The 55,338-nt window shown below is 72.0% G+C and carries 56 protein-coding genes (1 of these 56 only partly in view); 25 read left to right on the forward strand and 31 right to left on the reverse strand.

The features are described 5' to 3' along the window. Positions 1–80: 80 nt before the first annotated feature. The 5 genes from mimD to ACLJQF_RS22705 all read right to left on the reverse strand — a co-directional run bounded on the left by mimD (position 81) and on the right by ACLJQF_RS22705 (position 4,720). Positions 81–452, reverse strand: coding sequence for a propane 2-monooxygenase effector subunit MimD (gene mimD / locus ACLJQF_RS22685; protein ID WP_410611399.1), 372 nt, complete (start codon positions 450–452; stop codon positions 81–83). Next, entirely contained in the window at positions 449–1,618 is a 1,170-nt protein-coding gene (locus ACLJQF_RS22690; protein WP_410611401.1) for a toluene hydroxylase, read from the reverse strand. The genes mimD and ACLJQF_RS22690 overlap by 4 nt, the downstream gene beginning before the upstream one ends. A gap of 7 nt (positions 1,619–1,625) precedes the next feature. Next, complete coding sequence (locus ACLJQF_RS22695; RefSeq protein ID WP_410611403.1) at positions 1,626–2,657, reverse strand: NADH:ubiquinone reductase (Na(+)-transporting) subunit F; 1,032 nt, start codon at positions 2,655–2,657, stop codon at positions 1,626–1,628. A 77-nt stretch (positions 2,658–2,734) separates the two neighbouring features. Continuing rightward, on the reverse strand, positions 2,735–4,384 hold the full coding sequence (locus ACLJQF_RS22700) for a methane monooxygenase (RefSeq protein WP_410611404.1): 1,650 nt from the start codon (positions 4,382–4,384) through the stop codon (positions 2,735–2,737). Positions 4,385–4,465: 81 nt separating this feature from the next. Next, positions 4,466–4,720, reverse strand: a complete 255-nt coding sequence (locus ACLJQF_RS22705) for a hypothetical protein (protein ID WP_410611406.1) — start codon at positions 4,718–4,720, stop codon at positions 4,466–4,468. 137 nt (positions 4,721–4,857) lie between these two features. On the opposite strand from ACLJQF_RS22705, the gene ACLJQF_RS22710 reads away from it, so the two are divergent. Further along, positions 4,858–6,642: a sigma-54-dependent Fis family transcriptional regulator gene (locus ACLJQF_RS22710; RefSeq protein WP_410611408.1), complete on the forward strand. Its 1,785-nt coding sequence runs from the start codon at positions 4,858–4,860 to the stop codon at positions 6,640–6,642. A 50-nt stretch (positions 6,643–6,692) separates the two neighbouring features. On the opposite strand, the gene ACLJQF_RS22715 is transcribed toward ACLJQF_RS22710, so the two are convergent. After that, the gene (locus ACLJQF_RS22715) at positions 6,693–7,397 is read right to left on the reverse strand and encodes a DUF4142 domain-containing protein (RefSeq protein WP_410611410.1); all 705 of its coding nucleotides are present in this window, start codon (positions 7,395–7,397) and stop codon (positions 6,693–6,695) included. 223 nt (positions 7,398–7,620) lie between these two features. On the opposite strand from ACLJQF_RS22715, the gene ACLJQF_RS22720 reads away from it, so the two are divergent. After that, positions 7,621–8,097 carry a MarR family winged helix-turn-helix transcriptional regulator gene (locus ACLJQF_RS22720; RefSeq protein ID WP_410611411.1) on the forward strand — a complete coding sequence of 159 codons (477 nt, stop codon included), beginning with the start codon at positions 7,621–7,623 and terminating at the stop codon, positions 8,095–8,097. A 124-nt stretch (positions 8,098–8,221) separates the two neighbouring features. Further along, on the forward strand, positions 8,222–8,635 hold the full coding sequence (locus ACLJQF_RS22725) for a DUF5655 domain-containing protein (RefSeq protein WP_410611413.1): 414 nt from the start codon (positions 8,222–8,224) through the stop codon (positions 8,633–8,635). A gap of 65 nt (positions 8,636–8,700) precedes the next feature. Here the strand turns inward: ACLJQF_RS22725 and ACLJQF_RS22730 are convergent, their stop codons facing one another. Next, on the reverse strand, positions 8,701–9,960 hold the full coding sequence (locus ACLJQF_RS22730) for a YncE family protein (protein ID WP_410611415.1): 1,260 nt from the start codon (positions 9,958–9,960) through the stop codon (positions 8,701–8,703). Positions 9,961–10,138: 178 nt separating this feature from the next. Here ACLJQF_RS22730 and ACLJQF_RS22735 point away from each other — a divergent pair, with 178 nt between their 5' ends. The 3 genes from ACLJQF_RS22735 to ACLJQF_RS22745 are packed head-to-tail and all read left to right on the forward strand — an operon-like array spanning position 10,139 to position 11,716. Further along, positions 10,139–11,257 (forward strand): helix-turn-helix domain-containing protein, encoded by a 1,119-nt coding sequence (locus ACLJQF_RS22735; protein ID WP_410611416.1) that lies wholly within the window; start codon positions 10,139–10,141, stop codon positions 11,255–11,257. A gap of 28 nt (positions 11,258–11,285) precedes the next feature. Beyond that, on the forward strand, positions 11,286–11,534 hold the full coding sequence (locus tag ACLJQF_RS22740) for an HIT family protein (RefSeq protein WP_410611843.1): 249 nt from the start codon (positions 11,286–11,288) through the stop codon (positions 11,532–11,534). Next, positions 11,483–11,716: an HIT family protein gene (locus tag ACLJQF_RS22745; RefSeq protein WP_410611418.1), complete on the forward strand. Its 234-nt coding sequence runs from the start codon at positions 11,483–11,485 to the stop codon at positions 11,714–11,716. Before ACLJQF_RS22740 ends, ACLJQF_RS22745 begins: the two co-directional genes overlap by 52 nt. On the opposite strand, the gene ACLJQF_RS22750 is transcribed toward ACLJQF_RS22745, so the two are convergent. From ACLJQF_RS22750 to ACLJQF_RS22765, 4 genes are all read right to left on the reverse strand, one after another. Then, the gene (locus tag ACLJQF_RS22750) at positions 11,713–12,921 is read right to left on the reverse strand and encodes an FAD-dependent monooxygenase (RefSeq protein WP_410611420.1); all 1,209 of its coding nucleotides are present in this window, start codon (positions 12,919–12,921) and stop codon (positions 11,713–11,715) included. The genes ACLJQF_RS22745 and ACLJQF_RS22750 overlap by 4 nt on opposite strands. Before the next feature lie 31 nt (positions 12,922–12,952). Beyond that, the gene (locus ACLJQF_RS22755; RefSeq protein ID WP_410611422.1) at positions 12,953–16,078 is read right to left on the reverse strand and encodes an ATP-binding protein; all 3,126 of its coding nucleotides are present in this window, start codon (positions 16,076–16,078) and stop codon (positions 12,953–12,955) included. A 94-nt stretch (positions 16,079–16,172) separates the two neighbouring features. Beyond that, entirely contained in the window at positions 16,173–17,237 is a 1,065-nt protein-coding gene (locus ACLJQF_RS22760) for a winged helix DNA-binding domain-containing protein (RefSeq protein ID WP_410611424.1), read from the reverse strand. Beyond that, positions 17,234–18,361, reverse strand: coding sequence for an epoxide hydrolase family protein (locus ACLJQF_RS22765; protein ID WP_410611426.1), 1,128 nt, complete (start codon positions 18,359–18,361; stop codon positions 17,234–17,236). Before ACLJQF_RS22765 ends, ACLJQF_RS22760 begins: the two co-directional genes overlap by 4 nt. A gap of 62 nt (positions 18,362–18,423) precedes the next feature. Here ACLJQF_RS22765 and ACLJQF_RS22770 point away from each other — a divergent pair, with 62 nt between their 5' ends. Continuing rightward, a complete protein-coding gene (locus ACLJQF_RS22770; protein WP_410611428.1) occupies positions 18,424–19,392 on the forward strand; it encodes a helix-turn-helix transcriptional regulator in 969 nt (322 codons plus the stop codon). Here ACLJQF_RS22770 and ACLJQF_RS22775 read toward each other — a convergent pair. After that, positions 19,361–19,840 carry an SRPBCC family protein gene (locus ACLJQF_RS22775; RefSeq protein WP_410611430.1) on the reverse strand — a complete coding sequence of 160 codons (480 nt, stop codon included), beginning with the start codon at positions 19,838–19,840 and terminating at the stop codon, positions 19,361–19,363. The genes ACLJQF_RS22770 and ACLJQF_RS22775 overlap by 32 nt on opposite strands. A gap of 2 nt (positions 19,841–19,842) precedes the next feature. After that, entirely contained in the window at positions 19,843–20,178 is a 336-nt protein-coding gene (locus tag ACLJQF_RS22780) for an ArsR/SmtB family transcription factor (RefSeq protein WP_410611432.1), read from the reverse strand. Positions 20,179–20,266: 88 nt separating this feature from the next. Here ACLJQF_RS22780 and ACLJQF_RS22785 point away from each other — a divergent pair, with 88 nt between their 5' ends. From ACLJQF_RS22785 to ACLJQF_RS22810, 6 genes are all read left to right on the forward strand, one after another. Next, positions 20,267–21,484, forward strand: coding sequence for an ROK family protein (locus ACLJQF_RS22785; protein ID WP_410611433.1), 1,218 nt, complete (start codon positions 20,267–20,269; stop codon positions 21,482–21,484). 101 nt (positions 21,485–21,585) lie between these two features. Beyond that, positions 21,586–22,605 carry an ABC transporter substrate-binding protein gene (locus tag ACLJQF_RS22790; RefSeq protein WP_410611435.1) on the forward strand — a complete coding sequence of 340 codons (1,020 nt, stop codon included), beginning with the start codon at positions 21,586–21,588 and terminating at the stop codon, positions 22,603–22,605. Then, the gene (locus tag ACLJQF_RS22795; protein ID WP_410611437.1) at positions 22,602–23,375 is read left to right on the forward strand and encodes an ABC transporter ATP-binding protein; all 774 of its coding nucleotides are present in this window, start codon (positions 22,602–22,604) and stop codon (positions 23,373–23,375) included. Before ACLJQF_RS22790 ends, ACLJQF_RS22795 begins: the two co-directional genes overlap by 4 nt. Further along, positions 23,372–24,214: an ABC transporter permease gene (locus tag ACLJQF_RS22800; RefSeq protein ID WP_410611439.1), complete on the forward strand. Its 843-nt coding sequence runs from the start codon at positions 23,372–23,374 to the stop codon at positions 24,212–24,214. The genes ACLJQF_RS22795 and ACLJQF_RS22800 overlap by 4 nt, the downstream gene beginning before the upstream one ends. Continuing rightward, a complete protein-coding gene (locus ACLJQF_RS22805; RefSeq protein ID WP_410611441.1) occupies positions 24,211–25,524 on the forward strand; it encodes an LLM class flavin-dependent oxidoreductase in 1,314 nt (437 codons plus the stop codon). Before ACLJQF_RS22800 ends, ACLJQF_RS22805 begins: the two co-directional genes overlap by 4 nt. Next, positions 25,521–26,417, forward strand: a complete 897-nt coding sequence (locus tag ACLJQF_RS22810) for a TauD/TfdA dioxygenase family protein (protein WP_410611443.1) — start codon at positions 25,521–25,523, stop codon at positions 26,415–26,417. Before ACLJQF_RS22805 ends, ACLJQF_RS22810 begins: the two co-directional genes overlap by 4 nt. A 166-nt stretch (positions 26,418–26,583) precedes the next feature. Here the strand turns inward: ACLJQF_RS22810 and ACLJQF_RS22815 are convergent, their stop codons facing one another. Beyond that, on the reverse strand, positions 26,584–27,771 hold the full coding sequence (locus tag ACLJQF_RS22815) for an amidohydrolase (protein WP_410611445.1): 1,188 nt from the start codon (positions 27,769–27,771) through the stop codon (positions 26,584–26,586). 230 nt (positions 27,772–28,001) lie between these two features. Beyond that, positions 28,002–28,481: a hemerythrin domain-containing protein gene (locus tag ACLJQF_RS22820; protein ID WP_410611446.1), complete on the reverse strand. Its 480-nt coding sequence runs from the start codon at positions 28,479–28,481 to the stop codon at positions 28,002–28,004. Positions 28,482–28,578: 97 nt separating this feature from the next. On the opposite strand from ACLJQF_RS22820, the gene ACLJQF_RS22825 reads away from it, so the two are divergent. Beyond that, entirely contained in the window at positions 28,579–29,673 is a 1,095-nt protein-coding gene (locus tag ACLJQF_RS22825; protein WP_410611448.1) for a glutamate--cysteine ligase, read from the forward strand. Between the two features lie 5 nt (positions 29,674–29,678). On the opposite strand, the gene ACLJQF_RS22830 is transcribed toward ACLJQF_RS22825, so the two are convergent. After that, entirely contained in the window at positions 29,679–30,059 is a 381-nt protein-coding gene (locus ACLJQF_RS22830) for an STAS domain-containing protein (RefSeq protein ID WP_410611450.1), read from the reverse strand. Between the two features lie 133 nt (positions 30,060–30,192). Between ACLJQF_RS22830 and ACLJQF_RS22835 the strand changes: the two genes are divergently transcribed. Together ACLJQF_RS22835 and ACLJQF_RS22840 are read left to right on the forward strand one after the other, a co-directional pair. Beyond that, on the forward strand, positions 30,193–31,305 hold the full coding sequence (locus ACLJQF_RS22835) for a glutamate--cysteine ligase (RefSeq protein ID WP_410611844.1): 1,113 nt from the start codon (positions 30,193–30,195) through the stop codon (positions 31,303–31,305). Between the two features lie 8 nt (positions 31,306–31,313). After that, complete coding sequence (locus ACLJQF_RS22840) at positions 31,314–32,312, forward strand: iron-containing redox enzyme family protein (RefSeq protein ID WP_410611451.1); 999 nt, start codon at positions 31,314–31,316, stop codon at positions 32,310–32,312. A 57-nt stretch (positions 32,313–32,369) separates the two neighbouring features. Here the strand turns inward: ACLJQF_RS22840 and ACLJQF_RS22845 are convergent, their stop codons facing one another. Both ACLJQF_RS22845 and ACLJQF_RS22850 read right to left on the reverse strand, forming a co-directional pair. After that, on the reverse strand, positions 32,370–32,579 hold the full coding sequence (locus tag ACLJQF_RS22845; protein WP_410611453.1) for a CDGSH iron-sulfur domain-containing protein: 210 nt from the start codon (positions 32,577–32,579) through the stop codon (positions 32,370–32,372). Continuing rightward, positions 32,566–33,285 (reverse strand): methyltransferase, encoded by a 720-nt coding sequence (locus ACLJQF_RS22850; RefSeq protein WP_410611454.1) that lies wholly within the window; start codon positions 33,283–33,285, stop codon positions 32,566–32,568. Before ACLJQF_RS22850 ends, ACLJQF_RS22845 begins: the two co-directional genes overlap by 14 nt. 157 nt (positions 33,286–33,442) lie before the next feature. Between ACLJQF_RS22850 and ACLJQF_RS22855 the strand changes: the two genes are divergently transcribed. Next, the gene (locus ACLJQF_RS22855; protein ID WP_360185849.1) at positions 33,443–33,607 is read left to right on the forward strand and encodes a hypothetical protein; all 165 of its coding nucleotides are present in this window, start codon (positions 33,443–33,445) and stop codon (positions 33,605–33,607) included. Positions 33,608–33,669: 62 nt separating this feature from the next. Here ACLJQF_RS22855 and ACLJQF_RS22860 read toward each other — a convergent pair whose 3' ends face one another. After that, positions 33,670–34,944, reverse strand: a complete 1,275-nt coding sequence (locus ACLJQF_RS22860; RefSeq protein WP_410611455.1) for an acetyl-CoA carboxylase biotin carboxylase subunit family protein — start codon at positions 34,942–34,944, stop codon at positions 33,670–33,672. Between the two features lie 83 nt (positions 34,945–35,027). Here ACLJQF_RS22860 and ACLJQF_RS22865 point away from each other — a divergent pair, with 83 nt between their 5' ends. After that, entirely contained in the window at positions 35,028–36,548 is a 1,521-nt protein-coding gene (locus ACLJQF_RS22865) for an FAD-dependent oxidoreductase (protein WP_410611456.1), read from the forward strand. A gap of 34 nt (positions 36,549–36,582) precedes the next feature. On the opposite strand, the gene ACLJQF_RS22870 is transcribed toward ACLJQF_RS22865, so the two are convergent. Then, entirely contained in the window at positions 36,583–37,107 is a 525-nt protein-coding gene (locus ACLJQF_RS22870) for a DUF1360 domain-containing protein (protein WP_410611457.1), read from the reverse strand. A gap of 157 nt (positions 37,108–37,264) precedes the next feature. Between ACLJQF_RS22870 and ACLJQF_RS22875 the strand changes: the two genes are divergently transcribed. Both ACLJQF_RS22875 and ACLJQF_RS22880 read left to right on the forward strand, forming a co-directional pair. Beyond that, positions 37,265–38,278, forward strand: a complete 1,014-nt coding sequence (locus tag ACLJQF_RS22875; RefSeq protein ID WP_410611458.1) for a DNA topoisomerase IB — start codon at positions 37,265–37,267, stop codon at positions 38,276–38,278. Positions 38,279–38,359: 81 nt separating this feature from the next. Then, the gene (locus ACLJQF_RS22880; protein ID WP_410611459.1) at positions 38,360–38,689 is read left to right on the forward strand and encodes a hypothetical protein; all 330 of its coding nucleotides are present in this window, start codon (positions 38,360–38,362) and stop codon (positions 38,687–38,689) included. A 111-nt stretch (positions 38,690–38,800) separates the two neighbouring features. Here the strand turns inward: ACLJQF_RS22880 and ACLJQF_RS22885 are convergent, their stop codons facing one another. After that, entirely contained in the window at positions 38,801–39,181 is a 381-nt protein-coding gene (locus ACLJQF_RS22885) for a VOC family protein (RefSeq protein WP_410611460.1), read from the reverse strand. 4 nt (positions 39,182–39,185) lie between these two features. Further along, complete coding sequence (locus tag ACLJQF_RS22890) at positions 39,186–40,169, reverse strand: YihY/virulence factor BrkB family protein (RefSeq protein WP_410611461.1); 984 nt, start codon at positions 40,167–40,169, stop codon at positions 39,186–39,188. An 84-nt stretch (positions 40,170–40,253) separates the two neighbouring features. On the opposite strand from ACLJQF_RS22890, the gene ACLJQF_RS22895 reads away from it, so the two are divergent. Continuing rightward, positions 40,254–40,721 (forward strand): SRPBCC family protein, encoded by a 468-nt coding sequence (locus ACLJQF_RS22895; protein WP_410611462.1) that lies wholly within the window; start codon positions 40,254–40,256, stop codon positions 40,719–40,721. Between the two features lie 313 nt (positions 40,722–41,034). Here ACLJQF_RS22895 and ACLJQF_RS22900 read toward each other — a convergent pair whose 3' ends face one another. The 6 genes from ACLJQF_RS22900 to ACLJQF_RS22925 form a co-directional block, all read right to left on the reverse strand. Then, positions 41,035–42,627: a phytoene desaturase family protein gene (locus tag ACLJQF_RS22900; RefSeq protein ID WP_410611463.1), complete on the reverse strand. Its 1,593-nt coding sequence runs from the start codon at positions 42,625–42,627 to the stop codon at positions 41,035–41,037. 17 nt (positions 42,628–42,644) lie between these two features. Next, a complete protein-coding gene (locus ACLJQF_RS22905; RefSeq protein WP_410611464.1) occupies positions 42,645–43,718 on the reverse strand; it encodes an NAD-dependent epimerase/dehydratase family protein in 1,074 nt (357 codons plus the stop codon). Between the two features lie 34 nt (positions 43,719–43,752). Further along, positions 43,753–45,777 (reverse strand): CocE/NonD family hydrolase, encoded by a 2,025-nt coding sequence (locus tag ACLJQF_RS22910; RefSeq protein WP_410611465.1) that lies wholly within the window; start codon positions 45,775–45,777, stop codon positions 43,753–43,755. Between the two features lie 20 nt (positions 45,778–45,797). Continuing rightward, positions 45,798–46,982 carry a zinc-dependent alcohol dehydrogenase gene (locus ACLJQF_RS22915; RefSeq protein ID WP_410611467.1) on the reverse strand — a complete coding sequence of 395 codons (1,185 nt, stop codon included), beginning with the start codon at positions 46,980–46,982 and terminating at the stop codon, positions 45,798–45,800. A gap of 76 nt (positions 46,983–47,058) precedes the next feature. Continuing rightward, complete coding sequence (locus tag ACLJQF_RS22920; protein ID WP_410611468.1) at positions 47,059–48,054, reverse strand: anion permease; 996 nt, start codon at positions 48,052–48,054, stop codon at positions 47,059–47,061. After that, positions 48,055–48,669, reverse strand: a complete 615-nt coding sequence (locus tag ACLJQF_RS22925) for a DUF47 domain-containing protein (RefSeq protein WP_410611469.1) — start codon at positions 48,667–48,669, stop codon at positions 48,055–48,057. It abuts the gene before it with no gap. A 93-nt stretch (positions 48,670–48,762) separates the two neighbouring features. Here ACLJQF_RS22925 and ACLJQF_RS22930 point away from each other — a divergent pair, with 93 nt between their 5' ends. After that, positions 48,763–49,704: a glycosyltransferase gene (locus ACLJQF_RS22930; protein WP_410611470.1), complete on the forward strand. Its 942-nt coding sequence runs from the start codon at positions 48,763–48,765 to the stop codon at positions 49,702–49,704. 23 nt (positions 49,705–49,727) lie between these two features. Continuing rightward, positions 49,728–50,936, forward strand: a complete 1,209-nt coding sequence (locus ACLJQF_RS22935) for a glycosyltransferase family 4 protein (protein WP_410611471.1) — start codon at positions 49,728–49,730, stop codon at positions 50,934–50,936. A gap of 64 nt (positions 50,937–51,000) precedes the next feature. Here ACLJQF_RS22935 and ACLJQF_RS22940 read toward each other — a convergent pair whose 3' ends face one another. Genes ACLJQF_RS22940 through ACLJQF_RS22950 form a run of 3 tightly spaced genes read right to left on the reverse strand, consistent with a single transcriptional unit; the run spans position 51,001 to position 53,590 of the window. Further along, positions 51,001–51,891, reverse strand: coding sequence for a glycosyltransferase family 2 protein (locus ACLJQF_RS22940; protein ID WP_410611472.1), 891 nt, complete (start codon positions 51,889–51,891; stop codon positions 51,001–51,003). Further along, a complete protein-coding gene (locus ACLJQF_RS22945; protein WP_410611473.1) occupies positions 51,870–52,736 on the reverse strand; it encodes a glycosyltransferase family 2 protein in 867 nt (288 codons plus the stop codon). Before ACLJQF_RS22945 ends, ACLJQF_RS22940 begins: the two co-directional genes overlap by 22 nt. Then, positions 52,733–53,590 (reverse strand): polysaccharide pyruvyl transferase family protein, encoded by an 858-nt coding sequence (locus ACLJQF_RS22950; protein WP_410611474.1) that lies wholly within the window; start codon positions 53,588–53,590, stop codon positions 52,733–52,735. The genes ACLJQF_RS22945 and ACLJQF_RS22950 overlap by 4 nt, the downstream gene beginning before the upstream one ends. An 88-nt stretch (positions 53,591–53,678) precedes the next feature. Here ACLJQF_RS22950 and ACLJQF_RS22955 point away from each other — a divergent pair, with 88 nt between their 5' ends. Together ACLJQF_RS22955 and ACLJQF_RS22960 are read left to right on the forward strand one after the other, a co-directional pair. Further along, positions 53,679–54,629, forward strand: coding sequence for a UDP-glucuronic acid decarboxylase family protein (locus tag ACLJQF_RS22955; RefSeq protein WP_410611475.1), 951 nt, complete (start codon positions 53,679–53,681; stop codon positions 54,627–54,629). Positions 54,630–54,741: 112 nt separating this feature from the next. After that, positions 54,742–55,338: the start of a carbamoyltransferase gene (locus ACLJQF_RS22960; protein WP_410611477.1), read on the forward strand. 1,077 nt of this gene lie beyond the right edge of the window; the window shows 597 of its 1,674 coding nt (coding positions 1–597); it begins with the start codon at positions 54,742–54,744; its stop codon lies off the right edge, out of view.

Here is a 55,338-nt window from a genome sequence, read left to right on the forward strand (position 1 = left end):
ACCCTCCTGAGGGTATCGCGTGCTGGGTGCCGGTTGGCGTGAGTGGTAATTAGGGTTCTAACCCTAATTACCACTCACGACTAGCGGATGGGCTTGAGATCGAAATCGAGGTACTCCGCCGCGTCTTCGGGGTTGGCGAACATGATCGTGCGGTCGTCTTCGTGGATCATCCGCCCGTAGTGGGTGGACATGCTCTCCTCGAACTCGGCCGCGTTGAACCAGCCTTCTTCCTCGCCGGCGGCCTCGTCGACCTCGGCGTAGACCAGGTCCGTCCGGCCACGGGCGTCGACGCGGATCATCGACGGCAACGGCGTCACGGTCACGTTGTCCTTGGCGGCCATGACTTCCGCGATGATCGCGCCCACCTGGTTGTTCATCAGGGTGAAACCGCACATGTTCGACGCGGTGTTGTCGGCCTTGAACGGGCTTTCCGCGGTTTTGAAGACAGTCACTGGCCCAGCTCCTCGGGTGCCTTGAGGCCCAGTTCGGACAGGATGCCGGCGAACCGGCTCTTCACGCGGTCGAGACCGTCCTCGAACCGGATCGGCTTGGCGTCGGGCTGCGACCACAGCGGCTGCAGCGTCCGGGCGGCGGCGATGCTCTTCGGCACCCAGTCCTCGAGCCACTTCTGCAGCAGGGCCCGGTTGTGGTCGGCGAACTCCTTGTCGTTGATGAGCAGGTGGAACAGTGGTTTCGTGTAGCGGAGGTCGCGTTCGGAGAAGTCGAACTCCTCGGCGCCGATCAGCGTCGGGGTGACGAAGTCGCCGTTCGCGGGCGCGGCCTGCTGGACCAGGTTGCTGCGGAAGAGCTCGCCGACGAGCGGTTCGAAGACGATGTTCGCGGCGAAGATCGCCTCGCCCCAGTCCCAAATCCCGGTCAGGTGCTCGGCGGTCTCCCGCACGCCCTGCCAGGCCGGGTCCTCGTTCCAGGTGGCCAGGTGGGCGGTGCCGTCGAAGCCCTCGATCTCCTCGGTGAGTGTGAGGTTGTACAGCGCGAGGTCCTGCGCCGCACGGATCCGGTGCATGCTGTTCACCGAGATCGCGTTGTTGTGCATGTTCGTCGGCGCGCGGCGGTTGGCGTTGGCGAACAGGTACAGGCCGAGCCCGTGGTCGACGTGCATCCACGCGCCGACGTGCTTGGCGACGAAGTCGATCCAGTTGCGGTTCCACTGCTCGAACGCCTTGGCCTGGCGAGCGGCGTCGATGTTCTGGTTCAGCTGGCGCACGACGTTCGCGTTGTACCGGTAGAGCGTGAGCTCCCACTCCTCGTTGGGGTCGCGGAACTCGTGCCAGCCGTGGGCGGGCCAGTCGTAGCCCTTGCCGCCGGAGCCCGGGCCGCGCTCGGGCAGCGGCCGGTCCGAACCCCACGCCTTCAGCGCGGTCCATTCCAGCGGGTATCCGGCCTTGCCGTCGGCGAAGGCGTAGAGCCAGCCCTGGGACAGGTAGTGCCGCGGGTCGGGCTGGACCTCGACGGTGACGTCCTCGTAGTGGCTCTGCTTGCGCTTGGCCGGGGTGAAGTAGTTGTACTGGCGGGCCGTGGAGTCCGGGAAGACCTTCGCGCCCGCCTCGGCGTCGGTGAACGCCGGCTTGGGCACGCTGCGTTCTTGGGTGGCTGTCATGGGTTCCTTACCCTTCGCCCGTGGTGGTGAACTTGTCGTAGAAGACGCGCTTTTCGGCGACGCCGAGTGCGGGCAGCAGCTCCAGTGCGGCGTCCACCATCGGCGGGGGCCCGCAGACGTAGGCGTCGGCGCCGGTCAGGTCGAGGCCGGCCCGGCGCAGGACGTCGGTGACGAAGCCGGTTTCGCCGGTCCAGTCGTCGTCACCCGGCTCGGACAGCGCGGGGACGTACCGGAAGCCGGGCAGTTTCGCTTCCAGCTCCCGCAGTTCCGCTTCGAAGCAGAGGTCGCGACGGCGGCGGGCGCCGTAGTAGAAGGTCGCCTTCCGGTCGAGACCGCGCTCGGCCATGGACCGCAGGAGGGACAGGATCGGCGCCATCCCGGCCCCGCCGCCGACGAAGACCAGGTCCTTGCCCGGGTTGTCCCGGAGGGTGAACACCCCGAACGGGCCGGTCACCCGGAGCCGGTCGCCGACCGCGACCCGTGCGTCGAGGAACCGGGAGAACAGCCCGTCGGGGTAGATCTTGATGACGAACTCCAGGAAGCCGTCCCGCGCCGAGGTGTTGGCCATCGAGAACGACCGCGTCTCCTCGGTGCCCGGCACGGCGAAGTCCAGGTACTGGCCGGGGAAGAACTTCAGGTCGCCGTCCAGCCGGACCACCAGGTGCCGCAGGTCGTGGGTCACGGGGTCGTTCGCCACGACTTCGGCGATGGCCTCCTGGATCGGCAGGCCGGACTGGATCATCTCCTCGTCGTAGTTGAGCAGCTCGATCGTCAGGTCTTCGTAGGCGTGGGCCCGGCACAGCAGCGTGAAGCCTTCCTCCTTTTCGTAGTCGGGAAGCGCGAAGGTCGAATACCGGTCGTGTTCGACGTCGTCGCCGTCGAGGAGGAACGACTTGCAGGCCGCGCACTGTCCTTCCTTGCAGCCGTGCATGAGCATGACACCCTGCTCGGCGGCGGCGCGCAGGATCGTCTGGTCCTCGGCGACGTCGATCTCGATCCCGACCGGCTCGAACCGGACGCGGTGCTTTTCCGCTGTCATCCCAGCCCCGTCTCGGTGCGGGGTCGTGAGTGGTAATTCGGGTTCTAACCCGAATTACCACTCACGACCGGTGAGTGTCAGGACTGTGGTGCCGGGCGGCCGGCCGGGCCCTGGCGGTTGTAGTCCGCGACGAAGGCGGCCCGTTCGGCGGCGGTCATCTGGTTGAGCAGCACGTTCGGCGACTGCACCTCGGGCATCCGGCGCAGGTGGTCGAGCGTCCACATCTTCTTCGGGTCGAGGTCCAGGTGCGGCTGGGCGACCATGGTCTTGCCGTCGTCGCGGACGAAACCCATGTCGGACACGACGTCGGCCCAGTTCCAGCCGTGGTAGAGCGTCTCCCACTCCCGGGCGCCGACGAGCTGGCCCATGTTGGGGGTGTTGCGGCCCTGGTAGATGGGGCGGAACGCCTCGGCGTCGGTCCAGCGGCAGGTCTCCGAGCAGTACGTCCGGTGCTGGCCGTCGACCTCGTCGACCACCATGTCCTCGCGGATCAGGCACGGCACCATGCACGTCCAGCAGCGGTGCGGGTACACGTAGCCGACGTCCTCGGCGACGATCGGGTGGTGCCCGTTCGGCGTCGCGAGGCGGTTGTAGTTCTCCCACCACTTGCCGTACTTGTCGTACCAGCCCGGGTACTTGTACTCGAACCACTCGAAGTCCTCGTCGGTCATCGGGTCGATGCGCCAGTAGTTGGCGAGCCACCCGGTGGCGAAGAACTGCGCGACTTCGTGGACGTAGCCCTTGTTCCAGATCCGGTTCCACGCCTCTTCGATGAGGTCGTGCGGGATCACCAGCCCGTACTTTTCGAGCGGGACGAGGTAGCTGCGGTAGTAGTCGTCGTAGATCCAGCGGCGCCACATCTCCGCGTAGCTCTCGCGGTCCTTGCGGCGGTCCTTGGTGCCGTACTCGATGAACGTGCCGATCGCGGCGTCGACGACGGCGTGGTTGTTCCACCACGCGTAGCGCAGGTCGCGTTCGAGCAGCTGGTGGTTGCTCTCGTCCGACAGCGCCATCAGCAGCGTCGCGTAGCCGTTGCTGATGTGGCGGGATTCGTCGGACTGCACCGAGTGGAACACCGTGGGCAGCAGGTAGTCGCCGTTCGCGGCGGCTTCGGCCGGCATGGCGACGAACAACGTGTTCGTGAACGCCGTTTCCGCGACGATGGTCAAGTAGATGCTCGCCGCGGTGATGGCGTCACCGGTGATGAAGCCTTCGGCGAACTGGCGGCCGATGGTGCCGCAGTAGTCGTTCTGGAAGTTGCGCAGGCTCGAGTTGAAGCCCGCCGGGTCGATGTAGTTCTGCATGTACAGGCGCTTGAGGTTCTGCTGGATGGTCGAGTGCCGGACCTCGTCGATCATCTGGATCGCCTGGCCGTTGTGCAGTTCCGGGTTCGGCACCGTGCGGAACAGCAGCGGCATCGCCCGCGCGGCCGAGATCTCCGGCAGCGGGATGATCGACAGGAACAGTTTCTGCCACTCCAGCCAGCGTTCCTGGACCTGGCGGAACATGTTGCCGCGGATCGCGCCGTCCTCGGCGCCGTAGACCCGGTGGTCCTTTTCCTCCTGCATCGGGAAGTACGACCGGAGGACCTGCTTCAACGGGTCCTTCTTCTTGGCCTTCCGGAACGTGTAGTCGGTGCCGTAGTGCGAAACCGGAGAGTGGTACGCCGGTTCCCACGACAGTTCCTGGATCTTCTGGTGGGCTTTCGCCACACTCTGGCGACTCATGGATCAGCTCCTTGTCCGTGGCTCGCCGCCCGGGGCGTCCTGCGGTCACCATTAGGAGGGCACCCGCTCCGGACGCGGGTCTCAATCTGAGACAGAGCCGCTGCCGGAGGGTGTGTCGAGCAGCCGCGCCCGCAGGCCGGCCAGCTCGTCGTGGATCCCCGCCTGCACGCGCGCGTCCCCCTCGACGGTGGGGACGATCCCGAACGCGCGCAGCAGCGCGGCGGCGGGCTCGCCGGGGTGACCGGCCGCGCCGAGCTCCGGGTGCAGGCCCTGCTCGGCCAGGTGCGTGAAGACCAGGTTGACGATCGTCCAGGGGTTGTACGTCTCGGCGGCCATCTCTCCATGGCACCGCCGCCGCGCGAGGAGGAGCGTCTCAATTTGAGACACCGGAACCGGCGGGACCGATCTACCCTGGACCGGCGGCACAACGGGTGTGCCCGCACCCACGTGGGCCGCGGGGAACTGGAGGTCACGTGGACGAGATGGCCTTGGTCGCCGACGACGAACTCGCCCGCACCCGGGTGCGGTTCCTGACCGCCGAGGCGGTCCCCGCGGACACCGTCCGGCCCACGATCCTGGCCTCGTGGCGGCGGTCGCGGGAGTTCCAGGTCGAGGCCGACCGGATCGACCCGCTCTACCTCGGCGACCAGAACCTCGACATCCCGCTCACGCGCGGCGCCGAGCCGGTGCTGGACAAGCTGGGCGAGCAGTTCGAGGGCCAGCCGATCAGCCTCATCCTCACCGACCCCGGCGGCGTCGTGCTCACCCAGCGGACCGGTGACGCCGACCTGGCCCGGCACCTGGAGCGCGTCGAGCTGGTGCCCGGGTTCAGCTACGGCGAGCAGTCCGTCGGCACGAACGGCATCGGCACCGCGCTGGAGGACGGCCGCCCGACGACCGTGTTCGGCCACGAGCACTACGCCGAGCACCTGGAGAACCTGGCCTGCGCGGGGGTGCCGATCCACCACCCGATCTCGGGCAAGAAGGTCGGCGCCGTCGACCTCACCTGCTGGTACAAGGACGCGGGCGGCCTGCTCGTCGCGCTGGCCCGCTCGACGGCCGAGCAGATCCGCCAGGCGCTGCTGCGGCACAGCGATCTGCGGGAGATGATGCTCTTCCAGGCCTACCTGCAGACCTGCCGCCGGTGGACGGGCATCGTGCTGGCGTTCAACGAAGACATCGTGATGATGAACGACCGGGCCCGGCAGCTGCTCGACCCGGCCGACCAGTCGGTGCTGCTCGGCCACGCCACCGAAGCACTCGCGGAGGGCCGCCGGACCCCGGCGACGCTGTCGCTGTCCAGCGGGCTGCGCGTCCGCGTGCTGTGCCGCCGCGTCGCGGGCCGGCGCGAGACCGAGACCGCGGGCGGCGTGCTGTCGGTGAAGCTGATCGAGGCCGAGGAGACCCTGCCCGTCCCGACGCCGATGCTGCCGATGTACCTGCCGGGCGTCGTGGGCTCGGCGCCGCTGTGGCTGCGCTGCGGACACGACCTCGACTCCGGCCACCGGCGCGGCGAGTGGGTCGCGCTCGAAGGCGAGCCCGGCACCGGCAAACTGAGCCTGGCGAAGGGCCTGCACCAGCGGCACCACCCGGCGGCCCGGCTGCGCACCATCGACGCCGCGCCCGGCACGGACTGGGCCGCGCTGCCGCGCGAGCACGCCGAAGCCCCGATCCGCACGCTGGTGATCCGGCACGCCGACCGCCTGACGGCGCCGGCGGCCACTGCGCTGGCCGCGGTCCTGCGGACCCTGCGCGAGGACGCGAGCGCGCCGTGGGTGGTGGCCACCCACGTGCCCGAGGCCGAAACCGAACCGGCGTTGGCCGAGCTGCTGAAGTTCTTCCCCCGGACGGTCCGGGTGCCGCCGCTGCGCCACCACGTCGAAGACCTCGCGGAGCTCGTCCCGCTGGTGCTGAGCAAGCTGGGCTACGGCGGCCGGCTGACGTGTTCGGCCGCGGCGTTGCACCTGCTGATGCGGGCGGAGTGGCCGGGCAACACCGGCCAGCTCCACCAGGTGCTGCGCACGGTCGCCCAGCGCCGCCGCGCGGGCACCATCCGCCCCGGCGACCTCCCGGCGGAGTTCCACGCGGTGACCCGGCGGCCGCTGAACCGGTTCGAGTCGATCGAGCGGGACGCCATCGTGCGGTGCCTGGAGGACGCGGACGGCAACAAGGTCAGGGCGGCGAAGCTGCTGGGCATCTCACGGGCGACGATCTACCGCAAGATCCACGAGTACGGCATCGTCGCACCGACCCGGTAGCCGCCCGGATCCCCGGCGTGCGGCTACCGTCCCTCCCCAGCGCGCCGGCGTCACTTCGCCGGCGGGTTCACCGCCGCGGCGACCTCCTCGATCGTCTTGGCGTCGACCAGGCCGGTGTCCTCGAGGACCGTCATGTGGTCGAGCACGGTCTGGTTCGCCTGCGTCGCGTGCCGCCGGATGACGTCGTTCTGCGTACCGGCGCGGACTTCGGCGATGGTCGCGAAGATCTTGCCGTGCGACGCCCGCAGCACGTTCGCGAACAGCTTGTCGAACTCCGCACCCTTCGCGTTGGTCAGCTGGCGGACCCAGTCCTGCTGTTCGGCGGTCGCCTTGTCCGGCAGTGCCACGCCCAGCATCTTCGCGTCCTCGCGGACGAGCTGGTCGAGGTGCGAGTGCCCGTCCAGCAGGTGCAGCCCCGCGCGCTTCACCTGTTCGCTGCTGGCGTTGCTCTGCGCGAGGTCACCGGCGGGGATCTCCCAGAGCCCGGCCTGGCGCACCTTGACCAGGAACGTCTTGTCGAGCTCGGTCACCGGGCCGGCGCCCGCGATGTTCTCGGCCCCGGCCTGGGCGGCCGAGCCCATCTGCATGCCGGGCATGGTGTGCGCCGGGACCCCCGCCTGCGTCGAGCCGGGCGAGGTCTGGGCGTTGGCGTTCAGCACCATGACCGAGCCCACGCCGACCACGGCGAGCGTGGCCACGACGACCAGCGCGGTCCGGATCTTGGCTTGGCTTGTCATGCCACGGTGATCCGGCATGATTCCTCCTTCTGACGACAGTGCGGGTACGCGGTACACGGACGCCGTCGCGCGGAGGTTCAGTGATATCCGGAGAATTTTTCTTGCGTACCAACGGATTTAGCTTCAGGACATACCGATGGCACACGAAAACGAAGCAAGTGGCCGATCCGGCCGGAACCGCCGGCGAGCGCCGGGGATGTCCATCTTGACCGATGCTCTTGCGATTGGCAAGTATTGCGTCATGCAACCCCTCGACAACGCGGCGCCGGGCGCCGACCCGGACGTGGCCGCCCTCGACGGCCTCACCGTGGTCCTGGTCGGGATCGCGTGGGAATGCGCGCACGCGGCGCCGCCCGAGGTGTCCTTCCCGCAGACGCGGCTTCTGCTCATCCTGGACCGACTCGGCCGGGTCCCGAGCTCGCAACTGGCGGCGGCGATGGGCGTCAACGCGTCCTCGGTGACGCGGCTGGCCGACCGGCTGGAGGCCCTCGGCTACGTGGCCCGCGGCCGCAGCCCCGGCAACCGCAGCGTCGTCACGGTGGAGGTGACCGAGGCCGGGCACGAGATCGTGGCGCGGATGCTCGAACGGCGGCACGCCGCGCTGGGGGCACTGCTGGACAAACTGCCGCCGGCGCAGCGGGAGGCCGCGGGCGAGGCGGCCCGGCAACTGCTCCACGCGGCCGCCACCATCCCGGCGCTCGGCCCGGCGGCACTGTGAGTGCCAATCCGGCCAAAAGTAGGCCGACCCCCCACGCGGCACGTAACCACTGCCACGAAGTCATTCGGCCGTGGCTGTGGTCGGATTGGCACCGATCGGCACTGTGAGTGCCATCCTGGACGGCATGCCGACCCGGTGGACGTGCCCGCGCTGCGACCGCGAGTTCGCGCGCACCGGCCAGGGGCACACCTGCGTCCCCGGCTGCACGGTCGAGGAGACGTTCGCCGGCAAGGCGCCGTGGCAGCGCGAGGTCTACGACGCCGTCCTCGGGCACCTGCGCACCCTCGGCGACGTCCACGAAGACGCCGTCAAGGTCGGGGTGTTCCTGAAGCGGGACCGGAAACTCGCCGAGCTGCGCCCGCGGTCCAGGGACGTGCTGGTGTACCTGTGGCTGCCGCGTCCGGTCGAAACGGCCCGCATCGCCCCGGCGAGCTGGGCGAGCGGGCCGCGTGTCGGGCACAAACTGAGCTTGCGCGCGGTGTCCGATGTGGACGACGAAGTCCGCGCCTGGCTCACGATCGCCTTCGACATCTCCTGAAGTTCGTGAAGGCCACCTTGAGGAACTTTAAGTTCCTCAAGGTGGCCTTCACGAACTTGCGCGAGTCAGGAGGTGGCCGGGCCGGTCCAGCCCTCGGGCACGTGGCCGATGCGGACCCGCTGCGGGTGGTCGCCCACCGGCACCGAGACGAGTTTCTGCCCGGTCGCGAAGTCGATCGCGGTGACCTGGTCGGCGCCGGCCTCGGAGATCACGCAGGCGCTGCCGTCGCCGCTGACCGTGGCCCAGTACGGCTTCACCGCCGGCACCAGTGTGCCCTGCTGCAGGGACGCGCGGTCGACGACCGTGGCGTAGTCGTCCATGGTCCCGGCGACGCACAGCTTGGTGCCCGCCGGGTTCATCGACAGGCCGTGGTGGCGGGAGTCGTTGACGAAGGTCTTGCGGTCGTCGCTGGTGGCCGGGTTCTTCGGCAGCTCCTTGACCCGCGTGATCTTGTCGGTCGCCACGTCGTACTCGGCGAAACCGTTGAAGAACGACACCTGGAAGTACAGCTTCGACCCGTCCGGGGTGAACGCGACCGGCCGCACGGCGTCGGAGAGATCACTGCGGCCGAAGGCGTCGAGCCGCTGGCGCATGTCGATCACCTTGACCTGGCGGAAGGTCGTGGCGTCGACCACGGTGATGCGCCGGTCCCCCTTGGTGAAGTCCCAGCCCGGGTCGTCGAGGTCGGTGTTGACCTCGCCGATCGACATGTTCCACAGGTACCGGCCGCCGTCGGTGAACACGTTCTCGTGCGGCTTGTCGCCGGTGGCGAAGGAGCCGACCTGCTGGCCGGTGCCGATGTCCAGCACGTGCACGGTGTTGGACGTCGAGGCCGAGACGGCGACGCGGCGCCCGTCCGGCGAGACGGCCATGTGGTCGGCGCGGAAGCCCGACACCGGGAAGCGCCAGTTGATCCGGCCGGTCGTCAGGTTGATCGAGACGACGTCGGCGAAGCTCGGCCGCGACGCCACCACCGAACCGCCGTCCGGCGTGGTGTACATGTCGTCGACGTACTGGTCGTGCCCTTCCCCTGGTCCGTTGCGGATGCCGAGGAAGAAGGCGAGCTTGATCGGGTTGAGGTAGATCTCCTGCAGCCGCGCGTCCTTGTCCGGGATGATGTTGACGCGCCCGATGCGGGCGAAGGAACCCCGGGACTGGATGACGTCCGCCGTGCCTTCCCAGTTGTTGCCGACGAACATCACCTCCCGCAGGGCCGCCGCGGCGCCGGTCGCCGGCACCGCCGCCCCGGTCGCCAGCAGGGCGACGGAGGCGGTGAGGCAGGCCAGGCGCGAGAGGTACGACCGCTTCCGACGGATATTGCGCACGGGAAAACACCTTTCGACAGTGAAGAGGTGTGGTGACCATCGGTCGATGGATTTCGCGAAGGAACGAGGTTACTGTCCGGTATTGTCACGATAACCGGCCACCGGAGCCGCTCCGGTAGGGCCGCTTGCCCAACATCGCGGCCACGGCGTTGTGGCCATGCCACAACGGGAGGGTGCCGTGCCGGCCTCACCGCTGCTCCGGCAGGTGCTCGACGCGATGGCCGCCGATGACACTGTCGTGAACGAGCTGGTGCAGGCCGCGCGGAGCCAGTCGCCCGAGGTGGCGCGGCTGCCGGAGGCGGAGAACCGGCGGCACGTCCAGTTCCTGCTCTCGGCCGCGTTGCGCGCCACCACGAACCCCGACAGCGCCGACTACACCACCGCCGAAGCGCTGGGCGCCGACCGGGCCGCGCAGGGTGTCCCGCTCACCGACCTGCTGCGCGGGGTCCAGGCCGGCCGGACGCTCGCGGCCCGCTTCGCCGTCGAACGCGCACGGGCCGCGGGCCTGTCCGACGACGTCATCCTCGAAACCGTGCTCGACGCCGAGCGCTACACCGGCGCGCTGGAACGGCACATCGTCAAGGGTTATCACGCGGCCGAGCTGCAGCTGTCGCGGACGGTGCGCGACGCGCGGACCCAGCTGCTGCGCACCGTGCTGCTGGCCGGCGAGCCGCCCACGCCGGAAGAGCTCCGGCAGGCGGGGCTGCGTCCCGAGGGCCGGTACTCGTGCGTGGTGTCCGACGTCAGCGACCCGGCGCGGGCGCGCACGCTCGAACAGGCGCTGCTGGAGTTCGGCGGGGTGTACGGGCTGGTCGAGGGCCGGCTCACCGGCCTGGCGGCGCGCCCGCCCGCCGGGGTCGAGCTCGCCGACGGCGTCCTGGTGGTCGTCGCGCCCCCGGCGGCGCTGCCCGACCTGCGGGAGGTGCACCGGCTCTGCACGGCGGCCGCGCGGATCGCCGGACCCGGCTGCCACGACCTCACCGGGCTGGCGGGCGAACTCGCGCTGACGGCCCAGCCCCTGCTGGCGAGCCTGCTCGCGAACGAGCTGCTCGGCGCGCTCGACCCGGCAACCGCGTTCCACCGCGAGCTGGCCGCGACGGCGCTGGCCTACCTGGACCACGGCCAGCGCCTGCGTCCCACGGCGGACGCACTGCACCTGCACCCGAACACGGTCCGCTACCGCCTCGACCGGCTGGCCGAGCTCACCCCGGTGGCGTTGGCGGAGAACAGCGGCGGCGGCGTGCTCGACGCCGTGCGGTCGTGGTGGGCCCTGCACCACTGGCTCGGCGGCCGCTAGGGTCGCCCACATGGCTGAACTTCAGCACATGCCGGCGACCACCTCGACCGGAGAATGCGTTTTCTGCGCGATCGGCTCGGGCCAGGCTCCCGCGGCTTTCGTCCACGAGGACGACGAGTTCGTCGCGGTCGCCGACCTGCGCCCGGTGACCACGGGCCACCTGCTGGTCTGCCCCGCGCCCATCACGCGGACCTGGCTTCGCTTCCGACCGAGGCGGGCGCACGGATGTTCACGATCGCGCGGGAACTGGCGGCGGCGGTGCGGCGCACCGACCTGAAGTGCGAGGCGATCAACCTGTTCCTGGCCGACGGGAAGGCCGCGGGCCAGGAGATCCCCCACGTCCACCTGCACGTGATCCCCCGGTTCGCCGGCGACGGCTTCGTGCTGAACGCCGACTGGCGGGTGCGGTCGCGCGAGGAGCTGGTCGAGGTCGCGGAGAAGGTGAAGGCAGCGCGCTAGACCGGCCGCGACGCGCGGTAGTCCTTCAGCACCAAGGCGTTCGCCGCCTCGCGGATGGGGCGGGACATCTGCTCCAGGACGCGGTTGCGGCCCGGCAGGTACGGCATCAGCCGGATCATCCGGGTGTTGAACCACGCGAACGCCCGGGACTGCGGGAGAATCCCGCGCAACGCCGTCTTCGCCAGCGCCTGGTTCTTCTCGATGTACGGCCGCATCGTGGCTTCGTACCGGGGCAGTGCCCCCGAAAAGTCCGATGCCAGCTCGCCCGCCAGGACGTACGCGCCCGCCAGCGCCAGGCTCGTGCCCTGGCCCGAGGCCGGGGACGGGCAGTAGCCGGCGTCGCCCAGGAGTGTCACCCGGCCGGTCGACACCCGGTCCATGACGATCTGGCACACCGGGTCGAAGTAGAAGTCGCCCGCCTCGCGCATCGCCTCCAGCAGCGCCGGGATTTCCCAGCCCAGGCCGGCGAACCGGTCCGCCACGAGGTCCTTCTGGCCGTCGATGTCGCGGCGGTCGTAGGTCAGCGGGGGTGCGGTGAACCAGAACGCCGCCTTCGCGTCGGCCGCCCGTGCCGTGCTGTAGACGTTCACCATCTTGCCCGGGGCCGCCGAGTGCAGCAGCTCCCAGCGGTCCAGCTCGAAGCTGTTGGGCACCGTCGAGATCGAGATGTAGGCGTCGAAGCGGCGCAGGTAGTCCTCTTCCGGGCCGAACGCCAGTGCGCGGACGCCGGAGTGCAGGCCGTCGGCGCCGACGACCAGGTCGAAGCGGCGGGGTGCGCCGTGGGCGAACGTCACCTCGACGCCGTCGGGTCGCTGGTCGAGCCCGGTGATCCAGTCGCCGAAGACGTACTCGGTGTTCGCGCGGGTGGCGTCGTAGAGGATCTGGGCCAGGTCGCCGCGCAAGACCTCGGTGTCGTCGCCGTGGCGGAAGCCGAACGTGTCCGCGTCGAGGGTGGCCACCTGCTTGCCGCGCTTGTTCACGAACGCCGCGCCGCGCATGTCGGTGCTTGCCGCGTGGACCTGCTCCAGCAGGCCCATCCGGCGGACGACTTCGACCGCGACGCCGCGGATGTCGACCTTGTAGCCACCTTCGCGCAGGCTCGGGGCGCGCTCGACGACGGTGGCGTGGAAGCCGTGGTGGTGCAGCCACCAGGCGAGGGCGGGGCCGGCAATACTGGCGCCGGAGATCAGGATGTTCTTCGTCATGCCCCGAAGGATCGGCGCGGCCGCTGACCGCTCACGAACCGAGCGCGAACCGCCGTTGACCGGCCTCCTCGACCGCCTGCTCGGGCGGCATTTCCCGGCCGCGGTCGAACGCCTCGGCGTAGGCCTCGGCGCCGATGCGTGCCCGGACGCGGTCCACCACCGCGGCGACGTCGGCGTCCCCGGTCACCGGTGCGCCGCGCAGGCCGACGGCCACGCCGAGCAGGAACGCGGCCCGCTCGTCCTCCTCCCGCGCGGCGAGGACCCCGGCCAGTCCTTCGATCGCCTGGGCCGCACCGGGCAGGTTCGCGTGTTCCAGCGCCGTGGCCAGTGCTTCCTGGTGCAGCTCGGTGGCCTCGTCGAGGCGGCCTTCGGCGGCCGCCGTCCAGCCGAAGCCGGTGTGGACGCGGATCCGCGTCTCGCCGCCGGTCACCGGGTCGGCGGCCAAGGCGAGCGCCGCGGTGTACCAGCGCCGGGCCGCGGCCAGGTCGCCCGCGCGGCGGGCGATCTCCCCCAGGCCGCCGTGGGCCCGGGCGAGCGTCACCGGCGTGCCCGCGGCGCGCGCCTGCTCGGCGGCGGCTTCGTAGTCGGCCTTCGCCGCTTCGGCGTCCCCTTGCCGCAGGACGCCGTCGGCGCGCCGGCAGAGCAGGTCCGCGGCGTCTTCGGCCGCGCCGAGCTCGCCCGCCAGCCGGACCGACTCGTCCATCAGCTCGCGGAACCGCGCGTGGTCGCCGCGCCAGTCCGCGAACTCCGCGAGCTTCTCCAGCGCACTGGCCTCGCCCCAGCGGTCGCCCAGGGTGCGGAAGGCGTCCAATGCCGCCGCGAAGTGCCCTTCGGCTTCGGCGATCCGGCCGCGGTATTGCGCGCCGAGGCCGTCGCCGATCCGCGCGAACGCCCGGGACCACGCGTCCGGGCCGATCAGCGCGGCCAGCCGTGCGCCGTCCTCGGCCTTGGTGCGCGGGGAAAACGCCCACAGCAGGAAGAGGTACGGGTATTCGAGCGGCCCGGCCAGCTGCCGCAGGATCGGCTCGATCGCGACGTCGGTGTCCGACGCCTGGATCACGCACAGGACGTATTCCTCGGCCAGCCCCGGCGGCGGTTCGGGGCCGACGGCGGCGAGCACGGCGTCCACGATCGGCGTTGCCTCGTTGCGCAGGCCGCGCAGCCACCAGTACCAGGACAGGGCGGCGATGAGCCGCAACGCGGTCTCCGGCTCTTCGGTGGCGCTCCAGCGCAGGGCCGCGTGCAGGTCGGCGTGTTCGGCGGTCAGCTCGGCCAGCGCCGTGAGCTGGTCCGCGCCGCGCAGTTTCGGCTCGTGGGCCGAGGCGAAGTCCAGGAAGTACTTCGCGTGCGCCGCGCGCCGGTCCTCGCCCTGCTCGGCGCAGAAGGCGCGGATGGTCTCCAGCATCCGGTACCGGCCGCCGCCGAACTCGACCAGGGACTTCTCGACGAGACCGGTGAGCGCGGCGTCGGAGCCGGCGCAGACGCGCTCGACGGCGGCCGGTCGCGCGCCGCCGGCGAAGACCGCGAACCGGGCGGCCAGCAGCTGTTCGTCCGGGTCGAGGAGGTCCCAGCTCCACTGGACGACGCCGCGCAGGGTCCGGTGCCGGGGCTCGGCGGTCCGGTCGCCGCGCGCGAGCAGCCGGAACCGGTCGCCGAGCCGCGCGGCGACGTCCTCCACCGGCAACGACCGCAGCCGGGCGGCGGCGAGCTCGATGGCCAGCGGGAGGCCGTCGAGAGCGGCGCAGATGCGGGTGACCGCGCCGGGATCGAGTGCCTCGCCGGGGGCGACCGCGGCGGCGCGGTCGGTGAACAGCCGTGCCGCGGCGTCGGCAGGAAGCGCGCCGACCGGCACCAGCGTCTCGCCGGTCAGGCCCAGCGCTTCGCGGCTGGTGGCCAGCACGCGCAGGCCGGCGCACTCGCCCAACAGGCGCCGCACCAGCCGCGCGGCCTCGGCGACGACGTGCTCGCAGTTGTCGAGCACCAGCAGCAGCGGCCGGTCGGCGAGCCCGGCGGCCAGCCGGTCGGCCGGGTCGGCGGCCGCGCCCGGCGTCAGCACGCCCTGTTCCCGCAGGCCCAGCGCGGCGAGGATCGGGCGCGGGACCTCGGTGGCCGTCGCGAGTTCGACGAAACACACAGCTTCTCGGGGGTCCGGGTGGCGAAGCCCCCGGCCCGGGGCGAAGCCTCGGTTGTCACACACAGCTTCTCGGGGGTCCGGGTGGCGAAGCCCCTGGCCCGAGGCGAAGCCTCGGTTGTCACAGACCTCGCCCGCCGCCCGGGCCGCGGCTTCGACGGCGAGCCGGGTCTTGCCCGCGCCGCCCGGTCCGGTGAGCGTGACGAGCCGGGCGTCACGCAGGGCGGCGGTGAGCCGGTCGAGTTCGGCGCGGCCGACGAACCCGGTGAGCGGCACGGGCACCCGGCGGGCCGGGACAGGCGCGGCGGCCCGCAGGACCGCGGTGTGCGCGTCCGCGAGCTCGGCCGACGGGTCGGCGCCGAGTTCGTCGGCCAGGCGCTCCCGCATCTCCGCGAAGGCCGCCAGTGCTTCGGCGGACCGGCCGCTGCCGTGCAGGGCCCGCAGGAACTGGGCGGTCAGCCGTTCGCGCAGGGGGTGCTCGCGGGTGAGCTCCCGCAGCCCGGCGACGAGCCGCTCGTGGTGGCCGAGCGCGAGCCCGGCTTCGACGCGGTCCTCGGTCGCGGCCAGCCGCAGTTCCGCCAGCCGGGCCGCGCGAGGTGGGTCGGCGAGCCCGTCGAGCGCCGGGCCGCGCCACAGCGCGAGCGCTTCGGTGAGCAGCTCCAGTTTCGTTGCGGGACCGGGGGTTTCCCGTGCTTGCGCGGTGAGGCGTTCGAAGCGGTGGACGTCGACGTCCTGGGGGTCGACGGCCAACCGGTAGCCGGCGGGGGTGAATTCGACGAGGCCGTCGGGTGCGCCGCCGTCCCGCAGCCGCCGTCGCAGCCGCGAGACCTGGGACTGCAGGGCTTCCGCCGCGCCCTCGGGCGGGTGCTCGCCGTGCAGGCCGTCGATCAGCCGCTCCGCGCTGACGACCCGCCCGGCGTCGAGGGCGAGCAGGGCGAGCAGCCCCCGAAGCTGCGGGCCGCCGAGGGCGACCGGGGTCCCGTCGGGACGGCGGGCTTCGACCGGCCCGAGGATGGCGAACTGCACGCCGCCGATTCTGGCCCAGGGCGCGGGTCCGGTGGTCGGCTTTCGCCGAACCGCGCCGCGGTCGCGACGATCCCGGCCCCACAGGCCCCCCCGGTCAGCTTCCGGTGATCCGGACCGACCGCATCCCCGCCTCGAGGAACTCCAGCAGCCGCGTGGCTTCCCCTTCGATCTCCGCCCGCTCCCCCGCCGTGAGCCGGTCGTGCGCGGTGACTTCCAGGGCGGCTCCCATCAGCCGCCAGTCCGCGCGGTAGAACCCGTCCACCAGCAGCGTTCCCCGCGAAGCGCCGTTGCCCGGCGGCAGCGGGACCCGTCGGCCGGGCGGGAGCACGCGGGCCCGGTCGGCGTGCGAAAGCAGGACGTTGTCGTACTCCGGCAGGAACCGCACCGGCGCCGGAGTCTCCGAGTCCGGGAGCACACCGTCTTCGACGTCGTACAGCACCTCGCCGGACTCCGCCCGGGACGTCCGCAGGCCCATCGGCTCCACGATCTCCCGCAGCTTCGTCAGCCCGGACCACGCCTGGACGTCGGCGACCGAAGCCGGGCCGAACGCGCGAAGGTACCGCCGCACCACGTCCTCCAGCGACGGCCCGTCGGCCAGCGGACCACCGAGCCAGCTTTCGAGGGTGGTCAGGGTGGCCGGGCCGGTCGAACCCCACACGCCGCGGGGCGTCACCTGCGCGGTCGGCACCAGGTAGCCGACCGCGTACGAGAGTGCTTCGGCGTCGTGCTCCGGCCACCGCGAAGCCAGTGCGTCCTGCAGCTGCCGCCGGGTCCGGGGCCGCTCGTCGAGCAGCTGACGGCCGAAGCGGGCCACCGCGCCGAGATCGGCGTCGCCGACGCGGCGGCCGAAGTGGCCGGTGTAGCCGCCGGCGACGACCCGCTGGACCAGCGGCCGCAGCACCCGCGCGTCTTCGGCGAGGACCAGGTGGACGGTCCCCCGCATCAGCAGCCCGCGGACGGCGTGCCGGCCGGTGAGCAGGGCCGCCAGCTCGTCCGGCCGGAATCGGGCGAGCCGCGTCCACAGCCCGACGTACGGCGCGAGCGGTGCCTGCGCCTGCATCCCGACGAGGTGCCCGAGCATCGCCGCGGGCGGCAACGACGTGCGGTCCAGAAGGTGCTGCCGCGCGAGCAGCGCCCGGTTGAGCGCGCGGACGTTCACGGCCGCAGTCCGCGGAAGAACGCGCGGACGTCGGCGACGAGCAGTTCGGGCTCCTCCATCGCCGCGAAGTGGCCGCCCTCGGCAAAGTCCGACCAGTGCGCGATCTTCTCGTCGGGGTCCATGATCCGCCGCACCACCGGCGAGGTGTCGAACACGGCCCAGCCCGCCGGGACGTCCGACGGCGCCAGCCAGCCGTGTCCCGAGTGGGCCGCCTCGTACAGGAACCGGGCCGCGGTCGCGCCGCTGCGGGTGAACCAATAGATGCTGACGTTGGTCAGCAGCCGGTCGCGATCGATGCCGTCCGCGCCGGTCCACGCTTGGAACTTCTCCGCGATCCAGGCCAGCTGGCCGACCGGGGAGTCGGTGAGCGCGGCCGCGATCGTCTCGGGCTTGTGCGACTGGAGGTCGAGGTACCCGCGCCCGGCCTGCCAGGCCGCGCGGGCGGCGTCCAATTCGGACTGTTCGGCCTCCGACAGGCCGTCCGGCAGCGGCAGCTGCTCACCGGCCAGCGCGATCGTGCCGCGGTCGCTGTTCACGTGGGTGCCGATGACGCGGTCCGGGTACAGCGCCGCGAGCCGGCCGGTGACGCCCGCGCCGAGGTCGCCGCCCTGCGCGGCGAACCGGTCGTAGCCGAGGCGGGTCATCAGCTCGGCGAACGCGTCGGTCGTGCGGGCCAGCTCCCAGCCGGGGCCGCTCAGCGGGGTCGAGAACCCGAACCCGGGCACCGACGGGACGACGACGTGGAAGGCGTCCGGGCCCGGCTCGGTCAGCGGGCCGATGACGTCGAGGAATTCGGCGATCGAGCTCGGGTAGCCGTGGGTGAGCAGCAGCGGCATCGCGTCGGCCTGCGCCGAGCGGAGGTGCAGGAAGTGGATGGTCTGTCCGTCGATCTCGGTCGTGAACTGCGGAAACGCGTTGAGCGCCGCTTCCTGGGCGCGCCAGTCGAAGCCGTCGCGCCAGTACTCGGCCAGCGTCCGGACCGCGGAGGCCGGGATGCCGCGGGACCAGTCCGGCTCGTCGCCGGGCACGGGCTCGGCGAACCGGGCCGAGGCCAGGCGGCGGTGGAGGTCGTCCAGCTCGGCCTGCGGGATGTCGATGCGGAAGGGACGGATTTCGTTCGTCATGAGCAGCACGTTAGGAGCCATTGCGGAAGACTTCCTTCCGCGATTCGTGCGATCCTTCAAGAATGTTGCAGACCTCCGCCCGCCTCCTGCGGCTGCTGTCGCTGCTCGAAACGCGGCGTGACTGGACCGGCGCCGACCTGGCCGACCGGCTGGGCGTCACCGCGCGCACCGTCCGCACCGACATCGGCAAGCTGCGGGAGCTCGGCTACCCGGTCGAGGCCGCCCCCGGCGTCCAGGGCGGCTACCGCCTCGGCGCGGGCGCGCAGCTCCCGCCGCTGCTGCTGGACGACGACGAAGCCGTGGCCGTCGCGGTCGGGCTGCGGACCGCGACGGGCGTCGCCGACATCGGCGAGACGTCGGTGCGAGCGCTCGCGAAGCTGGAGCAGGTGCTGCCGTCGCGGCTGCGGCACCGGGTGCGGGCGCTGCAGACCGCGACGGTCGCGGTGCCCGGCGCCGGCCCGGCCGTCGACGCCGACGTGCTCACCGCAGTCGCGACGGCGATCCGGGCGAGCGAGCGGCTGCGCTTCGACTACACGAGCCACCAGCGCACGCCGAGCCGCCGCGACGTCGAGCCGCACCGGCTGGTCAGCTGGGGACGGCGCTGGTACCTCGTCGCCTGGGACACTGCCCGCGACGACTGGCGCACCTTCCGCGTCGACCGGATGACGCCGAAGGTGCCGAACGGCCCGCGCTTCGCCCCGCGCGAGCCACCGGAGGGCGACGTCGCGCAGTTCGTCCAGCGCAGCGTCGGCTCGGCGACCTGGCGGTTCCACGCCCGGGTGCGGCTGCACGCCTCGGTGGAGTACGTCCGGACCCGGCTGCCGATCGCGGTCGACGTGACGCCCGAGGGGCCGGACCGCTGCGTCGCCGAGGTCGGCTCCGACAACGCGCAGACGCTCGGGCTGTACCTGGGCCTGCTCGACGTCGACTTCGAGGTGCTCGACGCGCCGGAGCTCGCCGAGGCGCTGGCGAAGACCGGCGAGCGGTTCCTGCGGGCCGCTAGCGCAGGGAGTCCGCCAGTTCCTGGATGATCTCCATTTGTCCCCGCGCGCCGACCTCCATGCCGGACTGCAGGATCGTGTCGCGCAGTTCCTTGCTCCCGGTTTCGGTCAGCAGCTCCAGGCGCGTGCGGTCGCCGTCGAGCGCGGTGAACGTGACGGTGTTGAGCGGGCCGTCCACGTCATCCGGGTCGACGCCGGGCAGTTCGAACACCTCGGTGTAGACAAGCCGCTCGTCCGGCACGATCTCGCGGTACTCGCCGTGGAAGCCGACCTCGGCGCCGTCGTTCGTCTTCAGCACGAACCGCCAGCGGCCGCCGGGCCGCAGGTCCAGCTTGACTTCGGTGGTCGTCCCGCGGTGGCCGCTCCACCAGCGGCTCACCAGCTCCGGGGTGGTCCACACGCGGTAGACCAGGTGCTTCGGCGCGTCGAACTCGCGGGTGATGAGGATCCGGTCGTCGGTGGGGGTGGTGATCTCCACGTTCACTGCTCCTGTTCCTTGAGGTCCTCGAGGACGTCGTCCATCAGGTCGAACCGCTCCGCCCACGTCCGTTCGTAGCGCTTGACCCAGTCGTGGATGGGCTTGAGCGCGGCGCCGTTGAGCCGGTAGAGCCGCTGGCGGCCGTCGCCGCGCACGTCCACCGCGCCCACTTCGCGCAGCACCCGCAGGTGCTTCGACACCTGGGGCTGAGCCAGGCCGAGCAGGTCGACGAGGTCGCCGACCGACCGCTCGCCCGCCATGAGGACGTCGAGGATCTGCCGCCGCCGGGGTTCGGCGACGGCGTTGAAGGTGTCGGCGGTCGTCGCTGCTCGTGCCACGCGGCCATCATATTCCCATATGGGTATACGTCAAGCCCGCATCCTGGGCACGCTGGGCGCACGCCGGTTCGTCTGTCACGATCGGGCCATGACCAGCCGGGCGGTGAGTCCACAGAGGACGGACGCGCGCGGGGCCCGGCGCAGCGCCAGTGCGAGCGCGGTCCTGCGGGCGGTGCTCGACGACGGCCCGATCGCGCGCAGCACCATCGCGCGGCGGACGGGGCTGTCCGCGGCGGCGGTCACCGGGCACACCGCCGAGCTGGCCCGGCTCGGGCTGCTGCACGAACTCCCGGAAGCGGATTCACGCGGGAGCGTCGGACGGCCGCATGTGCCGATCGACCTCGACACCGGGCGGCACGTCGCCGGCGCGCTGCACCTGGCCGTGCACCACGCCACCGTCGCCCTGCTCGACCTGCGCGGGAACGTCTTGGTGCAGCACGAAGAACCGCACGACGGCCTGGCCGCGGAAGACCTGCTGGCCCGGGCCGCCGAGATCTTCGACGACCTCCTGCTCGGGCACGCCCCGGACCGCGAGCCGCTCGGTCTCGGCGTCGCCACCGGCGGCTGGGTCGACCGCGCGTCCGGCACCGTGGTCGAGCACCCGCTGCTCGGCTGGGAGAACGTGCCGGTCCGCGACCTGCTGACCGGCAGCACCGGGCTGCCGGTGGAGGTCGACGGGCACGCGCGGGCGCTGGTGCACGCCGAACGGCTCTTCGGGCACCCCCGGGCCCGCGACAGCGTCGTGCAGCTGTTCACCGGCAACGTCGTCGACGCCGCGTTCGCCACCGGCGCGAGCGTGCACCACGGGCCGCGCTCGGCCGCGGGCGCCGTCGCGCACTTGCGCGTCGACGACAGCACCGAGCCGTGTCGCTGCGGGCGCACCGGCTGCCTGGAAGCGGCCGTTTCGGAGGCAACACTCGCGCGCAAAGCCGCGGAAACCGGATTGATCGCGCGCCCGGACTTTCCGGAATTGCTCGCGCTGGCCGCCGAAGGCGATTCCACGGCACTGCGGATGTTCCACGAACGCGCACGGCTGATCGGCCAGGCGGCCGCCCTTCTGCTCGACGTGCTGAATCCTGCCGTGCTCGTGGTGGTCGACCGGAGTGTAGCCCAGGTGCCGAGCTGCCTTCCCATCATCCGGGACGAGGTCGGCAACCGGTCCCGCTGCCCCGATTCGGCGGAAACCGTTGTGGGCACGAGCTTCCCGGGCACCGAGCTGGCGACAGCCGGCGGCGCCGTGCTCCTCGACGTGCTCTACGAAGACCCGCTCGGTCCCCTTCTGACCGGGTTGCCGCGCGCCTCGTGAACCGCCGGAGTTATTTCACGAACTCGCAAAATTGACCGTCCGTCCGGGCGCCGCCAACAATTGTGGCATCCCCACCGACTCCCGGAACGGACGAAACCACCGTGAAGAAAATCCTGCCTCTGTTCGCCGCCGCCGCGGTGCTGCTGGCCGGCTGCGCTTCGGCGACAGCCACCGGTGCGCCCGGCCAACCCGAGAAGCTCGAACTGCGCTACCAGGGCAGCGCCAACGCCGTGACCCTGCCCGAACTCGCCGAAGACCTGGGCTACTTCGGCCCGGTCAAGCTGAAGTGGGTCGGCAACACGATCAGCGGCCCGCAGGACATCCAGTCGGCGGCCACCGACCAGACCGACTTCGGCGGCGCCTTCACCGGCGCGGTCGTCAAGCTCGTCGAGGCCGGCGCCCCGGTCAAGGCGGTCGTCAACTACTACGGCTCCGACGACAAGGCCTTCCTCGGCTTCTACACCAAGGACGACAGTCCGATCCGGACCGCCCGTGACCTGATCGGCAAGAAGGTCGGCGTCAACACCGCCGGCGCGAACCTCGAAGCCGCGCTCGACACCTGGCTCAAGGGCCAGGGCCTGTCCGACGCCGAGATCAAGCAGGTGCAGCTGGTCGTCATCCCGCCGGTGAACGCCGAACAGGCGCTGCGCAACGGCCAGCTCGACGTCGCCGCGCTGCAGGGGATCCTGCAGGACCACGCCGTCGCGGCCGGCGGCGTGCGCGCGCTGTTCACCGACGTCGGCGCGTTCGGGCCCTACAACGGCGGCCCGTACGTGCTGCGCACCGACTTCATCAAGAAGTACCCGGAGACGGCGAAGATCTTCGTCTCCGCCGTCGCGCGGGCGATCGAATGGGAGCGCACGACCCCTCGCGACGAGGTGATCGCCCGCTTCACGAAGATCATCAAAGCCCGCGGCCGCAACGAAAGCACCGACACGCTGAAGTACTGGAAGAGCGTCGGCATCACCCACGGCGGCCTCATCTCCGACGCGGACTACACGCGGTGGGAGCCGTGGCTGAAGCAGGAGGGCTACCTCAAGCACGACAAGATCGACACCTCGAAGCTCTACACCAACGAGTTCAACCCCTACCGCGACGGCGCCCCGGCGGTGACCAAGTGATCAGCATCCGCGCGGTGACCAAGACCTTCGGCGAACTCACCGCCCTCGACGACGTTTCCCTCGACATCGCCGACGGCACGTTCCTGTCCCTCGTCGGCCCCAGCGGCTCGGGCAAGTCGACGCTGCTCGACCTGCTGGGCGGCCTCGCCACCCCGACGTCGGGCGAGGTGCTCATCGACGGCGTGCCGGTGCGCGGCCCTGGGCTCGACCGCGGGGTCGTCTTCCAGCAGTACGCGCTGTTCCCGTGGCGCACCGCCCGCGCCAACGTCGAGTTCGGCCTCGAAGGCGGCCCGCTCGGCAAGCGGCAGCGGGCCGAACGGGCCCGCGAATACCTCGCTCTGGTCGGACTGTCCGGCTTCGAGGACCGCTACCCGCACGAGCTGTCCGGCGGCATGAAGCAACGCGTCGCGATCGCCCGCAGCCTCGCCTACGACCCGGCCGTGCTGCTGATGGACGAGCCGTTCGCCGCGCTCGACGCGCAGACCCGCGAGCAGCTGCAGGAGGAGCTGCTGCGGATCTGGCGCCGCACCGGCAAGACGATCGTCTTCATCACCCACGGCATCGACGAAGCCGTCTACCTGGGACAACAGGTCGCGGTGCTGACGTCGCGGCCCGGGCGGCTCAAGGCCGTCGTCGACGTCGACCTCGGCGACCGCACCGGTGACGTGCGCTCCGGGCCGGAGTTCGGACGGCACCGCCACCGGCTCTGGGAACTCCTGCACGACGAGGTCCGCAAGGCAGCCGAACACGAACGGAGCGCGGCCCGATGACCACCACCCTCGAAGCCCCCGCCGTCCACACCGGACTCCCGGACCCGCCGCCGAAGCCGCGCCGATTCCGGAAGAAGCTCACCCGGGCGGTGCACGCGTCGGCCGCGGTGGTGCTGTTCGTAACGCTCTGGGAACTGGTCCCCCGGTTCGTCCTCGACGAGGGCACTCGGACGTTCCTTCCGCCGCTGTCGGAGGACCTGCAGGCCCTGTGGGAGCTCGTCCTCGACGGCGAACTCGCCGACCACCTGCTGGCCAGCGTCGGACGGTCCGCCGCCGGGTTCGCCGTGGCCGTCGCGGTCGCGGTGCCGCTCGGGCTGCTGATCGGCTGGTACCGACCGGTGGCGCGGTTCCTGCAGCCGCTGCTGGAGCTGGCTCGCAACACCGCCGCGCTGGCGCTGCTGCCGGTGTTCACGCTGCTGCTCGGCATCGGCGAGCTGTCGAAGGTCAGCCTCGTGGTCTACGCCTGCGTGTGGCCGGTGCTGCTCAACACGATCGCCGGGGTCAACACGGTCGATCCGCTGCTGGTCAAGGCGGCCCGCTCGCTGGGGCTGTCCAGCCCGCGGTTGTTCCGGAAGGTGATCCTGCCCTCGGCGGTGCCCACGGTGTTCACCGGCATCCGGATGGCGGCGTCGTATTCGATCCTGGTGCTGGTCGCCGCGGAGATGGTCGGCGCCAAAGCGGGCCTCGGCTACCTGATCAACACGAGCCAGGTGAACTTCCAGATCCAGCAGATGTACGCCGGGATCATCGCGGTCTCACTGCTCGGCGTGCTCGTCAACGCCGGCTTCGTCGCGCTCGAACGGCGGTTTTCCACCTGGCGCCCCAAGGAGAAGCCATGATGCACCTCAACGCGTTCGTGATGCCAAACGGCCACCACGAAGCCGCCTGGCGGCACCCCTCGACCGACCCGCACCGGGCCCGGGCGCTGCAACACTACGTCGACATCGCGCGGACCGCCGAGCGCGGCAGGCTCGACTCAATCTTCCTGGCCGACGGCGTCGCCCTGTGGGGCAACGTCAAGCACAACTCCCACAGCCACTTCGAACCGCTGACGCTGCTGTCCGCGCTCGCCGCGTCCACGGTCCACATCGGACTGATCGCGACGGCGTCGACGACCTACAACGAGCCCTACCACCTGGCGCGGAAGTTCGCCTCGCTCGACCACCTCTCCGGTGGCCGCGCGGGCTGGAACATCGTCACCTCGGCGGGCATCGACGAAGCCCGCAACTTCAACCTGGCCAAGCGCCCGTCGCACTCCGCCCGCTACGAGCGGGCGGACGAGTTCATCGAGGTCGTCAAGAAGCTGTGGGACAGCTGGGACGACGACGCCGCGGTCGTCGACCGGGCGAGCGGGGTCTACGCCGACACCGGCCGGATCCGGGCGATCGAGCACGACGGCCCGCATTTCCAGGTCCGCGGACCGCTCAACATCGAACGGCCGGTGCAGGGCCACCCGCTGCTCGTCCAGGCCGGGTCGTCGGAGACCGGCAAGGAATACGCGGCCCGGCACGCCGAAGCCGTCTTCACCGCACAGCAGACGTTCGCCGAGGGCAAGGCGTTCTACGACGACGTCAAAGGCCGGCTCGCGAAGTACGGCCGCACGCCGGACGAGCTCAAGATCCTCCCCGGGATCTCGCCGATCCTCGGCCGCACCGAGGCCGAAGCGCGTGAGCGGGAAGCCGAGCTGAACGCCCTGATCACCCCGGACTACGGGCTGCAGCAGCTGTCGAAGATGCTCGACCACGACGTCACCGGCTACCCGCTGGACGGCCCGCTGCCGGAAGTCGGCAGCTTCACCGAGGGCGGCCAGAGCCGGTTCGACCTGGTCGTCGGCCTGGCCCGGCGCGAGGACCTGACCATCCGGCAACTGCTGGAACGGCTGGCCGGCGGGCGCGGGCACCGCGTCTTCGCCGGGACACCGGTCCAGGTCGCCGACGAGCTGGAGGCGTGGTTCCGCGGCGGCGCCGCCGACGGCTTCAACGTCATGCCGCCCACCCTGCCCGGCGGGCTCGACGACTTCGTCGACCTCGTCGTCCCGGAACTGCAGCGGCGCGGGCTCTTCCGCACCGAGTACTCCGGCACCACCCTGCGCGAGCACTACGGCCTCGCGCGACCCGTCAACCGCAACCGAGTGAAGGAGCCCGCATGACCACCATCGGCACCGACGTCCGCAAGCTGACCGGGAGGATCGGCGCCGAAATCGTCGGCTTCGACCCGGCCGGCGACCTCGACGCCACGCAGGTCGCGTTCCTGACCGACGCCCTCCACGAGCACAAGGCGCTGGTGTTCCGGGGCGCCCGGCTCGACGACGAGGGCCAGCAGCGGTTCGCGGCGCACTTCGGCGAGCTGACCAAGGCCCACCCGACGGTGCCCGCCGTCGACGGGGCGCCGACGATCCTGCCCGTGGACAGCGAGCGGGGCCGCGCCAACCACTGGCACACCGACGTCACCTTCGTGCTCAACCCGCCGAAGGCCAGCACGCTGCGCAGCCTGGTGGTACCGCCGTACGGCGGGGAGACGCTGATCGCGAACGCCGCCGCGGCCTACCGGGACCTCCCGGAGCCGCTGCGCGCGTTCGCCGACACGCTGCGGGCGGTGCACACCAACGACTACGACTACGTCCAGCCGCCGGAGACCGTGGACGAGCAGGAGCGGGAGCGCCGGGCGCAGTTCGTCTCGCGGAAGTACCGGACCGTCCACCCGGTGGTGCGGGTGCACCCGGTGACCGGCGAGCGCGGCCTGTTCATCGGCGGGTTCGCCCAGCGGATCGAAGGGTTGTCGGTGAGCGAGTCGCGGGACCTGCTGCGGCTGCTGCAGTCCTACGTCACGCGGCCGGAGAACGTCGTGCGGGTGGCCTGGGAGCCGGACCAGCTGGTGCTGTTCGACAACCGGATCACCCAGCACTACGCGATCGACAACTACGACAACCTGCCGCGGCGGCTCAACCGCGTCACGGTGGCCGGCGACATCCCCGCCGGCGTCGACGGGCGGGCCAGCGAATCGCTCGAAGGTGACGCGTCGCACTACACCTCCGTCGCCTAGTACTACAGGGACACTTGTGTGCGTGACCTGGGGAAACAAGGTCACCGTTTGCCGTGGCTGGTGGTCGTGAGTGGTAATTCGGGTTCTAACCCGAATTACCACTCACGACCAGCTGCGGCAGACCGGCAGGCCGACGTCCAGGATTGTCCTGGCAGGCTATCTTCGGTCACCGTCCGTTCCGCGCCGAGTCCCGGAAGCGGTCCCACGCCCGGCTGACCAGCGCCGGGTGCGTCCGCAGGTCGATCACCGTGCGGGCCAGCGCCGCCGCCGAGGCCAGCATCGCCGCCCGGCCGCGGGGGCTCGCCGCGGCGGCCGCGAACTCCGTCGTGTGGTCCGACATCTCCTCCGCCGTGATCGCGACGAACGGGTGGATCGCCGGGACGCGGACACTCACGTCCCCGATGTCGGACGACCCGAGGAAGACGCCCGGCGCCGGCGGGGTCGCGTGGATCCCGCACGCCGCCAGGTGCTCGGCGAACCGCTCCGACAGCACCGGGTTGTCGCGGAAGTGCGAGTACCCGCGCCCGAGGCGTTCGACGTCGACCTTCGCCCCGGTCGCCAGTGCCGCGCCTTCCGCGCACGTCGTCACGTCCTCGACCAGGCGGTCCAGTACGTCGGTGGTCAGGGCGCGGAGGCCGAACCGGCCTTCGGCCCGGTCGGGGACGATGTTCGTCGCCTCGCCGCCGTGGGTGACGATGCCCTGGACGTGTGAGCCGGCGGGCAGCCGCTGGCGCAGGGCGGACACCGCGCCGAACGCCTGGATGAGCGCGGCCAGAGCGTCGATGCCGTGCTCCGGGTCGCCGGTCGGGTGGGCGGCCCGGCCATGGAAGGTCACCTTCAGCTCCACCTGCGCGGTCAGCGGCGCCCACGACCACGAGTGGACGCCGGGGTGGACCATCAAGGCCGCGTCGACGTCGTCGAAGACACCCGCCTCGGCCATCGCGACCTTGCCGCCACCGCGTTCCTCGGCCGGGGTGCCCACGGCGAGCACCGAGCCCGGGGTGTCCCCCAGGACGTCCTTGGCGGCCAGCGCGGCGCCCAGGCCGGCCGCGGCGATCAGGTTGTGCCCGCAGGCGTGCCCGAGGCCGGGCAGGGCGTCGTATTCGAGCAGCAGAGCGACGCATGGCCGCCCTTCGCCGGCGCGTGCGACGAACGCCGTGGGGAGACCGGCGGTCCCGGTTTCCACCTCGAAGCCGTCCGCGGCCAGTTCGGTGGTGAGCCGCTCGGCCGCGGCGTGCTCCTCATAGGACAGTTCCGGCCGCTCGTGCAGCGCGGTGGCGACGGCCCACAGCCGCTCGCCCAGGTTCTCGATCCGCTCGTCGGCCCGCTCGTGCAGCTCTTCGTGCCACTCCATGCCCTACGGAATACCCCAACCACGTGCGGTCATGCCACCGGTGGTGTTTTACGCGGGCCACGTCCGGCTACTCCGGCGGTAGTTCCCTGCCGGTGAAGAGCGCGATGCTCGCCGTCGCCCGACCCGGCCGACGCCGAGCTGAAGTCGATCCGCGTCGTCGCACGGCACTGAACGCGACGAGGGCGCCGCTTTCACCGGAAAGCGGCGCCCTCGGCCGTGCGTGCGGGAGGTCAGGCCTTGGCGCTCTTGAGGTCCAAGGGATTCTTGGGTGCGGCGGACCGGGCGTCGATCATCCGCTGTCCCAGTTCCTGCAGTTGCTTGCGGCCCATCGCCGAGCGGACGTCGGGGAACCACTCGTCCTCTTCTTCTTCGACGTGGTGGCGGACGTTCTCGGTGAGCACGGTGACCTTCGCGTCGAAGGTCTCGTCCTTCGGGTCCATGCCGAGCAGCTCGGACAGCATCCACACCACGACGTGGTGCTCCTCCACGCTTTCCAGGACGTGGTCCTTGGTCTCCGGGACGGCTTCCCGCGCCGCGGGGTAGAAGATCTCCTCCTCGATGTAGGCGTGGACGGTCAGCTCTTCGATGATCGAGTCCGCGATCCGGCGCTTCTCGTCGTACGCGTCCTCCTCCGCCTTCTCGAATTGCTTGAAGAGCTTCTCCACGGTCTTGTGGTCGTTCTTGAGCAGCACGATCGCGTCGGTCGACATGACTGGAGGAATACCCGCTCACCGCGCGGGAAAACGCCGTTTGCCCGAATCGCCGTCCGGGTATTCCTCCGGTCCCCGACCCCCCAGGAGAACACCGGTGAACCACCCGACGGGCGATGTTCTGACGTTCGGCATCGAAGAGGAGTTCTTCGTCGTCGACCGCCATGGCCAGCTCTCCCACGCCGGCGACGACGTCGTCGACGCAGCGGAAGCCGCCGGCGACGACCAAGGCGAGCTGCAGCACGAACTCACCCGGTCCCAGGCCGAATCGGCCACCGACGTCTGCCGCACCCACACCGAAGCCCTGCGTCAGTTGCGCGGGCTGCGCGAAGACCTCACCGGGGCCGCCCGGCGGCGCGGCTGCCGGGTGCTGCCCGCCGCGTCCCCGCTGCTGTTCGAATCGACCCCGCCCGTGATCACGCCGAACCCGCGCTACGAGCGGATGGCCGAGCACTTCGGCGCCACCGCGCGAACGTCGCTCACCTGCGGCTGCCACGTGCACGTCGCGATCCCGGACAAGGAAAGCGGCGTCCAGGTGCTGAACCGGATCCGGCCGTGGCTGCCCGCCCTGCTCACCGTGACCGCGAACTCGGCGATCTCCGACGGCTACGACACCGGTTACTGCAGCTGGCGGTACCAGCAGTGGAGCCGGTGGCCGTCGGCCGGGCCGCCGCCGCGGTTCGCGTCGCTGGACGAGTACGAAAGCATCGTCGACGGCTGGCTGCGCGCGGGCTCGATCCTCGACCGTGGAATGATCTATTGGGACGTCCGGCTGTCGGACAAGCAGCCGACGCTGGAGTTCCGCATCGCCGACGTCGCGGCGGACCCGCAAGACGCGGTGCTGCTGGGCGTGCTGGCGCGCGGCCTGGTCGCCACGGCGCTGGCCGACGACGCACCCGCGCCGCACCTGTCGAACGAGGTCCTGCGGGCCCAGCTCTGGCGGGCCTCACGGGAAGGGGTCACCGGCTGCTGCCCGCACCCGAAGAGCGGCGACCTGGCGCCGGCGAAGGCGGTGCTCGACGACCTCGTGGCGCTGACGGCTCCCGCGCTCGAAACGGCCGGGGATCTGGACTTCGCGCGGGAGGGAACGGCCCGGCTGGCCGCCGAAGGCGGCGGCGCCGACCGGCAGCGGCGCCGGTTCGCGGAACGGCAGCGCGCCGAGGACGTCGTCGACCTGCTCACGGCCGGCTGACCCGGTCAGAGGCGGTCGAACAGTTCGAGCGCGCGGACCGCGGCCCGCGATCCGCCGGGGTCGACGACCAGGTGGACCCCGGCGGATTCGGCGTGCCGCCGGGCCCGCAGCAGCACGCGGATGCCGGCGGCACCGAGGAACCAGACCTTGCCCAGATCGATCCGCAGGACGCCGGGGCGGGCGCGGAGGTGCTCGTCCAGCACCGCCGCCAGCCGGGGCACCGTGCACAGATCGATTTCGCCGGTGACTTCGACGACGACGGCGTCGGAGGTCTTCCAGCGGATCCGGCTTCCCAGGTCGCCGTCGGACGGAGCGCGGGGTGACGGCAGCCGGTGTGCCGGCGGGGAATCCACCCCGACCACACGCAACCGTTGGTGAGTTGTCATGGGAACGAGGTACCCCCGGCGCGCTCGGGGCGAAACAAGCGCCGGGCCCAAGCGCATTATCGCGGCCGGAGCGGGTAACCCTGCCGGACGCCCGTCCGGAAGGAGCCCGCCCGTGATCGACGGCCCGCCCACGATGGGTGTCGAAGAGGAGTTCCTCCTCGTGAACCCCCGCACCGGGCACGCTTCGCCGTGCGCCGAACCGGTGCTGGCCTCCTACCGCCACCACGGGCCGCTGCCCGACGGCGTCCGGGTGCACCGGGAACTGCGGCTGACGCAGCTCGAGGCCGCCAGCGGCGTCTGCACGACGGCGGACGAGCTCCGCCATCAGCTGACCGCCGCGCGCCGCGTGCTGGCCGGCGCTGCGGCGGCCGAGGACTGCGCGCTCCTGGCCACCGGTACGCCGGTCGGGCCCGGACCGGCCGCGCAGCCGCCCGCCAGCACCGGCCGGTACGCCGAGATCGACGCCGCCTACGGCGCGGTCGTCGCCGACTACGAGGCCTGCGGGTGCCACGTCCACATCGGAGTGCCCGATCCCGACACCGCGGTCGCCGTCGTCAACCACCTCGGCCGGTGGCTGCCCACGCTGCTCGCCCTGTCCGCCAATTCGCCGTTCGACCACGGACGCGACACCGGCTACGACAGCTGGCGGATGGTCCTGCAGTCCCGCTTCCCCGGCTCCGGCATCGCTCCGCACCTGCGCGGGCACGCCGAATACCGCCGGGCCGTCGAGACGCTGGTCGGCTGCGGCGCGCTCGTCGACCCGGACCAGACGTTCTGGCTCGCCCGCCCGTCCGGCCGGTACCCGACGGTCGAGTTCCGGGTCGCCGACACCGCGCTGACCGTCGACCACGCGGTGCTGCAGGCCTTGCTGAGCCGGGCCCTGGTGCAGCGGGCCCTGGCCGAGCTCGCCGAGGGCCGCGAGGCCGCGCCGCTCTCGCCCCAGGTCGCCGCGGCGGCGGTGTGGGCCGCCGCGCGGCACGGCCTCGCCGGTGACCTGGTGGACGCCGCCGAGGAGACGCGGCGGCCCGCGTGGACCCTCGTCGACGAGCTGCTCACGCACGTCCGGGCTCCCCTGGCAGAAAGCGGCGACCTGGCCGAGGTCCGGAAGCTCGCCGACGCGGTCCGGTCGGGCGGCACCGGCGCCGCGCAGCAGCGCGCGGTGGCCGACCGCGGGACGGCGGCCGCGGTGCGGTGGCTCACCGCGGCGACCGTGCCGGTGGGGCATGGATCGCTGCTGACGGGGTAGCCGGGACCATGACGACTTCCACCACTGGGGCGAGCACCCTGCCGGCCGCGCGAGGCCCGCTGTCGGCTTCGGTGCTGGGCACGCTTCTGCGCGAACAGCCGCGCGCGGATCTGGACTTCGACGGGCTCGCGGACGCCGACCCGCTCGGCGACGACCTCCAGCTGGCCCTGCACCTGTGCTACGAACTGCACTACCAGGGCCTGCCGGGCGTGTCCCCCGACTGGGAATGGGACCCGGAACTGCTGCGCCTGCGCGGCGCGCTCGAGGCCCGGTTCCTCGCCGTGCTCCGCGACAACGTGGCGGGCGGCGACGACGTCACCGCCGAACTCGACGCCCTGCTGATCGAGCCGATCGACGTCGAAGGGATCTCCCACCACCTGCGCGACCACGGCGACTGGGCACAGCTGCGGGAGTACTTCACGCACCGCTCGATCTACCACCACAAGGAAGCCGACCCGCACGCGTGGGTGATCCCGCGGCTGCGCGGCCGCGCCAAGGCCGCGCTGGTGGCGGTGGAGTTCGACGAGTTCGGCGGCGGGCGCGCGGAGTTCGTGCACGCCCGTCTCTACGCCGACCTGCTGCGCGCGGCCGGCCTGCCCGACGGCTACCTGGAGCTCATCGACCAGGTTCCGGGCGCGATGCTGGCGGTGGTCAACATGATGTCGCTGTTCGGCCTGCACCGGTCGCTGCGGGGGGCGCTGTGCGGGCACTTCGCCGCGGCGGAGATCACCACGGCGCCGTCCGCGCAGCGGATGGACCAGGCCCTGCGGCGCCTCGACGCCCCGGAAGCGTGCCGGTTCTTCTACACCGAGCACATCGAAGCGGACGCGGTCCACGAGCAGGTCATGCGCCACGAGGTGCTCGGCGACCTGCTGGAGCAGGAGCCCGAGCTGGCCGCCGACGTCGTCTTCGGCATCCAGGCGACCGAGTTCCTCGAAGGCCGCTTCGGCGAGCAGGTGCTGAGCCACTGGCGGGCCGGGAAGTCGTCGCTGCGGTGTCTTGAATGAGTCATTCAGGGCTTCGGAGGTCCTGAATGACTCATTCAAGACGTTGGTTGAGCCGGCTCAGCTTTCCTGGGTGCGGACGCGTTTGCGGTGGCTGGTGTCGCAGAACGGGAACCGCTTGCTGCGCCGGCACGCGCACACCGCGACCAGGAAGCGATCGGACCGCACGAGCTCGCCCTCGGGGGTGCTCAGCTCGACCGGCCCCTCCACCAGGACCGGGCCGCCGGGGACGACGGTCACCCGGCGAGGTCGCCGCTCAGCGTTCGGCACGGATCACCACCAGTTCTTCCACCCGCCGGCCGGGTTCGATCAGCCCGGCCGCCTCGAGGAACTCCGCCCGTCCGGACAGGACCGGGCCGAACGGGATCCGGGCACTTCGGACCACCGAAGCCCGCAGTCCCTGCGCGGCCAGCATTTCCCGCGACTTGTCCACATCGGACAGTGCCGACTGGACGAGCAGCATCGTCCCGCCCGGGCGCAGCAGCGTGCCCGCGGCGGCGCACAGCGGGTCCAGCAGCGCACGGCCGTCCGAGCCCGCGTCCCAGCCCCGGGTGGACCGGACCGCCGGGGACGGGGACGGCACGTACGGCGGGTTCGCGACGACGATGTCGAACGGCCCCTCGCGCAGCGCTCTGCCGAGGCCGCCCCGGCACGGGCGCACGGCGAGCTGCCGGACCAGCGCGTTGAGCCGCGCCGAGGCCAGCGCCCGGCGCGAAAGATCCAGGGCGAACACGGTGCCCGCACCGCGGCGGGCCAGCTCGATCGCCTGTGCGCCGGTGCCGGTGCACAGGTCGAGGGCACGCGCGCCGGCCGGGATCGCCAGTTCGGCGATCGCCGACGCGAGCAAGGCGGTGTCTTCCTGAGGGCGGTAGACGCCGGGCAGCCGCAGCATCCGCGGGGCGGGCGGTACGGGCCGGTGAACGACGGACCGGGCGGCCAAGGGGCCCGGGCGGACGGGTTCCGCCGACGTGGTCATCTGGGTCTCCTTCACCTTGCCGCGGTCCCGGCACGATCGCCGGAGGACAACCGCGTCGCACCGGACTTACCCGGAGATCACCGCGGCAAACGCCGGTGGTTGAGCCGTACGCGGCCGGGTATCCGGTAGGGAAAGCACCCCGCGAAGGAGGGACGAGATGACGTCCGAAGAGCGCACGCAGCACCCGACCGATCCCGCCGAAGGCGCCCGCGGCGACGACCCGCACGGCGACACTCCGGAGGCCCAGCGCGAAACCCTCCGCGGTGAGCAGGGCACGTCGAGCGGGGACGAGCACGACGACAGCGACCCGCAGTCGGGCTGAGCCCGCGACGAAAGCGGGGGTCGCGTTCGGACTGTCCGAACGCGACCCCCGCTTTTCGCGGCTCACACCTGCGCGAATTCGAACGGCAGCGCGTCCACACAGGCCTGGTACTTCTGCACCATCTCGTGCTCGGTGTGCCCCGCGACGAACAGGTGCGCCAGCTCGAAGCTGTAGCTGTCCTGCTCCGGCAGGTCCGACAGCCGTTGCCCCACTTCCGGCACGATCTCGATCCGGGTGCCGTCGATCCGGTTCTGCACCGTCGCGATCTCCGCGGGCGTCGGGACGCGCGTCACGACGCCGTCCTCGAACCGGCGCAGGTACCACTTGCCGGCGATCTGGTAGGTGCCCCTGCTCGGCCGGCGGGCGGGGTCCTGGCCCAGGCCGAGGCGCACCATGATCTCGTGGTTGGCCACACCGTCGACGAACTCGAACAGCTCCGCGTGCGACTGCGAGTGCCGCGGGTTGATCTCCTGCAGGCACACCTGGCCGGACTCGGGGTCGCAGAAGAACTCGATGCTGAAGGTGCCGTTGTCGAAGCCGATCTGCTTCATCACCCGCTCGGCGACGTCGCGCATCCGCTGGACGGTCTCCTCCCCCAGTTGCGAGGGGTACTGGTGGCGCAGGAAGGACGAGCTGTCCGGGTAGTTGATCGAGTCGAGGGCGCCGTAGACGGTGACTTCGCCCTGGTAGACGTACCCTTCGACGGCCGCCTGGGCGCCGTGCAGCGCTCCTTCGGCCAGGCACGCCGCGCCGCCCACCCGGGCGATCTCCGGCGGGAGGTCGACCTGTTCGAGCACGTAGCCGAACGGCTCCCCCACGCGGCCGACCCCGGCCCGGATCTCGGCCACGGCGTCGGCGAACTCGGCGTCGTTCTCGGCCTTGAAGGCGAGTTCGGAGGAGAAGGACTTCACCGGCTTGAGCCACATCGGGTAGCCGACGCCCTCCGGCGGGGCGGGCTGCTCGTCGTCGAGGTCGACGATGCCGAAGTTCGGCAGCTCGTCGAGCACCGTTCTCTGCTCGAGCCGGCTCCAGTACTTGTGCTCGCACTTCAGCACCGCTTCCAGCGACACGCTGGGCAGGCCGTGGCGGGCGCACAGGATCGGCACGAGCGTCGCGGCGGGGAAGTCCCAGTAGCTGACGATCGCGCCGACTTCGCCGTCGAACGCGTCGAGTTCGTGCTGCGCCGTCTTCAGCAGCGCTTCGAAGTCGATGTCGCCGTGCTGCAGCTCTTCGGGGGTCAGCAGGCCGTGGAACCGGTAGCTCCCGGCCCACGGCAGGCGTTCCAGCACTCGCCGGTTCTCCTCGTCCAGGCCGATCACGAAGATGTCGGTACTCATGCGGTGGGGCTACCCGACGCGCCGAGCGGGCCAAACGGGCCGGATGGCCGGTTTGGCCTGGCCGGCAGCGGGCATCCGCAGGCATGGCTGTGCCGTCTCGACCGCCCCTCCTGCCCGAACCGCGTTCGCTGTGGGTGGAAACCGCCCCGGCCCCGGATCGCACCGGCGTACCGGTGCCGGAGTCCGCCGACGTCGCGGTGCTCGGCGCGGGCATCGCCGGGCTCACGACCGCGCTGCTGCTCGCGCGCGCCGGCCGGGCGGTCGTCGTGCTGGAGGCCGACCGGGTCGCGGCCGGGGTGTCCGGCCACACCACCGCGAAGGTCAGCGCCCAGCACGGGGCCAAGTACGCGGACCTGACGTCCCGCCACGGCGCCGGCGCCGCGAAGGCCTACGCCGGGACGCAGGCGGCGGCGTGCGAGTGGATCTCCGCCACCGCGGCCGAGCTCGGCATCGACTGCGGGTTCACCCGCGCGGACAGCTACGTCTACACGACGCGGGAAAGCACGGTGGACTCCCTCAAGCGGGAGGCGGACGCGGCCGCCGCGGCGGGCCTGCCGGCGTCGTTCACCGAAGACGTCCAGCTCGACGTGCCCGCCCTCGGCGCCGTACGGACCACCGGACAGGCGCACTTCCACCCGCGCCGGTGGCTGCTCGGCCTGGCCGCCGAGATCGAGCGGGCGGGCGGCACCATCGTCGAGAACGCCCGGGCGACCGCGGTCAACGGGCCGGCCGTCCGCACTTCGCGGGGCGACGTCGTGGCGGGTGAAGTCGTCGTCGCGACCCACTACCCGGTGCTCGACCGCGGCCTGTACTTCGCCCGGCTCGACCCGGTGCGCGACCTCGTCGTCGCCGGCCCGGCGGCCGGGAACGCCGCGCCGGAGGGCATGTTCCTCGACGCCGACACGCACCACTCCGTGCGCGGGTACACCGAACACGGCACGCCGATGGTGATCGCCGGGGGCGAGCACTACCGCGTCGGCGCGCACGTCAACGTCGAACGCCGGTACCGGCGGCTCGCGGACTGGGCGGACGCGCACGCGGGCCTGCACCGGGTGACCCACCGCTGGTCCGCCCACGACATGTCCACCCCCGACCTGCTGCCCTACATCGGCCGCTACCTGCCGGGGACGAAGAACCTGTGGGTGGCCACCGGGTTCGGTCAGTGGGGCATGACCGGCGGCACGGCCGCGGGCCACGTGCTGGCGGCGCGGATCCTCGGCGAGCCGCACCCGGCCGCGGACCTGTTCGACCCCAACCGCTTCGACGCGCGTTCCGTGCTCGAAGTGGCCCAGGACAACCTGACCGTCGCGAAGTACCTCGTCGGCGACCACGTCGCGGCGCTGTGGCGGTCCGAGAAGCTCGACGACCTCCGGCCCGGGGAGGCCGAGGTCGTCCGCGTGGGCGGCGAGCTCGTCGCGGCCCACCGCGACGAAGCCGGGAAGCTGCACACGGTCGGTGCGCACTGCACCCACCTGGGGTGCCTGGTTTCGTTCAACGACGCCGAAAGGACCTGGGATTGCCCGTGCCACGGCTCGCGCTTCGGCGTCGACGGCGAAGTGGTGCAGGGCCCGGCGGTCCGCCCGCTGCGCCGCGGCCCGGAGTGAGCCGGCGGGAGACGTCCCCCGCCGGCTCGCCCGGCTAACCGGACGCGAGCTTCTTGCCCGCGTCGTAGAGCAGGTGCAGGGCGTCCGCCACGCCGACGGCGGTCAGCACCGTGGCCGCCAGGCGGGTCGCCCGCGGGGCGATCACCAGGCCCGCGGCCAGGCCGGTGCCGATCCAGACGTTCAGGCAGAACGGGCACGACACGAGCTCGCCGACCGCGTGCTCGACGTGGCCCTTGGCCGGGACGGACTCGTTCAGCTCGTCGTCGCCGGCCGGCTCTTCGTACCGGGTGAACGGGGCGCGCAGCGGGCTGGTGACCGCGTCCTTGGCCAGGAGGCGGCTGGCCTTGAACGTCGCCGCGCCCAGCAGGGCCGTGTCGCCGAGGCCGAACCGCTGCGGCAACCGGGCCCCGACGGCGCGGCCGAGCAGCGTCAGCCCGCCCACCAGCCCGGTGTAGGCGCCCATCGCGACGACGTACCCACCCAGCGGCCGGTCTTCCCCGCCGGCGTAGCTGCGCTGAACCCGCTTCGCCTTCTCGGTGACGTCCTCGATGACGCTCATGCGTCCGCCGATCCGGGCTTCATCGCGCCGGTGACGACGGCCGGTGGCTTGGTTGCGGTGGTCATCCGTACTCCTTCCGGTGCTTCCGTCGTCGGCTACCCGCCGCCGCGGGTGGCAATCATGGTTTCCCGGTGCGCCGGGCGGGTATTTCGCGGCGGTGGGACGCACCAGACTCCGGCGCAGTGACCTGCGCGGCCCGGGCATCAAGCGCATCCGCCGCGGCCGCGGGTTCTCCTATGCCATGCCCGACGGCGCGCCGGTGACCGACGCCGAGCTGCTCGCCCGGATCAAGGACCTCGTCATCCCGCCGGCCTGGCGGAACGTGTGGATCTGCCCGTACCCGAACGGGCACGTCCAGGCGGTCGGCACCGACGACGCCGGGCGGCGCCAGTACCTCTACCACGAACAGTGGCGGCGCGACCGCGACGAAGAGAAGCACGACCGCGTGCTGCAGATGGCCCGTCGGCTGCCGACCTGGCGCGAGTCGGTCGCGTCCGATCTGGCGGGATCCGGGCTCACCCGGAAGCGGGTGCTCGCGGCGGCGTTGCGGATGCTCGACCGGGGGATCTTCCGGACCGGCGGCGAGGAGTACGCGGAGGAGAACGGCACCCACGGCGTCGCGACGCTGCTGCGTTCCCACGTGGCCGTCCGCGGCGGCGAGTGCCGGTTCTGCTACGTCGCCAAGGGCGGTCTCGATCGCGAGGTGGCCATCGGTGACGCGGAACTGGCGGCGGTGCTGAAGTCCCTGCTGCGCTGCCGGTCCGGCAGCGACCGCCTGCTGGTCTACCGCGAGGGCGGCACGTGGCACGAGGTCCACGCGGCCGACATCAACGAGCGGTTCAAGGAGCTCGCGGGCGAGGACTGCACGGCGAAGGACATGCGGACGTGGAACGCGACGGTCCTGGCGGCGGCGGCCTTCGCGGCGGCGGACCCGCCGACGTCCGAGACGGCCCGCAAGCGCGCGGAGGCGAAGGTGATGAAGGAGGTCTCGACGGCCCTCGGCAACACCCCGGCGGTCTGCCGGTCGTCCTATGTGGACCCCCGGCTGGTGGCGGCCTACCGGGCCGAGCGCACGATCGCCCCGGCGCTCAAGCGCGCGGCTCGCCTCGACGGCGACGAGGCGAGGGCGGTGCTGGAGAGGGCGTGTGCACGGTTGCTGAACGCGTCGTGACGGTGTGGAGTGGGAGGCACGGTGGGATCCATCCGAACGTGTACTGGCCGGTGGCAGTGTCCGTCGGGGAACCTGGAGGGGATGACGACTTCGGCAGTCCGCTGGCGCGCCTCGATCGCCCTCACCGTGGGCGGCGACGGAACGGTGTCGAGCATCGTCGAGTCCGACCACGGGAGCGAAGGCTCGGCGCGCGAGTGGATCGAGCGGAAGCTGCCCCGGACCCGGTATCCGGCGTGGATCCCGGCGGCCCGGCGGGGAGCCGGGGTGGAGTTGTTCGGCCGGGTGGCGCGGGGAAGGGTGGTGACGGACCAGCTGGTCCCGACGTGGGAACCGGAGGCGGCGCCGGTGTGGCACGCCGATCGGGCCGGAGATGCGGTGCAGTGGCGGCGGTGCGCGGCTGAGGATCACTGAGCTCTGATCCGGAGTTGGTCCGGAGTTCGGTCCGGGCAGCCGGAACACACCCCGAGGTGGCCTTCGGCGCGCTTGCCGCGGGCGCCGTCAAGCCACCGCGGCCGGAGGTGCTCAGGCCGCGCCCACGTCCTTGCGCAGCAGGCAGAACTCGTTGCCCTCCGGGTCCTGGAGCACCACCCACGACTCCTCGCCGGTCTGACCCACGTCCGCCGGGCGGGCACCCAGCGCCGTCAGCCGTGCCAGTTCGGACTCCTGGTCCACCCCCGCGGGGCTCACGTCGAGGTGCAGCGGGAGCTTTCCGCGGCGGGGGTGGTCCGTCCGGGCCAGGATCAGCGTCACCGCCCCCTCGCCGAACCGGGCGCCCGCCGGGCCGAGGGCCAGGCCGTCCGGCTCGTGGCCGATCACTTCGTAGCCGAGGACCGCGCACCAGAACTCCGCCAGGCGGTCGGGGTCGCGGCAGTCCAGCACCAGCTCGGTGATCCGGCACGCCATCCGCTCACTTCCGTTCCGACTCCGCCACCGCCGCGGCCTCGTCGTCGTCCATCGCCTTCGTGTCCCGCGGCGGCAGGAACGGCTCCTCCTGGTCCTCCTCGCGCCCCGCCTCGATCGTGCGGCCGCGGGCCAGCTCCGCGTCCAGCTCCGCCCCCAGCAGGATCGCGAGGTTGGAGATCCACAACCATACAAGGAACACGATCACCCCGGCCAGCGAACCGTAGGTCTTGTTGTAGGAACCGAAATTCGCGACGTACAGCGCGAAACCGGCCGACGCCAGCACCCACAGCACGACCGCCAGCAGCCCGCCGGGCGTCAGCCACTTGAACGACGGCTGCCGGACGTTCGGCCCCACCCAGTACAGCAGCGCGAACGCCACGCTGACCAGCACAGCGATCACCGGCCACTTCGCGATCTCCCACACCAGGATCCCGGTCGAGCCGAGTCCGATCAGGTCACCGATACGGCGCGCGACCGAGCCCGTCGCGACCACACCCAGCGCGCACAGCGCCAGCAGCACCACGATGCCGATCGTCAGCGCCACCCGCAGCGGGATGACCTTCCAGATCGGGCGGCCCTCCGGCATGCCGTAGATCGCGTTCGACGCCCGCATGAACGCGCCGATGTAACCCGACGCCGACCACAGCGCGCCCAGCAGGCCGATGATCGCCAGTGGGCCGGCCAGGCTCCGGGAGCCCGTCAGCTCCTTGATCGCGCCGACGAGGATGTCCTTGCCCTGCCCGGGGACGACCTGGTTGATGGTGTCGATCACCGTCTGGATCTTGTCCGGGCCGAGCAGCCCGAGGATCGCGGTGAGCACGATGATGCCCGGGAACAGCGACAGCACGCCGTAGTAGGTGAGCGCCGCCGCCCAGTCGGTGAGATTGTCGCGGTTGAACTGCTTGAAGGTGCGTTTGAGCACCGCACCCCACGACCGCTTCGACAGCTCTCCCGGTCCTTCGGGTTCGTTCTGGTGTCCGGCCGCCATTGCCACCTCCCGTTCGGTTGTGGCCAGGCATACCCCGTCCCCGACTGGGTATGCCTGTTTCACCACCGGAAACAGGAGGAAGCCGTGACCGAGGTAAGTCGTGTGATCGACGTACCGCCTGACGCCGTGTACGCGGTGCTCGCCGACGGCTGGCTCTACGCCGGCTGGGTGGTCGGCAGCTCCCACATCCGCGACGTCGACGAGGATTGGCCCGCGGTGGGCTCGCGGATCCACCACAGCGTAGGCCCGTGGCCCTTCCACATCCAGGACGTGACGGTGGTCCGGGCGGTCGAGCCCGGCCTGTCCCTGTCACTGGAGGCGCGCGGCTGGCCCCTGGGCGCGGCCGCGGTGAGCCTGACGCTCGTCCCCCACGGCGACGGCCGGACACTGGTCCGGATGACCGAGCACATCACCCGCGGGCCCGGCAAGGTGCTCCCGGAGGCGGTGCAGGCGCTCGTCGCGAAGCCGCGGAACACGGAGTCCCTGGCCCGGCTCGCGGACCTGGCGACGGGCAAGCACGCCCGCGCCCGGCACGGCCACCCCAGCCCCTAGTACTCGTGAGTGGTAAGAAGGGTTCTGGCGAACGGTCTTTGCCGACCTACGTTGTCAGTCGGGGCAGGAACGGCCAACTCACCGCCCGGAATGACCAACTCACGCACCGGAACGGCCAACTCGCCGGCGGTGTGGGTGAGTTGGCCGCTGGGGGTGTTGCTGCCGGGGGTGGGGGAGGCCAGTGTGCGGGGTCCGGATGCACCCGATGTGGTCCTGGGTGCGTTCCCGGCCGGCGCGGACGCCCCCGCGCCGTAGGTAGCCAAGTGACAACTGGCACTACCACTCACGACCGGCTGCGGCAGACCGGCCGGCCTCAGCCGTAGATCGCGCGGTGGGCCGCCCGGATCACCGCCGCGTACCCGCCACCCAGCATCCCCGCCCGGGCCAGCGCCGCGCGGGCCGCGTTGGCTCCCGGGCCGCCGTGGACCGCTCCGCCCGGGTGGGCCGATGCTCCCGCCAGGTACAACCGGTCCACCGGCGTGTCCGCGCGGCCCGTTCCGGGCACCGGGCGGAAGAACAGCTGCTGGTGGATCGCCGTCGTGCCCGCGTTGATCGCCCCGCCGATCAGGCCGGGGTTGTGGCCAACCAGCTCCGTCGGCCCCTGGGCGTACCGGGCTTTGATCAGCGCCGTGAACCCCGGCGCGTTGGCCTCCACCGTCTCCTCGATCCGCTTGATCCGCCGTTCCAGCGCCGCCCGGTTCTCCATCGCGCCGCGGGGGACGTGCGTGTACGCCCACGCCGCTTCCGTGCCCGCCGGTGAGCGCGTCGGGTCGCTCGTCGTCATCTGGCCGAGCAGCAGGAACGGCCGACGCGGGGTCCGGCCGCGGGCGAGCTCGCCCCCGAAGGCCGAGAGCCCGTCGAGGTCCGTTCCGAGGTGGATCGTGCCCGCGCCGCGGGCCGCTTCGGCCGTCCACGGAATCGGGCCGGACAGCGCCCAGTCCACCTTCACCGTCGCGCTGTCCCATTCGAACTTGCCGAGGTCGGAAACCAGCCGGGACGGCAGCCACTCCTCCCCCACCAGTTCGCGGTACAGCACCGGCGCCGGCACGTCGGCCAGCACGGCCTTGCGGGCCCGGACCGGGTCACCGGCCGCGTCCCGCACGCCCAGGGCCCGGCCGTCCCCGACGAGCACCGAACGCACCGGACGTCCACAGTGGATTCGGCCGCCCCGCGATTCGAGCCGGCGGACCAGCGCCGCGGCCAGTTCGCCCGCTCCCCCTTCGGGCACCGGGAAACCTTCGTCCTGCCCGATCATCGCGAGCAGCCAGCCGAACACCGCGCTGCCCGCGTTGTCCACGGAAAGGTCGCTGTGCGCGGCATTCCCCGCCAGCAGCAGCTTCGCGCCTTCACCGGCGAACAGCTCGTCGCCGAGGCGGCGCGCGGGCAGCGTCAGCATCCGCGCCAGCCTCAGCGCGTCGCCGGTCCCGGTGCGGCGCAGCAGCTTCAGCGCCGGGCGGACCGGGGGGAACGGCGTGAACAACGCGTTCAGCAGTGGTTCGCGGAGTTCCTGCCACTGCGCGAACAACTGTCGCCACGCGGCACCGTCTCCCGGGGCGAACTCGTCGGCCGACGCCGCCGTGCGGTCGATGTCGCGGGAGAGCACCGCGCACCGGTCGTCGGGCAGGATGTGCGCCAGCACGTCGGGCGCGTGGCGCCAGCGCAGGCCGTACCGGTCCAGCCCCAGGCCGCGGATCACCGGCGAGACCGCCGAGAGCGGGTAGAACGCGCTGAACAGGTCGTTGCGGAAGCCCGGCTCGGTGACTTCGGCGGTCCGGACCGAGCCGCCGGCGTGCTCGGTCGCCTCCAGGACCAGCACCGACCAGCCCGCGTCGGCCAGGAGGTTGGCCGCCACCAGGCCGTTGTGCCCGGCGCCGATCACCACCGCGTCGACGGCTTCCGTACTCACTCCGGCCTCCCGGCTGGTCAGGCTTGCGACTGGTGACTCGGCCCGACCCGGGTGAGCGAGCGGAGCCGGGCCAGGACCCCGTCGCGGCGCGGCGGGGCCAGGGGCGGGCTGGCCGCGCCCGCGCCCGCACGGAGCCCGGTGACCAGGTCGGCGAGCGCGGCCGCGGCGTCATACCGAGGTTGCCAGCCCAGCGCGGTCTCCGCCAGCGTGGTGTCGGCGAGCGCCGCGCGGTCGGCCAGCTCGAGCCAGCCGGGGTGCACCGGCAGCAGCCCGCCCAGCCAGGCCGCCCGGGTCGCGAGCCGGACCACCGGCTTCGGCACCGGGACGCGGGTTCCCCCGAGGACACCGGCCAGCGCGTCGGCGTCGAGCACCTCCGGCGCGGCCAGGTTGACCGCGCCGGTGAAGCCCGAGTCGAGGATCAGCCGGATCGCCGCGGCGACGTCGGTGGTGTGCACGATCTGCGCCCGCAGACCCGTCCACAGCGGAACCGGCAGCCGCCGGCCGCCGACGAGGTGGGCGGGCACGGCCGGGCCGAGCAGCCAGCGTGCGAACTCGCCCGCCGCGTCCCGGTGCAGGATCGCGCACGGCCGGATCCGCGCCACCTTGACCTGCGGGTACTTCTTCTCGAACCGGTCCAGCAGGGTTTCCAGGGCCGCCTTGCCGCGGCTGTAGGCACTGCCCGCGATGCCGTCGCACGGGAAGTCCTCGGCCACCTTCTCCCAGCGGGGCGGCGGCCCGTAGGCGGCCACGGACGAGGCGACGACCAGGTGGGACACCCCGGCGGCGGCCGCCGCGGCGAGGACGTTGCGGGTGCCGTGGTCGTTCGTGCGCCACATCGGCGGGTCGCCGCGCACCGGCGAGATGGCCCACGCCAGGTGGACGACGGCGGCCGCCCCCGCGAACACCTCCGCCAATTCCTCCTCGGCGCCGGGAAGGCCGATGTCGACGGCCCGCCAGGCCGCCCGGCGGTACGGCTCGGCCGTCGTGTCCGGCAGCCGCCGCGCGAGCCCGACCACGTCGTGGCCGGGTTCGAGCGCGCCCAGCAGTGCCGTTCCGACGTTCCCGGTCGCCCCGGTGATCACGATGCGCACCCGGAAGGCTTACCCCGTGTCGCGGCCGTAAAACTCAGACCAGGTCACGCGGAATCCGCCGGTGCCAGTTCCGCGAGACGATCCGCCGGGCCCCGTCGTAGCCGTCGAGCTGCGCGTCGATGACGAACTCGGTATCGGTGCACGACACCCGCGTGCGCGTCTCGCTGCGTGCCACCCAGTCGCCGCGTGCGAAGGTGACGTCCCACGCGGTTTCCGCGACCGGGGAGCAGAAGTCGTCGGCGACCCAGCTGTACCGCTCGCGGACGTCCCGGGTGACCTCCAGATCGAGGTCGTCGTACCGGACGGTCCCCGCGTCCTTCACGATGTCCAGCGCCGAGTGGTAGTCGACGAGGTCCCGCGAGACGGTCCAGCGCTGCTCCCCCGGCGTCACGGCAGTCACGGACATCGGCGGCGCGCCTTCGGGCTCGCCGAACGGCCGGGCCGGCAGCTCGTCCGGCTCGGCGACCGGGCGCACCGGCAGTTCCAGCGCGCTGTGTCCGGTGTGGACACTCAGGAGCACCGGCGTCGGCGGCGGCCAGGCCAGCGGCCAGTACGATGTGGACAGTGATAGCCGGATCCGGTGCCCCGCCGGGAAAGCCTGCGCCACGGCGTTCAGCTCGATCTCGACCGAGCACCGCTCCCCCGGCTCCATCGGCGCCGGCTCGTCGTGGCCGTCGCGATGGGTCAGGTTGAGCAGCCCGTAGGTGACGCGCGTGGCCCGTCCGTCCGGTGCGACGTCCGAGATCCGCGCCGCGATCATCGCGACCGGCTGGTCGGCGGAGACTTCCAGTCGCACCTTCGGCGAGCCGAGGATCTCGCAGCGCTCGGTGAGCACGTCGGTGTCGAAGACCAGCGACCCGCCGTCCTCTTCGCGCTGGTCGTAGGGCAGGTCGGGCGGCGCGCTGTAGGACGCCCACTTGCCGGAGAACTGCCCGACCGACAACGGCGACGACACGGCCAGGACCTCGTCGGTGACGGTCTCGTCCGGCCGCAGGAGGCGGTGGCGGGTCAGCGGCAGCGCCTGCGGCTCGACGTGCGGGGACGGCCAGGTGGCCTCCCCCACCCAGCGGCCGGGGCGGTCTTCGTAGGACGTCGAGGGCGGCACGCTCTCCTGCATCCAGGTGCGCAGCATCGGCCCGTCCATGGCGCCGTTCTCCTCGCCGCGCAGCCAGTGGTCCCACCACCCGACGACCTCCTGGAGGTAGCCGATCGCCGGCCCCGGCTCGCCGAGGTGCGGGTACTTGTGCGACCACGGGCCGATCAGCCCGCGGCGCGGGACGTCGAGGTGGGCCAGCAGCCGGATCACGGCGTTGGAGTAACCGTCGGCCCAGCCGCTCGAAGCCAGCACCGGCACCTGGACGTCGCTGTAGTTCTCCGACACCGACGCGTGGCGCCAGTAGCCGTCGCGGCGCTGGTGGCCGAGCCAGTTCTCGATCCACAGGCTGCAGTTCTCCAGCCGCTCCAGCCACATCTCGCGCCACCGCTCACCGGCGACCGCCGGGTCGGGCGGCAGCGTGGCGTAGGCGAACATCGTGCCGGACTCGGCGACGTTGTCCGACAGCAGGCAGCCGCCCATGTAGTGCATGTCGTCGGCGAAGCGGTCGTCGGTGAACGACGAGATCACGATCGCCCGCAGGCTCGGCGGTTTCCGCGCCGCGACCTGCAACGCGGCGAACGCGCCCCAGGAGATCCCCATCATCCCGGTGTCACCGGTGCACCACGGCTGCCCGGCGATCCATTCGAGGACTTCTTCGGCGTCGAGCTGCTCGCGTTCGAGGTACTCGTCGGCCAGGACGCCCTCGGACTCGCCGGTGCCACGGATGTCGACGCGCACGCAGGCGTAGCCGTGCCCGGCGAGGTAGGGGTGGTGGATGGAGTCGCGGGGCGCGGTGAGGTCCCGCTTGCGGTAGGGGATGTATTCGAGGATCGCCGGCACCGGCTCGGCGTCCGACGAGACCGGCCGCCAGATGCGGGCGGACAGCACGGTCCCGTCGGACATCGGGATCCGGACGTGGTCTTCCTCGGTGATTGCGTACGGCAGCGAGGTGACGGCTCGCAAGAGTCAGTTCCCTCCCGGTGTTACGGCTGCAGCAGGATCTTCTGGGCGCCGTCCAGCTTCTTCTGGAAGATCTCGTACGCGCGGGGCGCCTCGGCCAGCGGCAGCTTGTGGGTGGCGAAGCCTTCGACGCCGAGCGGGTCGCCGTCGCCGGTCAGCACCGGCATGATCGCGTCGAGCCAGTGCCGGACGTTGGCCTGGCCCATCCGCAGCTGGACCTGCTTGTCGAACAGCTCCATCATCGGCATCGGGTCGACCATCCCGCCGTAGACGCCGGACAGCGAGATCGTGCCGCCGCGGCGGACGCTGTCGATGGCGGCGTAGAGCACGCTGAGCCGGTCGATCCCGGCCTTCTCGGTGATCTTCTCGCCGAGGGGCTGCGGCAGCAGCCCGACGAGGGTGTGCGCCAGCTTCCCGACCGGCGCGCCGTGCGCCTCCATGCCGACCGCGTCGATCACCGAGTCCGCGCCGCGCCCGTTCGTCAGCTGCCGGATGGCCTCGCCGATTTCCTTGTGGTCACGGGTGTCCAGCGCGGTGGCGCCGTGTTCGCGGGCCCGGGCGAGGCGCTCGGGCACCAGGTCGACGCCGATCACCTGGCCGGCCCCGCGGTGCCGCGCGATCCGGCAGCTCATCTGCCCGATCGGGCCGAGGCCGAAGACGACGACCGTGCCGCCGTCGGGGACGTTCGCGTACTCGACGGCCTGCCAGGCGGTCGGGACGACGTCGGAGAGGTAGACGAACCGCTCGTCCGGCGGGCCGTCCGGGACCTTGATCGGGCCGTAGTGCGCCTGCGGGACGCGCAGGTACTCGGCCTGGCCGCCGGGGACCTGGCCGTAGAGCTTGGTGTACCCGAGCAGCGAGGCGCCCTTGCCGTGCTCCCTGACCTGGGTCGTCTCGCACTGCGACTGCAGGCCGCGCTCGCACATCCAGCAGTGGCCGCAGGAGATGTTGAAGGGGACCACCACGCGGTCGCCGGGCTTGAGGTTCGTCACCTCCGGCCCGACCTCCTCGACCACGCCCATCGGCTCGTGGCCGAGGATGTCGCCCTCGGTCATGAACGCGCCCAGCACCTCGTACAGGTGCAGGTCGGAGCCGCAGATCCCGGTCGAGGTGATCCGCACGACCGCGTCGGTGGCCTCTTCGATCTTCGGGTCCGGCACCTCCTCGACGCGGACGTCGCGTTTGCCGTGCCAGGTCACTGCCTTCATGGCTCTCCCTTTCCGCGGGCGGGGTGTCTCCGCCCCGGCTTCCCGCGGGCGGAGACGGGCAAACCCCGCCCCCGCCTCAGGTGAGCAGGTCGGCCACCAGGTAGACGGCGGCGGCCACCGCGGCGGCGGCCGGGAAGGTCAGCACCCAGCCGAGCACGATGTCGCGTGCGATGCCCCACCGCACCGCCGACAGCCGCCGGGTCGCGCCGACGCCCATGATCGCCGCCGTGATGACGTGCGTCGTCGAGATCGGCGCCTTCACCGCGAACGCCGTCACGTACAACACCGACGACGCCACCGACTCCGCGACGAACCCGTGCGGCGGGTCGAGCGGGAACACCCGCCTGCCGAGCGTGCGCATGATCCGCAAGCCACCCGAATAGGTGCCCAGCGACAAGGCCGCGGCACAGGCCAGGGTCACCCACAGCGGGACGTCGAACGCCTGCTGCTGCCCGGCCGCGACCAGCGCCAGGACGATCACGCCCATGCCCTTCTGGGCGTCCTGCAGGCCGTGCCCGAGCGCGAGCGCCGACGCGGAGACGATCTGGAACCGGCGGAACACCCGGCCGCTGCGGTGCGGGTTCGCCCGCCGCAGCAGCCACAGCGCGCCGACCATCGCGAGGTAGCCCAGCACCAGCCCGATCAGCGGCGACGCCACCATCGGGATCAGCACCTTCTCCGCGATCCCCGCCCAGTGCACGGTGCTCGCGGCCGCCAGGGCCGCGCCGACCATGCCGCCGATCAACGAGTGCGAAGACGACGACGGGAGCCCGAAGTACCAGGTGATCAGGTTCCAGGTGATGGCCCCGGTCAGTGCGGCGAACACCACCGTGAGCGCGTCCGGGCCCACCGGGACGTCGATGATCCCCTTGGCCACCGTCGCGGCGATGCCGGTGGACAGCAGCGCGCCCGCCAGGTTCATCACCGCCGCCAGCACGAGGGCGGCGCGCAGGGTCAGCGCCCGGGTCGACACCGCGCTGGCGATGGCGTTGGCCGCGTCGTGGAACCCGTTGGTGTAGTCGAAGACGAGCGTCAGCACGATCACGGTGACCAGGGCGGCGGTCCCCGTCACTCAGGACTCCTTGACCGCGATGGTCTGCACCACGTCGGCCAGGTGCTCGAACGCGTCGGCGGCCAGCTCGAACTGCTCGACGACCTCCTTGGTCTTCAGCACCTCGAGGGCGTCCCCGCCCGGCTCGAACAGGTGGGCCAGGATCCGCCGGTAGACGCGGTCGGCCTCGTTCTCGAGCTCGTTGATCTCGATCCAGAACGGCTCGAGGTCGCCCACCTTGGCCAGGCCGGGCATCGCCGAAGCCGTCAGCTCGGCGGCGCGGCAGAGCACCCGGAGCAGGACGTCGATGCCGGGCGGGAACGTGCCGATACGGTAGAGCACGGCGAGGTCCGCCGCGGTGTCCGTGAAGTCCAGCACGTCGTCGATCTTGGCCGCGAGGGCCTGGATGTCCTCGCGGTCGAACGGCGTCACGAACGAGCTGTTGAGCTCCACCATGATCGTGTGCGTCAGCTCGTCGCCCTGGTGCTCGACCTCGTGCAGGCGCTTCGCGATCGGTTCCCGCTCGGCCGGCTCGGCGGCCACGAGGTCCCTGAGCAGGGCGGTCGCGGTGACGAGGTTCTTCGCCGCTTCGGCGAGCAAGTCGAAGAACCGGGTGCCCCGTGGGGTGAAGCGCATGGATGGAAGTCCCTTCGTCGCGCGCGCCCGTCCGGGGCCGGGTACCCCGTCCGGCCGTACGTTTAACGGCCGATCTCCGGGAAACCAGGAGTCATGACCGATCCCGGATCCCGGCGCCTGAGAGTACTGCTCTGGCACGTGCACGGCTCGTGGACCGACGCTTTCGTCCGCGGTCGCCACGACTACCTCCTGCCGGTGTCACCCGACGGTGCGCCCTGGGGCCTCGGCAAAGCGGGCCGGGACTGGCCGTCGGTGACCGAGGTGCCGCTCGACCGGCTGACCGAAGCCGAGCCCGACGTCGTGGTCCTGCAACGCCCGGAGGAGCTCGAATTCGCCGCCCGCCTTGGCGTTCCGGCCGTCTACGTGGAACACAACGCGCCCCGGCCGTACGCCGCGGCCAGCGAGCACCCGCTCGCCGGCCGGGCCGACATCGCCGTCGCGCACGTCACCCACTTCAACGCGGCGATGTGGGACTGCGGCCGCGCGCCGGTAACCGTCGTGCCGCACGGCATCCCCGATCCGGGCCCGCGCTACACCGGCGAGCTCGCGGCCGGCGTGTCGATGATCAACGAGCCGGTGCGGCGGGAGCGCGTCACCGGCGCCGACCTGCTCGGCACGCTCGCCGAAGCCGCACCCGTCGACGTCTTCGGCATGGGGACCGAGGAACTCGGCGCGCCGCTGCGCGGCCAGGGGGACGTCCCGGCGCCGAAGCTGCACGACGAGATCGCCCGCCGCCGCGTCTACCTGCACACCGCCCGGTGGACGTCGCTGGGGCTGTCCCTTGTGGAGGCCATGCACCTGGCGATGCCGGTCGTCGTCTTCGCGGCCACCGAGGCGGTCGAGGCGGTGCCGGACGACGCGGGCGTGCTCTCCACCGACGTCTCGGTGCTGGCGCGGGGCTTCCGCGAGCTGCTGCACGAACCCGACTTCGCCGCGCTCGCCGGCAAGAACGCCCGCGAACACGCCCTCAAGCACTACGGGCTGGCCGCCTTCCTGACCGCTTGGGACCACCTCCTCGCCGAGACGGCCCGCTGAACCGTGAAGGGAACGCCTCACCGATGAAGATCGCCATGGTGTCCGAGCACGCCAATCCCCTCGCCGCACTGGGCGAAGCCGACGCCGGCGGCCAGAACGTGCACGTCGCGGAGCTGTCCGCCGCGATGGTGCGCGCCGGGCACGAGGTCACCGTCTACACGCGCCGGGAGAGCCGCGGCGAGCCACCGGAGGTTCGGACACCGCAGGGGTACCGCGTCGTGCACGTGCCCGCCGGGCCGGCCCGCAAGGAGCCGAAGGACCACCTCCTGCCCTACATGGGCGAGTTCGGCAGCTTCCTGCGGGACCGGTGGGCGCTCGACCGCCCGGACGTCGCGCACGCGCACTTCTGGATGTCCGGCCTCGCGACCTCGCTGGCGGCGAGCGCGACCGGGACACCGGTGGCCCAGACCTTTCACGCACTGGGCGTGGTCAAGAAGCGCTACCAGGGCGACCAGGACACCAGCCCGGCCGACCGCATCCGGCTGGAGCGGATCATCGGCCGGCAGGCCGGGCGCGTGATCGCCACCTGCTCCGACGAGGTCTTCGAGCTGTCCCGCCTCGGCGTGCCGCGGTCGCGGATTTCGATCGTCCCTTGTGGCGTCGACCTCGGCCGGTTCTCCCTCGACGGGCCGATGACCCGCCGCCGGCTGCCGCACCGGCTGGTCGCCGTCGGCCGGCTGGTCCCGCGCAAGGGGTTCGACATCGCGATCACCGCGCTCGCGCAGCTGCCGGACACCGAGCTCGTCATCGCCGGCGGCCCGGAACGCGGCCGGCTGTCCCAGGACCCCGAGGCGGGGCGGCTGCGGCAGCTGGCCGAGCGCCTGGGCGTCGCCGACCGCATCCGCTGGCCCGGCCAGGTGTCCCGGGAGGACATGCCGGCCCTGCTGCGCTCGGCCGACGCGGTCGTGTGCACGCCGTGGTACGAGCCGTTCGGGATCGTGCCGCTGGAAGCGATGGCCTGCGGCGTCCCGGTGGTCGCGGCCGCGGTGGGCGGCCTGACCGACACCGTCGTCGACGGCGTCACCGGGCTGCTGGTCCGCCCGCACCGGCCGAAGGAGCTCGCGTCCCGGGCCCGGCGGCTGATCGACGACCCGGCGCTCTGCCACGCCTACGGCACCGCGGGCCGCGACCGCGCGGTGGCCCGCTACTCGTGGGACCGCGTCGCCGCCGACACGCTCCGCGCCTACCACAAGCTGGTCCCCCAGGCCGCAGCCACCGCCGAGGCCCGCTAAGGGCACTTTCACGTGAAAGTGCCCTCCCGCCGAGTTCCGCAGGGGGGCACCCTCGGGGGGGTGGTCAGCCGATGTAGCGGCGGGCTTTGGAGGCTCGTTGGGGGGCCTCCAGGAGGCGGAGGCCGTGCTCGACGTGGGGTGGGACCACGCGGCGGGAGGTGAGGACCCACGGGAGGCCGCGGGCCACGTCCAGGAGTGCCGCCGCGGTGGCGGCGTCGCGAGGGGCGGTGCGCAGGACCTCGCGGCCGCGGCGGAAGACCGCCGGCCAGGGGCGGCGCAGCAGGAGCGTCCACAGGGTGTTGCGGATGCCCAGGCGACGGCGGTGGCGCGGGTCGCGCAGCTTCGACGGCGCGTGGTGGATCACGACGTCTTCCGCCCAGCACATCCACCAGCCCCGGGCGGCGAGGTCCAGGGCGAACAGCTCCTCCTCGCCGCCGAGCCACATCCGGGTCGAGAAGCCGCCCACCTCGCGGAACGCGCTGACGCGCACCGCCGTCAGGCCCGCCATGATGCCGAGCAGCGCCGGCCCCGGCAGCCAGTCCGGGCCGGGCACCGGCGACTCGCGCAGCTCCGGCGTGATCGGGTCCTCGGCCAGGCCGGGCTCGACCAGGCAGCGCCCGGTCACCGACCCGAGCGCCGGGTATGCGTCCAGCAGGTCGGCGGCCCGGGTGAGCGCGCCCGGCTGCCACGTCGTGTCGTCGTCGCAGAAGGCCACGTACGGTGTCGTCACCTCCTCGACGGCGACGTTGCGGGCAACCGCGCCGAGGTTCTCCGCCAGCGGGAACAGCCGGACGCCGGGGAACTCCCGGGCGACCATGTCGGCGGTGCCGTCGCCGGACCCGTTGTCCGCGACGAAGATCGGTGCCGCGTCCGGCAAGGACGTCATGTGCGCCAGGGTTTCCCGCAGTTGCGAGCGCCGGTTGCAGGTGATCATCACGACCGAGATTCGCGCCATTCGGCGGTCCTTTCCAGAGTCCGGGCCTGGTGTTCGACGTGGGCGGGCAGGACGCGGCGGGAGCCCAGCGCACGCGGCAGGCGCACAACCGCACCGAGGACGGCGCCGGGCGCCCGCACCAGCGTCCAGGCCACCTCGCGGCGGCAGACGCGGGGTGGCCGCCGCAGCACCGCGATGAGCAGCCGGTTGCGCAGCTCGGCCCGGCGGCGCCACGACGACGGCGGCCGCGACCGCGACGGGTGGTGGTGGGCGCGCAGGCGCCCGACGTAGCAGACCTCCCAGCCGCGCGCGGCCAGGTCGTAGGCGAGCAGTTGCTCCTCCGCGCCGAAGTGCAGCAGCGGGCTGAACCCGCCCACCTGCAGGTACGCCGTGCGGCGCACGATCGCGGAGCAGGCCAGGAAGCCGAGCACCAGCGGCCCGGGCGCGCCGTCCGGGTGCCCCAGCGGGCTGCGCTCCATCTCGGGCGTCACCGGGTCGTCCCGGCATTCCGGCCCGACGAGGGTGCGCGCGGCCAGCAGCCCGGTCCCCGGGTGTTCGTCGAAGATCCGTTCCGCCTCGGCCAGCGCGTCCGGCGCCCACCACGAGTCGTCGTCGCTGAAGGCGACGTACGGCGTGCCGGCCGCGACGACGCCGAGCGTGCGGGCGGCGGCACCGAGGTTCTGCGGCAGGCGGATCACGCGGACGTCCGCGTACCGGGCCGCGACCTCGGCCGTGTCGTCCTCGGACGCGTTGTCCAGCACGACGACCGGTGGCCGCGGGTCCAAAGAGGACAGCCGGGTGAGGGTGCGCGCCAGCTCGGTGGCACGGTTGCGGGTGGCGATGACGACGGTCGTGCGCGCGCTCATCGCGGTCCCACCAGCTCGGCCACCAGCGCCGCCAGGGAGGCCGGGTGTGCGGGCGGCCGCACCGTCGCGGGCAGGCACCACTTCAGGCGCGCGCCGAGCAACGCGGTGTCCGTGACGTCCTCGGCCGCCACCACCGGCCAGTCCAAAGCCTTCCCCTGCGCGGTCACCTTCCCGCCGCCGGCCACCGGGTCGACGGCGAGCACCGGCACGCCGGTCTTGAGCCCGAAGACCAGGCCGTGCAGCCGGGTCGTCACCAAAGCGTCCATTTTGGACACCAAGGCGGCGAACTGGTCCGGGGTCGCACACCGTTCCCAGTCCTCGTGCGCGAGCCGGGTGTCCAGCGGGACGCGGGCGCAGTCGAGGCCGGCGAGCCAGCCGGTCAGTGCCTCGTGGACATCGCCGTGCCGCCCCGCGCCGCCGTATTCCGGCTGGTGCGGCGCCAGGATCACGCCGAGCACCGGCGTGGGTGACACCGGCGCGCCCAGCGACAGGTCGAGTTCGGCGGTGACGCCGTCGTCGCGCGGGATGACCCGGTGGAACCCCGTCACCGCCGGGTCGCCGGCGTCGGGGACGGACACGCCGACCGCGATCCGGCGGCAGCCGGCGTAGCGCTCGTGCAGCGAACGCACCTGCGGCCCGTGGACCGGGCCGCAGACGAACACCACGTGCGTGTAGTCCTCGGGCGGCGCGTCGGGCAGGTGCAGGGCGCCGGGGCGGAAGCCCGGGCTCCACGCGACCCGGTGGTCGATCCCCGCCTCCGCCAGCGCGGCCGCGACCGCGCGCAGGCTCAGGACGTCACCCGCCGTTGCTTCCCCGTGCAGAAAACTGGCCCAACCGGTGAGCAGAACTCGCATGGTCGGGGCGCATACCCGGTCTCCGCCCCGTTACACGGGTTTGCGGCCACCGGGGCCGGGTAGCCGCGACGACATGGAGAATCCGGCAGTGACCAGGCGGTTCGAGCGTGCGGTGGTGACCGGGGGTGCCGGCTTCGTCGGCGCGCACCTGTGCGAACTGCTGCTCGAAGAGGACATCGGCGTCGTCGCCGTCGACAACCTCGCAACGTCCTCGGCGGACAGCCTGGACCACCTGCGCCGCCACGACCGGTTCCGGTTCGTGCACCACGACGTCACCCGGCCGATGCCGCTGAACTGCGCAGCCGACGTGGTGTTCCACCTGGCTTCGGCCGCGTCGCCCCGCGACTACCTGGCCCTGCCGATCGAGACGCTGCGCGCGGGCTCCCACGGCACCGGGAACGCCCTCGACCTGGCCCGCCGCGACGGCGCCCGGTTCGTGCTCGCCTCGACCAGCGAGGTCTACGGCGACCCCCTGGAACACCCGCAGCGCGAAGGATATTGGGGCAACGTCAACCCGATCGGGCCGCGCAGTGTCTACGACGAAGCCAAGCGCTACGCCGAGGCGCTGACGTCGGCCTACCGCCGCGAACACGGCACCGACACGGCGATCGCGCGGATCTTCAACACCTACGGCCCCGGCATGCGCGCCCACGACGGCCGGATGATCCCGGCGTTCCTCGACCAGGCGCTGAAGAACGAGCCGATCACCGTCACGGGCTCGGGCGAGCAGACGCGGTCCATCTGCTACGTCGAAGACACCGTCCGCGGCCTGCTGGCCCTCGCGCGGTCGGGCCACCCCGGACCGGTGAACCTCGGCAACCCGGACGAACTGACCGTCCGGCAGGTGGCGGACCGGATCAAGGACATCACCGGGTCCGGCTCGCCGATCGAGTACATCGACGCCGTCGTCGACGACCCGCAGCGCCGCTGCCCCGACATCGCCCTCGCCCGCGACGTCCTCGGCTGGGAACCGAAGGTCGACGCCGACGACGGCCTCCGGCGCACTGCGGCTTGGTTCCGCCGGGCGCTGTCGCCCTGAGTAGCGACGTCCAGGGCTTTTGCGCGCCATCGTTTATCAACGACTTCGCCGGGTAGCGCTATAGGCAAGCGCGGGCCCTGCGAGTCCGCACCGAAACGCCAGAGGCAGGTCGATGCGCATACTCGGGATCAACGCCGTCTTCCACGACCCGGCCGCAGCGCTGGTGGTGGACGGGGAGATCGTTGCCGCGGCGGAAGAAGAACGGTTCAGCCGCCGCAAGCACGGCAAGCAGGCGGTGCCGTTCTCGACGTGGGAACAGCCCGCCCAGGCTGCCGCCTGGTGCCTGGCCCAGGCGGGACTGTCCGCGAAGGACCTCGACGCCGTCGGCTACTCCTACGACCCCGCGCTCGTCGAACCGGGCCTGCCCGGGCACGACCCGAGCGGCGAGGAGCTGCGCACGGAATTCGCCGAGCGGGCGCCCTTGTTCCTGAAGTCCGCTTTGCCCGGACTGGACCCGGGCATCGTCAAGTTCGTCCGGCACCACGTCGCGCACGCCGCGTCGGCCGCGCTCGCCGCGCCGTTCGGCGACTGCGCCGTGCTCGTCGCCGACGGACGCGGCGAGAGCACGTCCTATCTGGCCGGTGAGTACCGCGACGGGCGGTTCAAGGAACTGGCGGCCCAGAAGCTGCCGGACTCGCTCGGCCTGCTCTACGAAGACCTCACCGAGCACCTCGGCTTCGCGCGCTCCAGCGACGAGTACAAGGTCATG

The sequence above is a fragment of the Amycolatopsis sp. lyj-109 genome (assembly GCF_046548995.1).
Lineage (GTDB): Bacteria > Actinomycetota > Actinomycetes > Mycobacteriales > Pseudonocardiaceae > Amycolatopsis.

Bases quoted from the DNA above. Each gene is read 5' to 3' on its own strand.
- ACLJQF_RS22690 (WP_410611401.1), bottom strand. From the start codon at position 1,618: ATGACAGCCACCCAAGAACGCAGCGTGCCCAAGCCGGCGTTCACCGAC.
- ACLJQF_RS22695 (WP_410611403.1), bottom strand. From the start codon at position 2,657: ATGACAGCGGAAAAGCACCGCGTCCGGTTCGAGCCGGTCGGGATCGAG.
- ACLJQF_RS22700 (WP_410611404.1), bottom strand. From the start codon at position 4,384: ATGAGTCGCCAGAGTGTGGCGAAAGCCCACCAGAAGATCCAGGAACTG.
- ACLJQF_RS22705 (WP_410611406.1), bottom strand. From the start codon at position 4,720: ATGGCCGCCGAGACGTACAACCCCTGGACGATCGTCAACCTGGTCTTC.
- ACLJQF_RS22715 (WP_410611410.1), bottom strand. From the start codon at position 7,397: ATGCCGGATCACCGTGGCATGACAAGCCAAGCCAAGATCCGGACCGCG.
- ACLJQF_RS22720 (WP_410611411.1), top strand. From the start codon at position 7,621: ATGCAACCCCTCGACAACGCGGCGCCGGGCGCCGACCCGGACGTGGCC.
- ACLJQF_RS22725 (WP_410611413.1), top strand. From the start codon at position 8,222: ATGCCGACCCGGTGGACGTGCCCGCGCTGCGACCGCGAGTTCGCGCGC.
- ACLJQF_RS22740 (WP_410611843.1), top strand. From the start codon at position 11,286: ATGCCGGCGACCACCTCGACCGGAGAATGCGTTTTCTGCGCGATCGGC.
- ACLJQF_RS22745 (WP_410611418.1), top strand. From the start codon at position 11,483: ATGTTCACGATCGCGCGGGAACTGGCGGCGGCGGTGCGGCGCACCGAC.
- ACLJQF_RS22750 (WP_410611420.1), bottom strand. From the start codon at position 12,921: ATGACGAAGAACATCCTGATCTCCGGCGCCAGTATTGCCGGCCCCGCC.
- ACLJQF_RS22765 (WP_410611426.1), bottom strand. From the start codon at position 18,361: ATGACGAACGAAATCCGTCCCTTCCGCATCGACATCCCGCAGGCCGAG.
- ACLJQF_RS22770 (WP_410611428.1), top strand. From the start codon at position 18,424: ATGTTGCAGACCTCCGCCCGCCTCCTGCGGCTGCTGTCGCTGCTCGAA.
- ACLJQF_RS22785 (WP_410611433.1), top strand. From the start codon at position 20,267: ATGACCAGCCGGGCGGTGAGTCCACAGAGGACGGACGCGCGCGGGGCC.
- ACLJQF_RS22800 (WP_410611439.1), top strand. From the start codon at position 23,372: ATGACCACCACCCTCGAAGCCCCCGCCGTCCACACCGGACTCCCGGAC.
- ACLJQF_RS22805 (WP_410611441.1), top strand. From the start codon at position 24,211: ATGATGCACCTCAACGCGTTCGTGATGCCAAACGGCCACCACGAAGCC.
- ACLJQF_RS22810 (WP_410611443.1), top strand. From the start codon at position 25,521: ATGACCACCATCGGCACCGACGTCCGCAAGCTGACCGGGAGGATCGGC.
- ACLJQF_RS22815 (WP_410611445.1), bottom strand. From the start codon at position 27,771: ATGGAGTGGCACGAAGAGCTGCACGAGCGGGCCGACGAGCGGATCGAG.
- ACLJQF_RS22820 (WP_410611446.1), bottom strand. From the start codon at position 28,481: ATGTCGACCGACGCGATCGTGCTGCTCAAGAACGACCACAAGACCGTG.
- ACLJQF_RS22830 (WP_410611450.1), bottom strand. From the start codon at position 30,059: ATGACAACTCACCAACGGTTGCGTGTGGTCGGGGTGGATTCCCCGCCG.
- ACLJQF_RS22835 (WP_410611844.1), top strand. From the start codon at position 30,193: ATGGGTGTCGAAGAGGAGTTCCTCCTCGTGAACCCCCGCACCGGGCAC.
- ACLJQF_RS22840 (WP_410611451.1), top strand. From the start codon at position 31,314: ATGACGACTTCCACCACTGGGGCGAGCACCCTGCCGGCCGCGCGAGGC.
- ACLJQF_RS22850 (WP_410611454.1), bottom strand. From the start codon at position 33,285: ATGACCACGTCGGCGGAACCCGTCCGCCCGGGCCCCTTGGCCGCCCGG.
- ACLJQF_RS22855 (WP_360185849.1), top strand. From the start codon at position 33,443: ATGACGTCCGAAGAGCGCACGCAGCACCCGACCGATCCCGCCGAAGGC.
- ACLJQF_RS22860 (WP_410611455.1), bottom strand. From the start codon at position 34,944: ATGAGTACCGACATCTTCGTGATCGGCCTGGACGAGGAGAACCGGCGA.
- ACLJQF_RS22865 (WP_410611456.1), top strand. From the start codon at position 35,028: ATGGCTGTGCCGTCTCGACCGCCCCTCCTGCCCGAACCGCGTTCGCTG.
- ACLJQF_RS22870 (WP_410611457.1), bottom strand. From the start codon at position 37,107: ATGAGCGTCATCGAGGACGTCACCGAGAAGGCGAAGCGGGTTCAGCGC.
- ACLJQF_RS22880 (WP_410611459.1), top strand. From the start codon at position 38,360: ATGACGACTTCGGCAGTCCGCTGGCGCGCCTCGATCGCCCTCACCGTG.
- ACLJQF_RS22885 (WP_410611460.1), bottom strand. From the start codon at position 39,181: ATGGCGTGCCGGATCACCGAGCTGGTGCTGGACTGCCGCGACCCCGAC.
- ACLJQF_RS22890 (WP_410611461.1), bottom strand. From the start codon at position 40,169: ATGGCGGCCGGACACCAGAACGAACCCGAAGGACCGGGAGAGCTGTCG.
- ACLJQF_RS22915 (WP_410611467.1), bottom strand. From the start codon at position 46,982: ATGAAGGCAGTGACCTGGCACGGCAAACGCGACGTCCGCGTCGAGGAG.
- ACLJQF_RS22925 (WP_410611469.1), bottom strand. From the start codon at position 48,669: ATGCGCTTCACCCCACGGGGCACCCGGTTCTTCGACTTGCTCGCCGAA.
- ACLJQF_RS22930 (WP_410611470.1), top strand. From the start codon at position 48,763: ATGACCGATCCCGGATCCCGGCGCCTGAGAGTACTGCTCTGGCACGTG.
- ACLJQF_RS22935 (WP_410611471.1), top strand. From the start codon at position 49,728: ATGAAGATCGCCATGGTGTCCGAGCACGCCAATCCCCTCGCCGCACTG.
- ACLJQF_RS22940 (WP_410611472.1), bottom strand. From the start codon at position 51,891: ATGGCGCGAATCTCGGTCGTGATGATCACCTGCAACCGGCGCTCGCAA.
- ACLJQF_RS22945 (WP_410611473.1), bottom strand. From the start codon at position 52,736: ATGAGCGCGCGCACGACCGTCGTCATCGCCACCCGCAACCGTGCCACC.
- ACLJQF_RS22950 (WP_410611474.1), bottom strand. From the start codon at position 53,590: ATGCGAGTTCTGCTCACCGGTTGGGCCAGTTTTCTGCACGGGGAAGCA.